Source organism: Enterobacter sp. EC_50 (assembly GCF_019584525.1).
Lineage (GTDB): Bacteria > Pseudomonadota > Gammaproteobacteria > Enterobacterales > Enterobacteriaceae > Enterobacter > Enterobacter roggenkampii.
In genome coordinates, this window is sequence record NZ_VDAF01000012.1 from 57,672 (window position 1) to 115,342 (window position 57,671).

At 55.1% G+C, this 57,671-nt stretch carries 52 protein-coding genes and 4 pseudogenes (2 of these 56 cut by a window edge); 25 read left to right on the forward strand and 31 right to left on the reverse strand.

What is annotated here, in order from left to right; genetic code table 11:
- The 3 genes from glyS to FHC48_RS11720 all read right to left on the reverse strand — a co-directional run.
- On the reverse strand, positions 1-486 hold the 5' end (the start) of the coding sequence (gene glyS, locus FHC48_RS11710) for a glycine--tRNA ligase subunit beta (protein WP_008502753.1). Its footprint begins 1,584 nt before the window's first position; 486 of the gene's 2,070 nt are visible here — the first part of the coding sequence; the start codon lies at positions 484-486; its stop codon lies off the left edge, out of view.
- Positions 487-495: 9 nt separating this feature from the next.
- Positions 496-1,407, reverse strand: a complete 912-nt coding sequence (gene glyQ / locus FHC48_RS11715; protein ID WP_003860141.1) for a glycine--tRNA ligase subunit alpha — start codon at positions 1,405-1,407, stop codon at positions 496-498.
- A gap of 160 nt (positions 1,408-1,567) precedes the next feature.
- On the reverse strand, positions 1,568-1,873 hold the full coding sequence (locus tag FHC48_RS11720; protein ID WP_023294837.1) for a YsaB family lipoprotein: 306 nt from the start codon (positions 1,871-1,873) through the stop codon (positions 1,568-1,570).
- A gap of 182 nt (positions 1,874-2,055) precedes the next feature.
- Between FHC48_RS11720 and FHC48_RS11725 the strand changes: the two genes are divergently transcribed.
- A complete protein-coding gene (locus FHC48_RS11725; protein WP_059364275.1) occupies positions 2,056-3,051 on the forward strand; it encodes an acyltransferase in 996 nt (331 codons plus the stop codon).
- On the opposite strand, the gene FHC48_RS11730 is transcribed toward FHC48_RS11725, so the two are convergent.
- From FHC48_RS11730 to xylA, 4 genes are all read right to left on the reverse strand, one after another.
- A complete protein-coding gene (locus FHC48_RS11730; RefSeq protein ID WP_059364273.1) occupies positions 3,044-3,964 on the reverse strand; it encodes a GlxA family transcriptional regulator in 921 nt (306 codons plus the stop codon). The genes FHC48_RS11725 and FHC48_RS11730 overlap by 8 nt on opposite strands.
- Entirely contained in the window at positions 3,964-4,503 is a 540-nt protein-coding gene (locus tag FHC48_RS11735; RefSeq protein ID WP_023326455.1) for an isochorismatase family protein, read from the reverse strand. Before FHC48_RS11735 ends, FHC48_RS11730 begins: the two co-directional genes overlap by 1 nt.
- 103 nt (positions 4,504-4,606) lie before the next feature.
- The gene (gene xylB / locus FHC48_RS11740; RefSeq protein ID WP_025910511.1) at positions 4,607-6,061 is read right to left on the reverse strand and encodes a xylulokinase; all 1,455 of its coding nucleotides are present in this window, start codon (positions 6,059-6,061) and stop codon (positions 4,607-4,609) included.
- 67 nt (positions 6,062-6,128) lie between these two features.
- Positions 6,129-7,451, reverse strand: a complete 1,323-nt coding sequence (xylA, locus tag FHC48_RS11745) for a xylose isomerase (RefSeq protein ID WP_119312291.1) — start codon at positions 7,449-7,451, stop codon at positions 6,129-6,131.
- 371 nt (positions 7,452-7,822) lie between these two features.
- Between xylA and xylF the strand changes: the two genes are divergently transcribed.
- The 4 genes from xylF to xylR all read left to right on the forward strand — a co-directional run bounded on the left by xylF (position 7,823) and on the right by xylR (position 12,800).
- Complete coding sequence (gene xylF / locus FHC48_RS11750) at positions 7,823-8,815, forward strand: D-xylose ABC transporter substrate-binding protein (RefSeq protein ID WP_008502746.1); 993 nt, start codon at positions 7,823-7,825, stop codon at positions 8,813-8,815.
- Positions 8,816-8,887: 72 nt separating this feature from the next.
- Positions 8,888-10,429 (forward strand): xylose ABC transporter ATP-binding protein, encoded by a 1,542-nt coding sequence (locus tag FHC48_RS11755; RefSeq protein WP_008502745.1) that lies wholly within the window; start codon positions 8,888-8,890, stop codon positions 10,427-10,429.
- Positions 10,407-11,588, forward strand: a complete 1,182-nt coding sequence (xylH, locus tag FHC48_RS11760) for a xylose ABC transporter permease XylH (protein ID WP_059364384.1) — start codon at positions 10,407-10,409, stop codon at positions 11,586-11,588. The genes FHC48_RS11755 and xylH overlap by 23 nt, the downstream gene beginning before the upstream one ends.
- A gap of 33 nt (positions 11,589-11,621) precedes the next feature.
- A complete protein-coding gene (gene xylR, locus FHC48_RS11765) occupies positions 11,622-12,800 on the forward strand; it encodes a D-xylose utilization transcriptional activator XylR (RefSeq protein ID WP_059364386.1) in 1,179 nt (392 codons plus the stop codon).
- A 39-nt stretch (positions 12,801-12,839) separates the two neighbouring features.
- Here the strand turns inward: xylR and FHC48_RS11770 are convergent, their stop codons facing one another.
- Positions 12,840-13,664, reverse strand: coding sequence for a protein bax (locus tag FHC48_RS11770; protein WP_021242459.1), 825 nt, complete (start codon positions 13,662-13,664; stop codon positions 12,840-12,842).
- Positions 13,665-13,978: 314 nt separating this feature from the next.
- On the opposite strand from FHC48_RS11770, the gene FHC48_RS11775 reads away from it, so the two are divergent.
- The 5 genes from FHC48_RS11775 to FHC48_RS11795 all read left to right on the forward strand — a co-directional run bounded on the left by FHC48_RS11775 (position 13,979) and on the right by FHC48_RS11795 (position 20,756).
- Positions 13,979-16,009 (forward strand): alpha-amylase, encoded by a 2,031-nt coding sequence (locus tag FHC48_RS11775; RefSeq protein WP_059364387.1) that lies wholly within the window; start codon positions 13,979-13,981, stop codon positions 16,007-16,009.
- Positions 16,010-16,192: 183 nt separating this feature from the next.
- Entirely contained in the window at positions 16,193-17,449 is a 1,257-nt protein-coding gene (gene avtA / locus FHC48_RS11780; protein ID WP_059364388.1) for a valine--pyruvate transaminase, read from the forward strand.
- 317 nt (positions 17,450-17,766) lie between these two features.
- On the forward strand, positions 17,767-18,081 hold the full coding sequence (locus FHC48_RS11785) for a hypothetical protein (protein ID WP_199557199.1): 315 nt from the start codon (positions 17,767-17,769) through the stop codon (positions 18,079-18,081).
- 29 nt (positions 18,082-18,110) lie between these two features.
- Complete coding sequence (locus tag FHC48_RS11790) at positions 18,111-18,947, forward strand: collagen-like triple helix repeat-containing protein (protein WP_227028240.1); 837 nt, start codon at positions 18,111-18,113, stop codon at positions 18,945-18,947.
- Positions 18,948-19,037: 90 nt separating this feature from the next.
- Positions 19,038-20,756 (forward strand): ShlB/FhaC/HecB family hemolysin secretion/activation protein, encoded by a 1,719-nt coding sequence (locus tag FHC48_RS11795; RefSeq protein WP_023294829.1) that lies wholly within the window; start codon positions 19,038-19,040, stop codon positions 20,754-20,756.
- Here the strand turns inward: FHC48_RS11795 and FHC48_RS11800 are convergent.
- Both FHC48_RS11800 and FHC48_RS23800 read right to left on the reverse strand, forming a co-directional pair.
- On the reverse strand, positions 20,740-21,195 hold the full coding sequence (locus tag FHC48_RS11800) for a 4Fe-4S dicluster domain-containing protein (RefSeq protein WP_059364389.1): 456 nt from the start codon (positions 21,193-21,195) through the stop codon (positions 20,740-20,742). The two genes, FHC48_RS11795 and FHC48_RS11800, sit on opposite strands and share 17 nt — an antisense overlap.
- 3 nt (positions 21,196-21,198) lie before the next feature.
- A pseudogene (locus FHC48_RS23800) lies at positions 21,199-21,390 on the reverse strand (IclR family transcriptional regulator C-terminal domain-containing protein); the annotation flags it as partial.
- Positions 21,391-21,400: 10 nt separating this feature from the next.
- Between FHC48_RS23800 and araD the strand changes: the two are divergent.
- Positions 21,401-21,481 (forward strand): annotated as a pseudogene (araD, locus tag FHC48_RS11810) (L-ribulose-5-phosphate 4-epimerase); the annotation flags it as partial.
- 87 nt (positions 21,482-21,568) lie between these two features.
- Here araD and FHC48_RS11815 read toward each other — a convergent pair.
- Positions 21,569-22,309, reverse strand: coding sequence for a MipA/OmpV family protein (locus tag FHC48_RS11815; protein ID WP_059364391.1), 741 nt, complete (start codon positions 22,307-22,309; stop codon positions 21,569-21,571).
- A 120-nt stretch (positions 22,310-22,429) separates the two neighbouring features.
- Here FHC48_RS11815 and FHC48_RS11820 point away from each other — a divergent pair, with 120 nt between their 5' ends.
- Entirely contained in the window at positions 22,430-23,392 is a 963-nt protein-coding gene (locus tag FHC48_RS11820) for a LysR family transcriptional regulator (protein WP_059364392.1), read from the forward strand.
- Here the strand turns inward: FHC48_RS11820 and aldB are convergent.
- The 6 genes from aldB to FHC48_RS11850 form a co-directional block, all read right to left on the reverse strand.
- Positions 23,389-24,927 carry an aldehyde dehydrogenase AldB gene (gene aldB, locus FHC48_RS11825; RefSeq protein ID WP_023294820.1) on the reverse strand — a complete coding sequence of 513 codons (1,539 nt, stop codon included), beginning with the start codon at positions 24,925-24,927 and terminating at the stop codon, positions 23,389-23,391. The genes FHC48_RS11820 and aldB overlap by 4 nt on opposite strands.
- Before the next feature lie 86 nt (positions 24,928-25,013).
- Positions 25,014-26,861 (reverse strand): selenocysteine-specific translation elongation factor, encoded by a 1,848-nt coding sequence (gene selB / locus FHC48_RS11830; RefSeq protein ID WP_119312273.1) that lies wholly within the window; start codon positions 26,859-26,861, stop codon positions 25,014-25,016.
- The gene (gene selA / locus FHC48_RS11835) at positions 26,858-28,243 is read right to left on the reverse strand and encodes an L-seryl-tRNA(Sec) selenium transferase (RefSeq protein WP_059364396.1); all 1,386 of its coding nucleotides are present in this window, start codon (positions 28,241-28,243) and stop codon (positions 26,858-26,860) included. Before selA ends, selB begins: the two co-directional genes overlap by 4 nt.
- Before the next feature lie 103 nt (positions 28,244-28,346).
- Positions 28,347-28,955, reverse strand: coding sequence for a glutathione S-transferase (locus FHC48_RS11840; protein ID WP_008502731.1), 609 nt, complete (start codon positions 28,953-28,955; stop codon positions 28,347-28,349).
- 90 nt (positions 28,956-29,045) lie between these two features.
- A complete protein-coding gene (locus tag FHC48_RS11845) occupies positions 29,046-30,182 on the reverse strand; it encodes an HlyD family secretion protein (protein ID WP_021242439.1) in 1,137 nt (378 codons plus the stop codon).
- Positions 30,183-30,184: 2 nt separating this feature from the next.
- Positions 30,185-30,541, reverse strand: coding sequence for a DUF3302 domain-containing protein (locus FHC48_RS11850; RefSeq protein ID WP_008502729.1), 357 nt, complete (start codon positions 30,539-30,541; stop codon positions 30,185-30,187).
- A gap of 658 nt (positions 30,542-31,199) precedes the next feature.
- Between FHC48_RS11850 and FHC48_RS11855 the strand changes: the two genes are divergently transcribed.
- The 8 genes from FHC48_RS11855 to FHC48_RS11890 all read left to right on the forward strand — a co-directional run bounded on the left by FHC48_RS11855 (position 31,200) and on the right by FHC48_RS11890 (position 40,776).
- A complete protein-coding gene (locus tag FHC48_RS11855) occupies positions 31,200-33,107 on the forward strand; it encodes a PTS mannitol transporter subunit IICBA (protein ID WP_021242437.1) in 1,908 nt (635 codons plus the stop codon).
- A 100-nt stretch (positions 33,108-33,207) separates the two neighbouring features.
- Complete coding sequence (mtlD, locus tag FHC48_RS11860) at positions 33,208-34,356, forward strand: mannitol-1-phosphate 5-dehydrogenase (protein WP_059364398.1); 1,149 nt, start codon at positions 33,208-33,210, stop codon at positions 34,354-34,356.
- Positions 34,353-34,943, forward strand: a complete 591-nt coding sequence (gene mtlR / locus FHC48_RS11865; protein ID WP_039267046.1) for a mannitol operon repressor MtlR — start codon at positions 34,353-34,355, stop codon at positions 34,941-34,943. Before mtlD ends, mtlR begins: the two co-directional genes overlap by 4 nt.
- A gap of 58 nt (positions 34,944-35,001) precedes the next feature.
- The gene (locus FHC48_RS11870) at positions 35,002-35,364 is read left to right on the forward strand and encodes a YibL family ribosome-associated protein (protein ID WP_008502724.1); all 363 of its coding nucleotides are present in this window, start codon (positions 35,002-35,004) and stop codon (positions 35,362-35,364) included.
- Positions 35,365-35,635: 271 nt separating this feature from the next.
- Positions 35,636-37,291, forward strand: coding sequence for an L-lactate permease (gene lldP, locus FHC48_RS11875; protein ID WP_039267048.1), 1,656 nt, complete (start codon positions 35,636-35,638; stop codon positions 37,289-37,291).
- Positions 37,288-38,061: a transcriptional regulator LldR gene (gene lldR / locus FHC48_RS11880; protein WP_032654503.1), complete on the forward strand. Its 774-nt coding sequence runs from the start codon at positions 37,288-37,290 to the stop codon at positions 38,059-38,061. The genes lldP and lldR overlap by 4 nt, the downstream gene beginning before the upstream one ends.
- The gene (lldD, locus tag FHC48_RS11885) at positions 38,058-39,245 is read left to right on the forward strand and encodes a quinone-dependent L-lactate dehydrogenase (RefSeq protein WP_008502721.1); all 1,188 of its coding nucleotides are present in this window, start codon (positions 38,058-38,060) and stop codon (positions 39,243-39,245) included. The genes lldR and lldD overlap by 4 nt, the downstream gene beginning before the upstream one ends.
- Positions 39,246-39,426: 181 nt before the next feature.
- A complete protein-coding gene (locus FHC48_RS11890) occupies positions 39,427-40,776 on the forward strand; it encodes an aromatic acid/H+ symport family MFS transporter (protein ID WP_220418801.1) in 1,350 nt (449 codons plus the stop codon).
- A 401-nt stretch (positions 40,777-41,177) separates the two neighbouring features.
- Here the strand turns inward: FHC48_RS11890 and FHC48_RS11895 are convergent, their stop codons facing one another.
- The 4 genes and pseudogenes from FHC48_RS11895 to FHC48_RS11910 all read right to left on the reverse strand — a co-directional run bounded on the left by FHC48_RS11895 (position 41,178) and on the right by FHC48_RS11910 (position 43,972).
- Positions 41,178-41,585, reverse strand: a complete 408-nt coding sequence (locus FHC48_RS11895; RefSeq protein ID WP_045337482.1) for a DUF943 family protein — start codon at positions 41,583-41,585, stop codon at positions 41,178-41,180.
- On the reverse strand, positions 41,578-42,813 hold the full coding sequence (locus FHC48_RS11900; RefSeq protein ID WP_045337480.1) for a PAAR domain-containing protein: 1,236 nt from the start codon (positions 42,811-42,813) through the stop codon (positions 41,578-41,580). The genes FHC48_RS11895 and FHC48_RS11900 overlap by 8 nt, the downstream gene beginning before the upstream one ends.
- Positions 42,813-43,289: a PAAR domain-containing protein gene (locus tag FHC48_RS11905; protein ID WP_039267054.1), complete on the reverse strand. Its 477-nt coding sequence runs from the start codon at positions 43,287-43,289 to the stop codon at positions 42,813-42,815. The genes FHC48_RS11900 and FHC48_RS11905 overlap by 1 nt, the downstream gene beginning before the upstream one ends.
- A gap of 179 nt (positions 43,290-43,468) precedes the next feature.
- Positions 43,469-43,972: pseudogene (locus FHC48_RS11910) on the reverse strand (recombinase family protein).
- On the opposite strand from FHC48_RS11910, the pseudogene FHC48_RS11915 reads away from it, so the two are divergent.
- A pseudogene (locus FHC48_RS11915) lies at positions 43,956-44,606 on the forward strand (Tn3 family transposase); the annotation flags it as partial. The pseudogenes FHC48_RS11910 and FHC48_RS11915 sit on opposite strands and share 17 nt — an antisense overlap.
- A 111-nt stretch (positions 44,607-44,717) precedes the next feature.
- Positions 44,718-45,191 carry a tRNA (uridine(34)/cytosine(34)/5-carboxymethylaminomethyluridine(34)-2'-O)-methyltransferase TrmL gene (trmL, locus tag FHC48_RS11920; RefSeq protein ID WP_021242431.1) on the forward strand — a complete coding sequence of 158 codons (474 nt, stop codon included), beginning with the start codon at positions 44,718-44,720 and terminating at the stop codon, positions 45,189-45,191.
- On the opposite strand, the gene cysE is transcribed toward trmL, so the two are convergent.
- From cysE to FHC48_RS11945, 5 genes are all read right to left on the reverse strand, one after another.
- The gene (gene cysE / locus FHC48_RS11925; RefSeq protein WP_008502718.1) at positions 45,188-46,009 is read right to left on the reverse strand and encodes a serine O-acetyltransferase; all 822 of its coding nucleotides are present in this window, start codon (positions 46,007-46,009) and stop codon (positions 45,188-45,190) included. The genes trmL and cysE overlap by 4 nt on opposite strands.
- A gap of 74 nt (positions 46,010-46,083) precedes the next feature.
- Entirely contained in the window at positions 46,084-47,103 is a 1,020-nt protein-coding gene (gene gpsA, locus FHC48_RS11930; RefSeq protein WP_008502717.1) for an NAD(P)H-dependent glycerol-3-phosphate dehydrogenase, read from the reverse strand.
- Positions 47,103-47,570 (reverse strand): protein-export chaperone SecB, encoded by a 468-nt coding sequence (gene secB, locus FHC48_RS11935; protein ID WP_008502716.1) that lies wholly within the window; start codon positions 47,568-47,570, stop codon positions 47,103-47,105. The genes gpsA and secB overlap by 1 nt, the downstream gene beginning before the upstream one ends.
- Before the next feature lie 32 nt (positions 47,571-47,602).
- Positions 47,603-47,854: a glutaredoxin 3 gene (gene grxC, locus FHC48_RS11940; protein WP_008502715.1), complete on the reverse strand. Its 252-nt coding sequence runs from the start codon at positions 47,852-47,854 to the stop codon at positions 47,603-47,605.
- Between the two features lie 11 nt (positions 47,855-47,865).
- Positions 47,866-48,297 carry a rhodanese-like domain-containing protein gene (locus tag FHC48_RS11945; RefSeq protein WP_008502714.1) on the reverse strand — a complete coding sequence of 144 codons (432 nt, stop codon included), beginning with the start codon at positions 48,295-48,297 and terminating at the stop codon, positions 47,866-47,868.
- Positions 48,298-48,544: 247 nt separating this feature from the next.
- On the opposite strand from FHC48_RS11945, the gene gpmM reads away from it, so the two are divergent.
- The 3 genes from gpmM to FHC48_RS11960 are packed head-to-tail and all read left to right on the forward strand — an operon-like array spanning position 48,545 to position 52,318.
- Positions 48,545-50,089: a 2,3-bisphosphoglycerate-independent phosphoglycerate mutase gene (gpmM, locus tag FHC48_RS11950; RefSeq protein WP_023294812.1), complete on the forward strand. Its 1,545-nt coding sequence runs from the start codon at positions 48,545-48,547 to the stop codon at positions 50,087-50,089.
- Between the two features lie 33 nt (positions 50,090-50,122).
- Positions 50,123-51,382, forward strand: a complete 1,260-nt coding sequence (gene envC, locus FHC48_RS11955) for a murein hydrolase activator EnvC (RefSeq protein WP_025910576.1) — start codon at positions 50,123-50,125, stop codon at positions 51,380-51,382.
- Positions 51,383-51,385: 3 nt separating this feature from the next.
- The gene (locus tag FHC48_RS11960; RefSeq protein WP_059364345.1) at positions 51,386-52,318 is read left to right on the forward strand and encodes a divergent polysaccharide deacetylase family protein; all 933 of its coding nucleotides are present in this window, start codon (positions 51,386-51,388) and stop codon (positions 52,316-52,318) included.
- A gap of 33 nt (positions 52,319-52,351) precedes the next feature.
- On the opposite strand, the gene FHC48_RS11965 is transcribed toward FHC48_RS11960, so the two are convergent.
- The 5 genes from FHC48_RS11965 to tdh form a co-directional block, all read right to left on the reverse strand.
- Positions 52,352-53,272, reverse strand: coding sequence for a capsular polysaccharide synthesis protein (locus FHC48_RS11965; RefSeq protein ID WP_227028238.1), 921 nt, complete (start codon positions 53,270-53,272; stop codon positions 52,352-52,354).
- Between the two features lie 15 nt (positions 53,273-53,287).
- Positions 53,288-54,136 carry a glycosyltransferase gene (locus FHC48_RS11970; RefSeq protein ID WP_045337136.1) on the reverse strand — a complete coding sequence of 283 codons (849 nt, stop codon included), beginning with the start codon at positions 54,134-54,136 and terminating at the stop codon, positions 53,288-53,290.
- 71 nt (positions 54,137-54,207) lie between these two features.
- Positions 54,208-55,467, reverse strand: a complete 1,260-nt coding sequence (locus FHC48_RS11975) for an O-antigen ligase family protein (protein WP_310572868.1) — start codon at positions 55,465-55,467, stop codon at positions 54,208-54,210.
- Positions 55,468-55,532: 65 nt separating this feature from the next.
- Positions 55,533-57,113 (reverse strand): phosphoethanolamine transferase, encoded by a 1,581-nt coding sequence (locus tag FHC48_RS11980; protein ID WP_045337140.1) that lies wholly within the window; start codon positions 57,111-57,113, stop codon positions 55,533-55,535.
- Between the two features lie 177 nt (positions 57,114-57,290).
- Positions 57,291-57,671: the 3' end of an L-threonine 3-dehydrogenase gene (gene tdh, locus FHC48_RS11985; protein ID WP_021242426.1), read on the reverse strand. Its footprint extends 645 nt past the window's final position; the window shows 381 of its 1,026 coding nt (coding positions 646-1,026); its start codon lies beyond the right edge, outside the window — the gene reads right to left on this strand; its stop codon occupies positions 57,291-57,293.

A 57,671-nucleotide genomic window follows, 5' to 3' on the forward strand; every position in this document is an offset into this window, starting at 1 on the left:
GTGAACCGGACGCACGAAGTGCACATCGGACGCGCCCCAGCGCATCAGCTTAGGAATGGGCAGCTTCGCCAGAGACGTGGCAATCATGTCCGGCAGCAGCGCTTCCGCGCTTTCGCCTTTCACATGGGCACGATACAGCAGCCACTCACCTTTATCGGTGGTCAGACGCTCGGCCTGATCGACGGTGATGCCGCAGCCGCGCGCCCAGCCTTCCGCCGCTTTGCTCGGCTTGCCTTCCGCGTCAAACGCCTGGGCAATCGCCGGGCCACGTTTTTCGACTTCGCGATCCGGCTGAGACGCCGCCAGGTTTGCCACTTTCAGCGCCAGACGACGCGGAGCAGCAAACCACTCAATTTTACCGTGCGCCAGGCCAGCGTTATCCAGCTCGGCAGTCACGTTCGCAGCAAAAGATTCAGCCAGGCTGCGCAGGGCTTTTGGTGGCAGCTCTTCGGTGCCAATTTCCACCAGGAAAGTTTTCTCAGACATGGCCGCCTCTTATTTGTTTCGGTTGCACATCGGGAAGCCAAGGGCTTCACGGGACGCATAGTAAGCTTCTGCAACGGCTTTGGTCAGGGTGCGAATACGCAGAATGTAGCGCTGACGTTCAGTCACGGAGATCGCTTTGCGGGCGTCCAGCAGGTTGAAGCTGTGGGCGGCCTTCAGAATACGCTCGTAGGCAGGCAGCGGCAGCGGAGTCTCCAGCGCCAGCAGCTGCTGCGCTTCTTTCTCATACTGCTCGAAGCAGGTGAACAGGAAGTCCACGTCCGCGTATTCGAAGTTATAGGTGGATTGTTCCACTTCGTTCTGATGGAACACGTCGCCGTAGGTGGTTTTACCCAGCGGGCCGTCGCTCCAGACCAGGTCGTAAACGCTGTCTACGCCCTGAATGTACATCGCCAGACGTTCCAGACCGTAGGTGATCTCACCGGTGATCGGCTTACATTCCAGACCGCCAACCTGCTGGAAGTAAGTGAACTGGGTCACTTCCATGCCGTTCAGCCACACTTCCCAACCCAGACCCCAGGCACCCAGCGTTGGGTTTTCCCAGTTATCTTCCACGAAACGGATGTCGTGAATGGTAGGATCCATACCCAGCTCTTTCAGCGACCCGAGGTACAGTTCCTGAATGTTGTCGGGTGATGGCTTAATCACCACCTGGAACTGATAGTAATGCTGCAGACGGTTCGGGTTCTCACCGTAACGACCATCGGTCGGACGACGGGAAGGCTGCACATACGCGGTCGCCATTGGCTCTGGCCCCAACGCGCGCAGGCTGGTCATCGGGTGTGAAGTGCCGGCGCCGACTTCCATGTCCAAAGGTTGAACAATGGTACAGCCCTGACGAGCCCAGTAATCCTGTAAGGTCAGGATCAGGCCCTGGAAGGTCTTGGTATCAAACTTTTGCATAGTATTTCGTGCTGGATACGTGTGGTTTTAAATGGAAGGGACCAGTATACCCGCTGGCTGCAAGATATACAGTACGAAACGGGGTTGTTTAGGGAAAATTGGGAAATAAGCATTCACGCCAGGGCGCTGACGGCGTCTGGCTGTTGATTATGCGAGCAGGCTAGCGCATGGAGAGGTGTAAAAACTGGCCGTCCGCATCAAACGAGCAGACAAAGCCTTCTTTACGCGCCGTATAGCCCTTGAGCTCATAGCTGCCCTGAAAGCGCTCAAACCCGGTGACGTTGATTTTCTGCACGTCCGAGTTATAGCGGCGTGCGGCCTGGTCCTTGCAGAGTGACTCCATATTCAGTGAACGTTCCGGGCTCATTTTGCCCTGCTGGGCTTTTTGCACTGGTGCTTCTTGTGGCGCACTGCATCCTGCCAGCATGAAAAGCAGAAAGAGTGATGCCACACGCTTCATCATCATTTTTATTACCGTCCTGGTCAGTGGCTGTTATTTTTAGTATCAACACGTTTATAGATTATGGTCAGCCATTCTGCGAATCTCGTGGTCTCCCGGCAAGCCTGCGAATAAAACTCAGAATTTTCCAAACGAAGACTTTTGGACAATGGGAGTCACACTCACTTTACAGGGAATACGAGGAACTGATGCCGTCAAAAATTAACTGGATTGATAACCTGCGAGGAATAGCGTGTCTGATGGTGGTCATGATCCACACGACGACCTGGTACGTCACGAACGCCCACAGCATCAGCCCCGTTAACTGGGATATCGCCAATATTCTCAACTCTGCGTCGCGCGTCAGCGTGCCGCTGTTCTTCATGATTTCCGGCTTTCTCTTTTTTGGCGAACGCAGCGCGCAGCCGCGGCACTTCATCCGCATCGCGGCCTGCCTGGGGTTCTACAGCGCCGTTGCCCTGCTCTATATCACCCTGTTCACCTCCATTAACGCCGGGTTATCCCTCAAATATTTGCTGCAAAAACCGGTGTTCTACCACCTGTGGTTCTTCTTCGCCATTATCGTGATCTATCTGGTCTCTCCGCTCATTCAGGTGAAAAACGTCAGCGGGAAAATGCTTCTGGCCCTGATGGTGGTGATTGGCATTGTCGCCAACCCGAATACGGTCTCGCAGAAAATCGACGGATTTGACTGGCTGCCGGTGAACCTGTATATCAACGGCGATACCTTCTATTACGTGCTTTACGGCATGCTGGGGCGCGCCATCGGGATGATGGACACGCAAAAACGCGGTCTGAACTGGCTCTGCGGGGCACTGTTTATCGCCAGCGTGGCGGTGATTTCACGCGGGACGCTGCATGAGCTTCAATGGCGCGGTAATTTTGCCGATACCTGGTATCTCTACTGCGGGCCGATGGTCTTTATCTGTGCCGTATCGCTGCTCACGCTCGTTAAAAACACCCTGAATGCGCGTCCCCTTCCCGTACTGAGCGTCATTTCACGACACTCTCTCGGGATTTACGGTTTTCACGCGCTGGTGATCCACGCGCTTCGGACAAGAGGGGTTGAACTAAAAACCTGGCCGGTGCTGGATATCATCTGGATTTTTGCCGCGACCCTGGCGATCAGCCTGCTGCTGTCGATGCTGCTGCAAAAAATAGACGTTCGCCGCTTCGTCAGCTAACGCTTCGCTGCCGCGCGCGATGGTACTGGCGCGGGGAGGAAAACCCTGCCGCCAGGGAAGCCTGCTCCACGCCGCGCCCCTGCAATAGCCACTGTTCCGCCACCGCCAGACGCAGCTGCTCCAGATAATCGCGGACACTAATGCCTAAATGAGTCTGGAAAAGCCGGGTAAGATGGCGCGGGCTGACGTGCGCCAGCGCGGCGATATCAGGCAAGCTCCACGCTTTTTGCGGCTCGGCGGTGAGCGCATCCTGCGCCCGATGAATCGCCGGATGAAGATGATTGCGGTAGCGTAGCCACGGGGAGAGCTGGGGATCGTCACCAGAACGGCGGAACCAGACCACCATCTCGCGCGCCACATTCAGCGCCTTTTCGGGGCCGCACAGGCGGTTAATCATATGCAGCGCCAGGTCGATGCCCGACGTGATCCCCGCGCTGGTCCAGATGTTCTCGTCCTGCACAAAGATGCGGTTTTCTTTAATCGTCGCCGTAGGGGCCGCGGTGCGTAAACGGCTGATAACGTCATGGTGAGTTGTGCACTGTTTGTTATTCAGCAGGCCCGATTTCGCCGCCAGCAGCGCGCCAGAACAGACGCACATCACCGTGATATCCCGGCGCTGAATAATCGGCTGCAGGCGCATCAGCCAGTGCTGTATCCGTAACGCCTGCGGCGTCGAAAACTGAGAGCGGGAGTCACTCACGCCGGGCAATACCAGCAGGCTCCCCTCGGGAAGACGTTCCGGCAGCGGCTGAATGCCGCTCATCGTCAGGCCTATCGACGTCGGCACGTCAGGTTGCGGGCCAATGTAATGCAGACGAAACGCGTCGCCAGCCAGCACAAAGGTTTCTGCCGGGCCCGTCATATCTAATGACAGCACCCCGGGCAACATCACGAACCAGACGTCGATGGGCATTACAGTGACTCCAGCGTCTCCGCTACCGTTTTAATGTCGGCAAAACGCCCGGACAGTACCGTTTCGGTACGGTGGCGAATGTCCGCTGCGCTAAGGGTAATGCCCCTGTACGTCATGGGGAACGTCAGCGTTGCCTCGCTCACAAAGGTCACAGCATAACCCAGATCGGATGCCACCCGGGCGGTGGTTTCACAGCATTGCTCCGTGCGAATGCCGCAGATAATCACACTATTGATATCACGCTCGCGCAGCCAGCGATCGAGCCCGGTATCCGTGAAGGCATTATGGACGTGTTTCTGGAAAACCACATCCGGCTGATGACGCAAAAAGGCCATCGGTTTGACATAGCCGCTTTCCAGCGTAAATGGGCCGTCTTCATCCACATGAAAAATATCAACGACCGGAATACCGCGCGCCTGGCAGCCTTCAATCAGACCCAGCATCGCCTGCTGAAAAGCGGGAATGTCATCCTCCTGCCAGTAATTGCGGTGATGGAAGGACTGCTGAGTATCAATGTTGATGAGTGCAATGCGTGACATGATGGTTCTCCTCGCCAGTGGGTGTGACACCATACTGGCAAGGAAAGGAAGGCACGCACAGACCAAAAAAGGACATCCTCGTGCCTCTCCCGGACAAGCGAATTTACGTCATCAGCGGCAGCAGCTGCTGGTAGATTTTGCGGAACACGTCGCGCCTTTCCGCGTACCGCGCATGGCGCGCCGCGTCAGGCAAATGTGCCTGTTCAAGCGTAAGCTGCGGCAGCAGTTGTGAAAGCTGTTTTTCCGGGTTCATAGCAATCTGCGCCAGACGCGCGGCGCCGAGCGCGGGGCCAACATCGCCACCGGTGCGGAAATCCAGCTGCAACCCGCTGATGTCCGACAGCATTTGTCGCCAGTAAGGGCTTCGCGCACCGCCGCCAATCAGGGTGACGCTTGCGGGTTTCAGGCCGCAGTCGTGAACCACGTCCATTCCGTCAGCCAGCGCATATCCGACGCCTTCGAGAACCGCACGCGCCAGTTCTGCCGGACCATGCTGATGGGTTAAGCCAAAGAACACCCCTTTCGCTTCCGGATTGTTGTGTGGCGTACGCTCGCCTGACAGATACGGTAAAAACCAGACGGTACCGGCATTTTCATCCGCCTGCTGTGCTGCGGCAATCAACGCAGGAACATCGGCCATCCCGGTCAGCTTCGCCGCCCAGTCCAGGCACGACGCTGCACTCAGCATCACCGACATCAAATGCCATTTTCCTGGCAGCGCATGACAGAAACTGTGCACCGCGCTTTCGGGATTGCTGCGATAGCCGTCACTGACGGCAAAATAGACGCCAGAGGTTCCCAGCGACAGCATCGCCTGACCTGCCTCAACCATGCCGACGCCCACGGCCCCTGCGGCATTGTCACCGCCCCCGGCAACCACCGGCACGGCAGACATATTCCAGCGTTCCGCAACGTCCGGCAGCAATGTGCCTGTTACCTCGCTACCTTCGAATAGCGCGGGCATGTGTTCACGGGTCAGGTGGCAGGCATCCAGCATCGCCTCGCTCCAGTCACGTTTCGCCACGTCGAGCCACATCGTGCCGGCGGCATCGGACATGTCGGAAGCAAAATCGCCCGTCATACGAAAGCGCAGATAGTCTTTCGGCAGCAGGACTTTCGCCACCTGCCGGAAAATCTCCGGCTCGTGTCTCTGCACCCACAGCAGCTTGGGCGCGGTAAAGCCGGGCATCATCAGGTTGCCGGTAATCTCACGAGACGTAGGTACGCGCGCCTCAAGAAGCGCACACTCTTCCGCACAACGGCCGTCATTCCAGAGGATCGCAGGACGCAACACGCGATGCTCGCTGTCCAGCAAGGTTGCACCGTGCATTTGCCCGGCAATCCCCAGCGCTTTCACGTCACGCAGAGAATGCTGTTCACCTAACGCCTTGATTGCACGTTCCGTTGCCTGCCACCACTGCTCCGGGTCCTGTTCCGACCACAGCGGATGCGGACGTGAAACCTGCAGCTTTTCAGTCTGCGTTGCTAACACGTCGCCCTGCTCGCTTAACAGGATGGCTTTCACACCCGATGTGCCCAGATCGATCCCGATATACATATAGTGGATTCCTTAAGTGAAAATGCCCGGTGGCGCTGCGCTTACCGGGCCTACAAGCTGGATGCCGTTATTTATCGAACAGGTAGTGGTTGACCAGATTTTCCAGCAGCTCCTGGTGCCCGCTCTGGTGCTGCGGCGCCAGCTGATGGTGTTCAGCGTACTTCGCGATCTCCGCAAGCGATAACTGACCTTTCAAAATTTGCTGGCCCAGCTCACTGTTCCAGCCGCTGTAGCGCTTCGCCACGCGTTTATCGAGCTCGCCGTCTTCAATCATACGTGCCGCTACCTTCAGCGCCAGCGCCATGGTGTCCATCGCGCCAATGTGGCCGTAGAACAGATCGTATTTGTCGGTGCTCTGGCGACGCACCTTGGCGTCAAAGTTCAGGCCGCCGGTAGTGAAGCCGCCCGCTTTGACGATCTCATACATCACCAGCGCATTCTCTTCAACGCTGTTCGGGAACTGATCGGTGTCCCAGCCCAGCTGTGCATCGCCACGGTTCGCATCGACAGAGCCGAAGATGCCCAGCGCAATCGCCGACGCGATCTCGTGGTGGAAAGAGTGGCCCGCCAGCGTGGCGTGGTTGGCTTCAATGTTCACTTTGATCTCTTTTTCCAGACCGAACTGCTTCAGGAAGCCATACACCGTCGCCACGTCGTAGTCATACTGGTGCTTCGTCGGTTCCTGCGGTTTTGGCTCAATCAACAGCGTGCCGCGGAAGCCGATTTTGTGCTTGTGGTCGACAACCATCTGCATAAAGCGGCCAATCTGCTCGCGCTCCTGACGCAGGTCGGTGTTGAGCAGGGTTTCATAGCCTTCACGGCCTCCCCACAGGACATAGTTTTCGCCGCCCAGCTGATGCGTGGCATTCATTGCCGTCACCACCTGCGTGGCCGCCCAGCTAAACACTTCCGGATCCGGGTTGGTTGCCGCACCTGCGCCGTAGCGTGGGTTAGTGAAGCAGTTTGCCGTGCCCCACAGCAGCTTCACGCCGCTTTCCTGCTGTTTTGCCGCCAGTACATCCACCATCTGCGCAAAGTTGTTCAGGTACTCTTTCAGCGACGCCCCTTCCGGCGACACGTCAACGTCATGGAAGCAGTAGTACGGCACGTTCAGCTTGTGGAAGAACTCAAACGCCACATCGGCTTTGCGCTTTGCCAGTTCGATGGCCTCACCCGGCTGCTGCCACGGGCGGTCAAAGGAGCCCACGCCGAACATATCGGCGCCGTTCCAGCAGAAGGTATGCCAGTAACAGGCGGCAAAGCGCAGATGATCTTCCATGCGCTTACCCAGCACCAGCTCATCCGGGTTGTAGTGACGAAATGCTAAAGGATTGGTCGTTTTTGGGCCTTCGTAACGAACACGATCGAGTTGGTCGAAATAAGCTTGCATATTGAGCTCCATAATCAGGGTATGCGGCGAGTCGTTGATACAGGAGTAATAGTGAATAGACATTTTGGGTTGCTCAATTACGTTATTTCACACTGCTATTGAGAGAATGCACAACTGTGCGCTGGCTCGCAAAATAATGCGCAGGCAAACTATTTTTCGGCGCGGATTCCAGAATCAAATGTAATTAAGACGTTACGTATTTTAAAATCCGATCGCGGTCATAAATTCAGAAATAAACCAAATATCATAATGAGAAGATAAAAATCTGTAATTGCCAGCCTGCCTTTCCGCGTTAAAAATTTGCTGCGTCCCAGCAGTGAATGTTTCTTTTATCTCAGCAACACATACCCCTACAAAAAGGCCTAATAATTATGAAGATAAAGAACCTGACCCTAACGCTCTGCACTACGCTCCTCCTTGCAAGCTTTGCAGGGCATGCCAAGGAGGTCAAAATTGGCATGGCGATTGACGACCTGCGTCTGGAGCGCTGGCAAAAAGATCGCGATATTTTTGTGAAGAAAGCGGAATCACTCGGTGCGAATGTGTTTGTTCAGTCAGCTAACGGCAACGAAGAAACGCAAATGTCGCAGATCGAGAATATGATTAACCGCGGCGTCGATGTGCTGGTCATTATCCCCTATAACGGCCAGGTATTAAGTAACGTGGTGAAAGAAGCCAAACAAGAAGGCATAAAAGTGCTGGCCTATGACCGCATGATTAATAATGCGGACATTGATTATTATATTTCGTTCGACAATGAAAAAGTCGGCGAATTACAGGCACAAAGCCTGATCGACAAAGTGCCTCAGGGCAATTATTTCCTGATGGGCGGCTCGCCGGTAGATAACAACGCCAAGCTGTTCCGCGAAGGGCAAATGAAGGTCCTTAAACCGTACATCGATAACGGGAAAATAAAAGTGGTTGGCGATCAGTGGGCCGACGGATGGTTACCCGAAAACGCCCTGAAGATTATGGAAAACGCGCTGACGGCCAACAACAACAAAATTGACGCGGTTGTGGCCTCCAACGATGCCACCGCAGGCGGTGCGATTCAGGCCCTGAGCGCCCAGGGGCTGGCGGGTAAAGTCGCCATTTCAGGGCAAGATGCCGATCTGGCTGGCGTAAAACGTATTATCGCCGGCACCCAAACCATGACGGTCTACAAACCGATTACCGAGTTGGCCAATACGGCGGCGGAAATCGCCGTGGAACTGGGCAACGGTAAGCAACCAAAAGCAGACGCCACGCTGAATAACGGGCTGAAAGACGTTCCGGCTCGCCTGCTCACCCCTATTGAAGTCAATAAAGAGAACATTGACGCCACCGTCATTAAGGACGGTTTCCACAAGAAGAGCGAACTGTAATCCGGCGCGGCCCCTGCTCTGCGGGGGCGCATCACGTTGCACTGTTCTTTCCTCGGGTTATGTGGAGCAGTTATGCCTTATTTACTTGAAATGAAAAGCATCACCAAGCGCTTCGGCACGGTGAAAGCCGTCGACAACGTCAGTCTCCGGCTAAATCCCGGCGAAGTGGTTTCGCTGTGTGGCGAGAACGGTTCAGGCAAGTCAACGCTGATGAAAGTGCTGTGTGGGATCTACCCGCACGGCAGCTACGAAGGCGAAATCGTCTTTGCCGGCGAAGTGATCCAGGCAACTCACATTCGCGATACCGAACGCAAAGGTATCGCCATCATCCACCAGGAACTGGCGCTGGTGAAACATCTTACCGTGCTGGAGAACATTTTCCTCGGAGCCGAAATCTCCCGCCACGGCGTGCTGGATTACGACACCATGACGCTCCGCTGTGAAAAGCTGCTGGCGCAGGTGAGCCTCCACATTTCACCGGATACCCGCGTGGGCGACTTGGGCCTGGGGCAACAGCAGCTGGTTGAAATCGCTAAAGCGCTCAATAAGCAGGTCAGGCTGCTGATCCTCGATGAGCCAACGGCCTCGCTCACCGAACAGGAAACCGCGGTTCTGCTCAATATCATCCGCGATCTGCAAAACCACGGCATCGCCTGTATCTACATTTCGCACAAGCTTAACGAGGTCAAAGCCATTTCGGACACCATCTGCGTGATCCGCGACGGTCAGCACATCGGCACGCGTGAAGCCGCGGGCATGAGCGAAGATGACATCATCACCATGATGGTGGGGCGCGAGCTGACGGCGCTCTACCCGAATGAGCCTCACACCAAAGGTGATGAAGTGCTGCGCGTGGAAAACCTGACCGCGTGGCACCCCGTTAACCGCCACATTAAGCGCGTCAATAACGTCTCGTTTTCTCTGCACAGCGGCGAAATTCTCGGTATTGCCGGGTTAGTCGGTGCCGGGCGCACGGAGGCCGTACAGTGTCTGTTTGGCGTATGGCCGGGGCGCTGGGAGGGCACGATTTATATCGACGGCCAGCCGGTGAAAATCGACAACTGCCAGCAGGCGATTGCCCACGGCATTGCTATGGTGCCGGAAGACCGCAAAAAGGACGGCATCGTGCCGGTCATGGCAGTGGGGAAAAACATTACGCTTGCGGCTCTCGATCGCTTCTCCGGCGCGCTGAGCAGCCTTGACGATGCCGCGGAGCAGCAGTGCATCCTCCAGTCGCTTGCCCGTCTGAAGGTCAAAACCTCCTCACCGGAACTGGCCATTGGCCGCCTGAGCGGCGGCAACCAGCAGAAGGCGATTCTGGCGCGCTGCCTGCTGCTCAATCCACGCATATTAATCCTCGATGAGCCCACGCGCGGGATTGATATCGGCGCCAAATATGAAATCTACAAACTGATTAATCAGCTTGTACAGCAAGGGATTGCCGTCATTGTCATTTCGTCTGAGTTACCCGAAGTGCTCGGCCTGAGCGACCGTGTGCTGGTCATGCACGAGGGAAAACTGAAAGCCAACCTGATTAACCAGAACCTGACGCAGGAGCAGGTGATGGAAGCCGCTTTAAGGAGCGAACGTCATGTCGAAAAGCAATCCGTCTGATATCAAAGTCGCCGTTCCGACGCCCGGTGCGTTCGCAGGGCTAAAAGCGCTGAACCTGCAGGTGTTCGTGATGATCGCGGCCATTATCGTCATCATGCTCTTCTTTACCTGGATGACGGATGGCTCGTACCTGAGCGCGCGTAACGTCTCCAACCTGCTCCGCCAGACCGCTATCACCGGCATTCTGGCCGTGGGCATGGTGTTCGTGATTATCTCCGCGGAAATCGATCTGTCGGTCGGCTCGATGATGGGGCTCCTCGGCGGCGTGGCGGCCATTTTTGACGTCTGGCTCGGCTGGCCGCTGCCGCTGACCGTGGCGGTCACGCTGGTGCTGGGTCTGGTTCTGGGGGCCTGGAACGGCTGGTGGGTAGCCTACCGTAAAGTGCCGTCGTTCATTGTCACCCTGGCGGGGATGCTGGCCTTCCGCGGGATCTTAATCGGCATTACTAACGGCACCACCGTCTCCCCGACCAGCGCGGCCATGTCGCAGATTGGTCAAAGCTACCTCCCGGATGGCGTGGGCTTTACCATCGGCGTGGCGGGGTTGCTGGCGTTTGTCGCGTGGCAGTGGCGTGGACGCATGCGCCGTCAGGCGCTGGGGCTGGCGTCGCCAGCATCAACCTCGGTGGTGGGACGTCAGGCGCTGACGGCGGTCATTGTGCTGGGCGTCATCTGGCTTCTGAATGACTATCGCGGTGTCCCGACCCCCGTCCTGCTGCTGGCGCTTTTGCTGCTGGGCGGTATGTTTATGGCCACGCGCACCGCGTTTGGCCGCCGTATTTATGCCATCGGCGGCAACCTTGAGGCTGCCCGTTTGTCGGGGATTAACGTCGAACGCACTAAACTCGCGGTCTTCGCCATTAACGGCCTGATGGTCGCCATCGCCGGGCTGATCCTCAGCTCGCGTCTGGGGGCCGGTTCTCCCTCCGCGGGCAACATCGCCGAGCTGGATGCTATCGCCGCCTGCGTCATCGGTGGTACCAGCCTCGCAGGCGGTATCGGCAGCGTCGCGGGCGCGGTGATGGGGGCATTTATCATGGCGTCGTTGGATAACGGGATGAGTATGATGGACGTCCCGACGTTTTGGCAGTATATCGTCAAGGGAGCCATTCTTTTACTGGCAGTCTGGATGGACTCGGCCACCAAGCGACGGGCCTGATAACGGTATTGTGACTTAATTGGGAAGTGAGCCATGTTTGAAAAGCGTCACCGCATTACGTTGTTATTCAATGCCAACAAAGCCTATGACCGTCAGGTGGTAGAAGGCGTGGGTGAATATTTGCAGGCGTCGCAATCGGAGTGGGATATTTTTATTGAAGAAGATTTCCGCACCCGTCTGGAGAACATTAAAGACTGGCTGGGCGATGGCGTCATCGCCGACTATGACGACCCCGTCATTGAACAGCTGCTGACCGACGTCGACGTGCCGATCGTGGGCGTCGGCGGCTCCTTCCACTCGCCCGAACACTATCCGCCGGTTCACTATATTGCCACCGATAACCATGCCCTGGTCGAAGCCGCGTTTCTCCATTTAAAAGAGAAAGGCGTCCACCGCTTCGCGTTTTATGGTTTACCCGCCACCAGCGGCAAGCGCTGGGCCGTTGAGCGTGAACACGCATTTTGCCAGCTGGTCGCGCAGGAGAAGTATCGCGGCGTGGTCTATCAGGGGCTGGAAACCGCTCCGGAAAACTGGCAGCACGCGCAGAACCGTCTCGCTGACTGGCTGCAAACGCTGCCGCCGCAAACCGGGATTATTGCCGTAACGGACGCCCGCGCCCGCCACGTGCTGCAGGTCTGCGAACACTTACACATCCCGGTGCCCGAAAAGCTGTGCGTGATTGGCATTGATAACGAAGAGCTTACCCGCTATCTGTCCCGCGTGGCGCTCTCTTCCGTGGCTCAGGGCACGCGTCAGATGGGCTATCAGGCGGCGAAGCTGCTGCACCGTCTGCTGGATAAAGAATCTCTGCCGCTTCAGCGCCTGCTGGTGCCACCGGTTCGCGTCGTGGAACGTCGCTCGACCGATTATCGCTCCTTAAGCGACCCGGCCGTCATTCAGGCCATGCACTATATTCGCAACCACGCCTGCAAAGGGATTAAGGTCGATCAGGTGCTGGATTCGGTGGGCATTTCGCGTTCGAATCTGGAGAAGCGTTTTAAAGAAGAGGTGGGTGAAACCATTCATGCCGTCATCCATGCTGAAAAGCTGGAGAAAGCACGCAGCCTGCTCGTTTCCACGTCGCTGTCGATCAACGAAATCTCGCAGATGTGCGGTTACCCGTCTCTGCAATATTTCTACTCGGTGTTCCGCAAAGAGTATGACACCACGCCGAAAGAGTATCGGGATCGCCACAGCGAGGTGCTGATCTAGAAAAGAAAACGCCTTCCAGTGGAAGGCGTTTTTTTGCGATTACATATGGGCGGCGATTAAGCGCTGGTTATCCTGGTACATGGCGAAGAGATAGTTGTTATAGCTCTGTCCCTTCGTCGAATACCCTTTCAGCTTGTGGATCATCGTACTGGCCGTCACTTCCTGGTCCGCTTTACGCAGCTGAGCGCGTGATTTACGGAACGATGAGTAGGCCGGGTGCGTGTTCAGATTCACCACGTAAGCGTTCACGGAATCCTTCACGGATTCAAACTGCGAATAGCCTTTCACCTTGCCAGGCGCATTCGTACAACGGCCTTTCACGCATTTCATGCCGAAAAGGTTGTTGTTGTTACGCGCAAGCTTAGACGTTCCCCAGCCGCTTTCGGCTGCAGCCATGGTCGCAACCATGCTGCCCGGGATGATATCCACACGCTCAAGGAGAGCATTCCACGGCACACGACGCGTGTTCCCGTTCCAGCTCAGCTTATAGCGCTTCGTGATATCTTTCAGACGCGCGCGCTCGGATGGCGACCAGCGGCTATCGTACTGTTTGGAAATCAGCCAGTTACGATCCGCAGTAATCGCGGCATTTTGACTCGTGATGTAAGGCATTACCGTCCGGAGAAACGCTTTTTTCCTTGGTGTTCCGGAAGGGTATTTTCGCAAATCAGGAAGTGAACTACTCTTTGCACTATTGCGAGAATACTCTTGTTTACTGCTAACCTTACTACTTGTCGTCTTTATTACGTGGGCTTTCTTACTCGTTGTATCCGTGTGCGTCTTCGCAAGCACCCCACCCGAAAATGCCGTGGTGAGTAACATGAGTATCGCAGCCCCATATCGTCGAATGGGAGTCGATATCATTAGGTCTCCTGGTCGGATGTAATCATCCCAACACCTTATTTTTTTCACAAATTTGAGAGCGGAATCTCAAATCATATCAAAAATAGACTTCAAGAGCACGTGTAGAAATAGTCCAATTCCGAAACTATGTCACCTGAAACTTGCTCATAAAAACATCATTTCTGGAAAAATGTGTGCGTTATCGCAGATAACTGCCTAATTTTGCGCAAGATCACTCATCCTCACGCATCCTCCTGGCAGAAAGCGACAGGGGATGAGTTTTTCCCGCCCGCCTGCTGGCAAACTGGTCAAAAATGCCGCGACAGGAACCTGGAATGAAACGCACCGCAATAGCCTTTCTGATGTTACCCGCACTGGCACATGCCGACTGGTCATCGCCGGGGTTTGGCGCATTTCGCGCCGAGGGCACCGGGATTTTCACCAGCCAGGCAAAGCTTGCGAAGGGTACGCGTCCTCTTACGCTGAGTTTTGACAAGACGTGCTGGCAGCCCACAGGCGCGATAAAACTCAATGAGATGCTGTCGCTCAAGCCCTGTGACGGCGCTCCGCCGCAGTGGCGCCTTTTCCGCGACGGTGAGTACCAGATGCGGATTGATACCCGATCCGGCACGCCCACCCTGCTGCTGGCGGTTCAGAGCGCGACAGATCAGCCGGTGACCAACGTTATCCGCCAGTGTCCGAAGTGGGACGGTAAGCCGCTGACGCTGGACGTCAGCCATACCTTCCCGGAAGGCTCCGTCGTGCGCGACTACTACAGTAAACAGACGGCAACCGTACAAGATGGGAAAATCACCCTGCAGCCAGCAGCCAACAGTAACGGCCTGCTGCTGCTTGAGCGCGCCGAAACCGACAAGCCGGCACCGTTTAGCTGGCAAAACGCCACTGTCTATTTTGTACTGACCGACCGCTTTGTGAATGGCGACCCGAGCAACGACAACAGCTATGGCCGCCATAAAGACGGCATGCAGGAGATTGGCACGTTCCACGGTGGCGATCTGAAGGGGCTGACCAGCAAGCTCGATTACCTGCAGCAGCTGGGAGTGAATGCGCTCTGGATAAGCTCCCCGCTTGAGCAGATCCACGGCTGGGTAGGCGGCGGAACCAAAGGTGATTTCCCGCATTATGCCTACCACGGCTACTACACCCAGGACTGGACAACGCTCGACGCCAACATGGGCACCGGGGATGACCTGCGTCAGCTTGTTGATGAGGCGCATAAGCGCGGCATTCGCATCCTGTTTGATATCGTCATGAACCATACGGGCTACGCGACGCTTGCGGACATGCAGGCGTATCAGTTTGGCGCCCTGTACCTGCAGGGTGATGAGCTGAAAAAGACGCTGGGAGACCACTGGACGGACTGGAAGCCTGGCGCAGGCCAGACCTGGCATAGCTTCAACGACTACATCAACTTCAGCGACAAAGCCGCATGGGAAAAATGGTGGGGCAAGAAATGGATCCGCACCGACATCGGTGATTACGACAACCCCGGCTTCGACGATTTAACGATGTCGCTGGCGTTCCTGCCCGACCTGAAAACGGAATCCACCGCCCCTTCCGGGCTACCCAATTTCTACCAACACAAACCCGATACCCACGCGAAAGCTATTCCGGGCTATACCCCGCGCGATTACCTGACCCACTGGCTCAGCCAGTGGGTACGTGACTACGGCATCGACGGTTTCCGCGTGGATACCGCGAAGCACGTTGAGCTTGCGGCCTGGCAGCAGCTGAAAGACCAGGCAAGCCAGGCGCTGGCCGCCTGGAAAGGCGCTCACCCGGACAAAAAGCTCGACAACGCACCGTTCTGGATGACCGGCGAATCCTGGGGTCACGGAGTGATGCAGAGCGATTATTACCGCCACGGCTTCGACGCGATGATCAACTTTGATTATCAGGAGCAGGCGGCGAAAGCGGTAAATTGCCTGGCCGATATGGATCTCACCTGGCAGCAGATGGCGGAGAAGCTGCAAAGCTTCAATGTGCTGAGCTACCTCTCATCGCACGATACGCGTCTGTTCCGCGAAGGGGGCCAGCGCGCGGCGGAGCTGCTCCTGCTGGCACCGGGCAGCGTGCAAATCTATTACGGGGATGAGTCCGAGCGTCCGTTCGGGCCGACAGGCTCCGACCCGCTGCAGGGCACCCGCTCGGATATGAACTGGCAGGACGTCACGGGCAAGCAGGCCTTAACCGTCGCCCACTGGCAAACGCTGGGTCAGTTCCGCGCCCGCCACCCGGCGATTGGTGAAGGCAAGCAAACTACGCTGTCGCTGAAAGAGGGGTATGGATTCGTACGTGAACATGATGGCGATAAGGTGATGGTCGTCTGGGCGGGGAATCAGTAGATCATACCCCTCACCCTAACCCTCTCCCCATGGGGAGAGGGGAGAAGCTCCAGAACTATTCACTACACAAATCCACTCCCGCCCTATAAAACCACAAATCCGACCACACCACCCGATTTGCACCAACACGGTGCTAGCGTTATGGTTACCCACTTTCAAAATAAGCTCGACAGATCACCTGCTATGACGTTTTCACTTTTCGGCGACAAATTTACCCGCCATTCAGGCATTACTCGCCTGATGGAGGACCTCAACGACGGGCTGCGCACACCGGGCGCAATCATGCTCGGCGGCGGAAACCCGGCTCAAATCCCGGAGATGAATACCTATTTCCAGACCCTGCTCGCTCAGATGCTGGAAAGCGGCAAAGCAACCGATGCGCTTTGCAATTACGACGGCCCGCAGGGGAAAACCGAGCTGCTGGCACTCCTCGCCGAAATGCTGCGTGACGAGCTGGGCTGGGATATCGAACCACAGAATATTGCACTGACAAACGGCAGCCAGAGCGCATTTTTCTACTTGTTTAACCTCTTCGCAGGGCGTCGCGCGGACGGCACCACCAAAAAAGTGCTGTTTCCGCTGGCGCCGGAGTATATCGGCTATGCCGATTCCGGCCTGGAAGAGGATCTGTTCGTCTCTGCGCGCCCGAACATCGAGCTGCTGCCGGAAGGCCAGTTCAAATATCACGTCGATTTTGAACACCTGCATATTGGCGAAGAGACGGGCATGATCTGCGTATCGCGCCCGACTAACCCAACGGGCAACGTGATCACCGATGACGAACTGATGAAGCTGGATGCGCTGGCCAATCAGCACGGTATTCCGCTGGTGATCGATAACGCCTACGGCGTGCCGTTCCCGGGCATTATCTTCAGCGAAGCACGTCCGCTGTGGAACCCGAACATTGTCCTGTGCATGAGCCTCTCTAAGCTGGGTCTGCCGGGCAGCCGCTGCGGCATCATCATTGCCAATGAGAAAATCATCACCGCCATCACCAATATGAACGGCATTATCAGCCTTTCTCCGGGCGGCATTGGCCCGGCGATGATGTGCGAAATGATCAAACGCAAGGACCTGCTGCGTCTGTCGAATGACGTGATCAAGCCTTTCTACTACCAGCGCGTTCAGGAGACGATCGCGACACTTCGTCGCTATTTGCCGGAAGAACGCTGCCTTATCCACAAACCGGAAGGGGCGATTTTCCTGTGGCTGTGGTTTAAGGATTTACCTATCTCCACCGAACTGCTTTATCAGCGACTGAAAAAGCGCGGCGTACTGATGGTGCCGGGCGATTATTTCTTCCCGGGTCTGGATAAGCCATGGCCACATACCCATCAGTGCATGCGCATGAACTACGTCCCCGACCCGGGAAAAATCGAAGCGGGTGTTAAAATTCTCGCCGAAGAGATCGAAAAAGCCTGGCAAGAAGGCAATTGTTAAAAAAAAAGGCTCTTCAAATGAAGAGCCTTATTTTTCCGTGATCTGAATCTTATATTAAGGATATATCCTGTAGCGCTTCATTTATCATTCCCATTGAGTTTTCTTAGGAATATTCCTTTAATTTAGGCTCGCTAACTACCCTCTCAATAATTAAGTAAAAATTAAATACGCTAACTTATTGTTATTTTAAATAACCCTCTTCAACGCAGCAAAATACCTTCCTGAGTCGCTTTCATGCATATTTAAAAATACTGCATATACTCACTAATACGCCGCTCGGCGTTCTTTTGCGTGGAGTATTCATATGCTACCTAATAATGTTAGTCGCATCAGCGCTATTGCTGTTGCGGTACTGCTCGCGTTCTCTCTTTCTGCCTGTAGTGGAAGCGGTGGCGGATCTCACTCAACGGCCAAAAATAACCCTGCGACGGGAAGCAGCAGCGGCTCAGATGATGGAAGTGGCACAACCGCGAGCAATGGCGGTTCGGGCAGCAACGGATCGGGCACCGGAACGGGTTCAGGTACCGGGACAGGCGCTGGCGGCGGAACGGGTTCTGGTTCAGGGTCGGGATCAGGTTCAGGTTCAGGCTCAGGCTCAGGAGGCAGTGGAGGAACCACTACCGCAGGCGTAAATACGATACTGGGTGATGCCGGTAAAACCGTGACCAGCGTCGGATCCACTGTGGATAGCCTCGGAAGCCAGCTTCCGACAAATAATCCCGTCACGTCAACCGTCTCAACCACCGTCAGCGGTGTTGGCAGTGCCGTGTCCACCGTGGGGACAGGCGTCACGACTGGCGTTGGCGATGCAAACAACCCGAACGGTGTGGGTACCACGGTTAAAGGCGTGACCACGTCGGTCACCTCCCTCGGCAATACCGTTTCAACGGTAGGCACGGGCCTGGCGAGTTCCACTTCCGGAACCCCGGTCAGCGGCGTAACCGGCCTGACGGGCAGCGTGGTAAACAGCACCGGGCAACTGGTCAGTAACACCGGCACGGGTCTCACCAACACGGTAAGCAGCCCTGCTGTCACTCAGGTAACAACCGATACCACGACCCTGGCTAACAAGACGCTGGGCGGAGTACAAGGCGTGACGCAAACCGTAGGCACCACAACGGGTCTCGGCACACCGGTCAACGGTCTGCTGACTCAGGTGGGTGGCACCGTCAGCGGCGTGGGGACCAACATTAGCAGCAGCAATAGCGGGCTTAGCGGTGTCGGTCAGGTCGTTCAAAATGTCGGCCAGACGGTCACGGATAGCGGTACGCTAGTGAAACCCACATCAACCACCGGAGGCAGCGGCACAGGATCTCTGACGGCCGATGCCAATGTGACAGCCACAAACAATAGCCTGAGCACAACGGTCAATACCACCCTCAATACGCTCACTGCGGGTGTAACGGCCAATGCAGACACAACCCAAAACACATCTACGACAAACCCGATTAACGGGCTCAACACGTTAACCTCGAGCCTACTGACGCCAAAACAGTAATCCTTTTACTGCCTGTCTGCGCCCCTGGTTCAGGGGCGCTTTATTCAGCGACATTTACCCCAACCGGGGATGACGAACAGGGATAGCGCGATGAAACACCACTTCCTTTTTTCGCTGACGGGGCTGGTTGTGCTGAGCATGGCCCGCGCCGATACTCTGCCCTCTATTATTAACCCCGATAACCCGGCGCAAGTTTCTCGTAACGTTGCCCCCGAACAGACTGAGGCCGCGCCACAGCCGAACGTCAAAATAGAAAAACCGAAGTCAACGCTGACGCCTGAAACGCCTATTACCATTCATCACATTCAGTTTATTGGCGGCACGCGTTATCCCTTGAAGGAATTACTTCAGCCCTTCAGGCCTTACGCTGGAAAAACCGTGCCGCTAAAAACGCTTACGGGGCTGGTAAACGATATTACGGAACGCTATAAGGCCGATGGTTTTCCACTCTCTTATGCCTGGCTGCCCGATAATAATTTCCAGCAGGGCAATATTAAAATTGTTCTGGTTGAAGGCTATGTCGCTCATAGCGACATCACCAGTAATAACCCGCACATCGCCGAACGTCTTAAACGTTTGTCCGAAAAAATCATGGCGGAAAAACCGCTGTCTCAGGATACGTTCGATCGCTACAGCCAGCTGATGACGCGCACCCCGAACGTTCCGGTTACGGCTAACGCGCAGCTGCCAACCAATATCTATGGCGCGGCGGCGATGCAAATCACCGGCAACCAGGAGCGGAGCTGGAATATCGCGTCGACGATTGATACCCGTAAAGGGCAAGATTTAATGATGCTGAACGGCACGCTCAGCAACATGACAAGCTATGGCGATCAGCTTGGCGTGGCCACGCTTGTGCCGTTAGATAGCAACACGCGAAAAAACTATGTCGGGCTCAACTGGCAGCAGTTTTTAAACGATGAAGGGCTGACGATGCAGCTCAAAGGCAGCTATTACCGTGAAGATCCGCGAGATTTTTCTCCCCTGCTCTCTTTGCCGAATAATATCAGTGTCGATTCGAAGCAAAAAACAACGCAATACAACGGCGGCGTGACGTTTGGTTATCCCCTGCTGCTGACGCAAAAATCACAAATTAATCTGACCAGCGGTTTTGATTACACCGACCGCCAGGACGATTATGCCCTGCAGGCCAGACTGCTGGGCAAAACCTATAGCCTGGACTCCGTCAACCAGCACGCGCGTTATCCCGCGCTGGAAGTGGGCATCAACGGTGCACATCAGTTCACAACCGCCAGCCTCAGCGGCCGACTCAACGTGCGTCAGGGTATTGATGCGATGGGAGCCGATATCGTCTCGGCCCCCAGGCCCGATATTAATTTTACGCTCACGAAAAGCTATCTGGACGCAGCCTGGCTGTTTGCCGATAAGTGGCGGCTATCAACGTCCTGGGAGGGGGACTGGTCAAATAACACGTTGCCAGAACCCGAACGCGTTAGCTTCGGTGCCCAGCGCTTTGGCCGTGGATACCAGGACAGTGAAGCAAGCGGTGATTACGGCTATGGCGGGCAGGTAGAACTGCGCTATATCCAGATGCGAAAAGAGAGCACATGGCTTGCCACAATCCAGCCCTACATCCTGGCCGATACCGCGCAAACCTGGTTTAACACCTCCGGCTTGCCTCATCAGCGGCTCGGGTCAGTGGCGGCTGGCGTGATGGTAGGCGATACCCGCCACTATAGCATCACGGTTGAGGCGGCAAGACCCGTCGGGGATGTTCCGACAGACAGTCGCAACAGAGACTGGCGCTACAGCCTGACGTTTACGTGGAATTTCAATAAAATGCAGTAAGCCTTTCAGCCCGAATACTGGCAGGATCAACGCAGCGCAGCGCGTGGGTTGGACAGGTCTCCACGCAGGCCGGTCCGCCTTCGCGCTGCACACATAAATCACATTTCAGCGCTTGTGGCCTGTTTCCCACCAGCCGTACCTGCATCGCCCCAAACGGACAGGCGACCATACAGCTTTTACAGCCAATACAGCGCGTCTGCTCAACAAGCCAGGCGCCTGCCGTAAGGCTGATGGCATGGGTTGGGCAGACATTGGCACAGGGGGCGTCCTCGCACTGATGGCAACCCACCGCCGTAGTGTAGGCATCCCCCTTCACCACCCGCAGGCGAGAGGTAAAAGCCTCTGCGGTGAATTCATCCTGATGCGCGACCGCACAGGCCACTTCACAGGTGCGGCACCCGATGCATTTTTCCGCATCCGCCATGATAAATCGTTTCATCTGTTACGCCTCGCGTACGTTAAAACCCAGCTCTTTTGAGATCGCATACGGAACGCGGCCGTGGATATCAAACACCAGCTCATCATACATGGCGCTCAGTTCAGTGATGGTGTTCCGCGTCAAAGGTTAGATCTGTTCCTGATGGCCACACGCCATAAAGATCTTGCCCATTGCTGAGCAGTAGAGAGGCATATGCTAGCCGATTCAGATCCCGGTTATGCAGCAGGAGCTGCTCGACAAGCATTATCTGCGTAAGCACGGGGCGAATGCCTACTACGGGCAGTGATCGGGCATTGAGATGGGCTTTAAGGAACAGCAGTGCAGGCACGATCGTAGGCCGGGTAAGGCAACGCCGCCACCCGGCTTTACCGCATCAGAAACGCCAGGTCAGGCCGGTCATCAGCACGAAGCTGTCGTCGCGGTCGATCATCGGGCTGTTCTTCACGTCGTCAGGCAACACGGTGTAGACAGCGCTGGCGTTGAGATACAGCTTCTGGGTTAACTGATATTTAGCCGCCAGGCCAACGTATGGCGTCCAGCTGTCGCCGGCGGTGTATTGATCCAGTCCGGAGCGGCGAGACTCGCTACCGGATACGCCGTAGTAGTAGTCGTTATAGCTTTCGTCGCTGTAGAACACACCTACGGAAGGCGTCAGGGTCAGGCGCTCCATTTTGATCGGACGGAAGTACGATACTTCGCCGATCACGCCGCCGCTTTCATCCGTGGCATCACCAGAGACCGCCACTTTCAGCGAACCCCAGCTTTCGTGGCGGTAGTACGCCCCACCGAGGAAGGCGGATGCTTTACGCTCATCAAGCTGCTTCATCTGATGATCGTCGTTATCGTCAGGGTCGAAATGCAGCGGCATCCACGTTGCGGTCAGGCTCAATTCATTTTTTGCATCTTTCCACAGGATCCATCCGCCCGTGGTCTGACGAACGTAGAAACGATCGCCTTCGTAGCTAATCAACGGTACTGCGGTCGTATTTTCGTTATAGCCTTTGTAAGGAGACTCATTAAATACAGCCCCCGCACCAAGTGAAAATTCACCGGCCATGGCAGACGTTGATGCAAATAACGTGGCAGCGATCAGTAAATTGTATTTAATAGTCATTCCATGTAATCCATATATATGCCAAACAAGCGAGGCGCATAATAATGGTTACAAAATTGCCAATGCAACGCTGCGGTTTATATAATATTATATATAAAATCATATAGATGGGTGTGCATAATGAGTACATTACAGCTAAAACCACGCGAATTAAAAATTATCTCCGTCATTGCAGCCACCCACAGCATTGGTGATGCCGCCGCCCTGCTGGGTATGGCGCAGGCCAACGTCAGTAAATATCTGTCTGATTTTGAAACGCGGGTTGGGCTCAAGGTTTTTGAGCGCACCACGCGGCAGCTGGCCCTGACCCAGTTTGGTGAAGCGTTACTCCCCTACGTGAATGCCACGCTGGATAAGAACAGCCAGCTTGTTAATTTCATTGCTGATTATAAGCATGAAAAGCGCGGAAAAGTGACGATCTATGCCCCAACAGGTATCGTGACCTACCTCGCGCGACACGTGATCCATCAGATAGAAGACATCGGCGACATCCGCATCTCCCTGAAAACCTACAATCTGGACCGGAATGAATTTTCAGAAGGCGTTACCTTTCCGGATGACTGCGACATTTTAATTACCTATGCTCAGCCGAAAGACGAAAGCCTGGTTGCCAGCGTGTTGACACAATATTCCGTTACGGCCTTCGCAACCGTAGAATATTTAAATAAACACCCCTTAACCGGACCTGAAGATTTAATTAATCATTCCTGTATTCTCATTGACTCCATGCTGGTCGATGAAGCCAACATCTGGCGTTTCCGCGTGCACGGCAGCGATGACGTGCATGACTACCGGGTGACCGGTAATTATATTTGCGACAATACGCAGACGGCCCTGGAGCTGGCCAGAAATCATCTTGGGATTGTTTTTGCGCCAAAAGAGAGTCTGAAAAAAGAATTAACGAAAGGCATGCTGGTCCCCTGCTTCCCGCATCAGGAGGAGTGGTGGCTCGATCTGACCGCCATCTTCCGAAAACGCGAATACCAGCCCTGGCGCGTGCAATACGTTCTGGATGGCGTACTGAACTGCCTGCGCCAGCAAATTGCTCAGGCCGCCCACGGACGGCCTGAGCTGGGCGACTAGAACAGCCCCAGCGGCTTATCGGAATAGCTGACCAGCAGACATTTGGTCTGTTGGTAATGCTCCAGCATCATCTTGTGGGTTTCACGCCCGATGCCCGACTGCTTATAACCGCCAAATGCCGCGTGTGCCGGATAGGCGTGATAGCAGTTGGTCCAGACGCGCCCGGCCTGAATGCCGCGGCCCATTTTATAGGCCAGATTACCGTTGCGGCTCCAGACGCCTGCCCCCAGGCCATACGGCGTGTCGTTGGCAATCGCCAGCGCCTCCTCCATCGTTTTAAAGGTGGTCACGGCCAGCACCGGTCCGAAGATTTCCTCCTGGAAAACGCGCATGGTGTTCTGCCCGAACAGGATCGTCGGCTCAAGGTAATACCCGTCCTGCAGATCCCCTCCGAGCACCTTACGGCGTCCGCCGGTGAGAATATCCGCCCCCTCCTTCTTGCCGATGTCGATGTAGTTGAGGATCGTTTCCAGCTGTCCATGCGAGACCTGCGCCCCCATCTGGGTGACATTATCGAGCGGGTTACCGCTGCGGATAGACTCGACGCGGCGAATGGCCCGCTCCATAAAGCGCTCGTAGATGGATTCCTGCACCAGCGCGCGGCTTGGGCAGGTGCAGACTTCGCCCTGGTTAAACGCAAACAGCGCAAACCCTTCCAGGGCTTTATCGAAGAAGGCATCCTCTTCCTCCATCACGTCCTCGAAGAAGATGTTCGGGGATTTCCCGCCCAGCTCGAGGGTCACCGGAATGATGTTTTGCGTGGCGTACTGCATGATCTGCTGGCCCACCTCCGTCGACCCGGTAAACGCCACTTTGGCAATCCGTTTTGAGGTGGCCAGATATTCCCCTATCTCCCCGCCCGCGCCGTTGACCACGTTAATCACGCCCGGCGGCAGCAGATCGCCAACGATTTCCATCAGCAGCAGGACCGAGAGCGGGGTCAGACGCGCCGGTTTGAGCACAATACAGTTTCCGGCCGCCAGCGCGGGCGCCATTTTCCAGCTCGCCATCAGCAGCGGGAAGTTCCACGGAATAATTTGGCCTACTACCCCCAGCGGTTCGTGGAAGTGATACGCCACGGTGTCGTTGTCAACTTCGCTGATCCCGCCCTCCTGCGCGCGAATACAGGAGGCAAAATAGCGGAAGTGGTCGATAGCCAGCGGCACGTCAGCCGCCATCGTTTCCCGGATCGGCTTGCCGTTATCCCAGGTTTCCGCCGTCGCCAGCAGCTCCAGATTTTGCTCCATCCGGTCGGCGATTTTGAACAGGATCGCCGCCCGGTCCTGCACGGAGGTGTGAGCCCATTTCTCTTTCGCTTTGTGCGCCGCATCCAGCGCCAGGTCTATATCACGCTTACCGGAGCTGGCAATCTCGCACAGCGGCTGGCCGGTAACCGGGGTCAGGTTGGAATAGTATTCGCCGTCGACGGGCGCGACCCAGTCGCCGCCAATAAAGTTGTCATAACGGGGCTTCAGCTTGAGGGGGAAACCATACTCGCCGGGCTGGATACGCGATGAGGGAGGATTGTTTGTCATGTCCGTCTCCTTGCTGTTGGTGTACAACAAGGGTAGTTCCGGCTGGCGATTTTCTCGCCAACCGGTAACGGTGTTTACGACGGAGGTCACGGAGTTTCAGGAAATAATAACGAATCGCGCAACAGATGATCGTTACCGCGGCGGCGGGTAAAGCCGATGCGGTTGAAATACTCCAGGATCTGAATCGCCAGCTTGCGGCCCACGTTCAGCCGATCGCGGAAATCCGCTGCGCAGGTCGAGCCGCGCGCCTGATCCAGCTCGCGGATCAGGTTGGCAAACGCCACAATGCGATCGTTACGGTAGTAACGATCTTTCACGATCGCGACGATTAGCCCCTGCTGCGCCGCATGGCGCAACACCTGCCGCATCAGCTGCTCTTCGGTATTCGTTTCGCGGGCCAGATCCCGAACCCACCACGGCTCATCGCCAAACAGCGGGGCTACTTTTTGCCATATCGCCTCCTGATCTGCGGTGAACCCGGCCTTGTGATCCGGCAGGTGCAGCCAGCCGTGGTGGCTTTTAATCACTCCGCTTTCGCGCATGTTTTCGATCAGCAGCAGCACCAGCGCATCGTCTTCCATCGGCAGCGCCATGCGTCGCAGACGCTCACGGCCCGGGCCTGGCTCGTCCTGATGCTGTTCGTGGTAAGTCGCAAGCGTGTTCAGTATCTTACGCTGCCATTGCGCAGCAACCGGGGCATTGAGCAGGCTGTCTCCGGCCTGTATAAAGCCCGGCTCCTGGGTCAGCTGGCGTAAGCCTTCCCCGCTCAGCTGGCGTGCCCATGCAAAATCACGCAGACTCACCGCCCCGCGATCGAGGTGCACCCGCAGCGCGGCGTTATCCTCTTTGGCCTGCGCCAGCGCGGCCAGCCACTGCAGATATTCCGGCTTACGCTTGCCGCGTCGAGGTGGGTTAAGCGCCACCACGCGCGCCCCCGCCAGCGTTTCCCTTGCAGAAATATCACGCAGTACCAGACGATCGTTGTCTGCCAGCCAGAGCGGCGAATCGAATACCAGCTCGGCAAGGTCGTTTTCCAGCAGCGACACGCGCCCGGTGATATGGCTGGCCGCGTGATGAATATGCAGCGGCTGCCATTGGGTCAACGGTATGTGTGTCTGCAGGGAGACAATCACGCGTTCAGACGGTTCCGGCGGAGCATCGGCCAGCAGCCAGTCTCCGCGGTTCAGCTGCTCTTTTTCCGCATCCCCGGCAATGTTCAGCGCGATACGTTGTCCGGCGTGGGCACGGTCAGCGGGCTGGTTTTGTGCGTGCAGTCCGCGCACGCGCATCGGTTTATTCACGCCCGTCAGCCAGAGGGTATCTCCCACGCTGACTTCACCGCTCAGCGCGGTGCCGGTTACGACCAGCCCCGCACCTTTTACGGTAAAGGCCCGGTCGATCGCCAGACGAAAGCGGTGATGGCTGGCGTGAGCGCGTGATGAAAGGTTCTGCAAATGGTGGCGAAGTTCATCGATACCACGCCCTTCTGTCGCCACGGTGACAAAAAGCGATGCGTCGGCAAAGCCATACTCCCGCAGGGTCGCCTGGACCGTTTCGCGCACCTCGCTGACGCGCGCGTCATCCACGCGATCGGCTTTGGTCAGCGCCACGGTCAGCTGCGGGTTGCCGGTCAACTGCAGGATCGCCAGGTGCTCGCGGGTTTGCGCCATCACGCCGTCATCGCAGGCCACCACCAGCAGGGCATGATCGATGCCGCCCACGCCCGCCAGCATGTTAGACAGAAACTTTTCATGCCCCGGCACATCAATAAAGCCCAGCACGCGGCCATCAGGCTGGGGCCAGTAGGCATAGCCCAGATCGATGGTCATGCCGCGCTTTTTCTCTTCCGGCAGGCGGTCGGCGTTTACGCCGGTAATCGCCTGCAGTAACGTGGTTTTTCCGTGGTCAACGTGACCGGCGGTGGCAATAATCATTTCAACAACATCTCCAGAAATCGCTCTTCATCTTCAAGGCAGCGCAGATCCAGCCACATTCGGCCGTCGTAAATCCGCCCGATAACCGGCGTCGGCAGGCCACGCCAGCGTGACGACAGGGCGTCAAGATGGCTACCGCGCCCGTCACGCGGCGTGAACGTCAGCGCCTCACTCGGCAGCCTGTCCACCGGCAGCGACCCGCTGCCAATCTGCGACTGGCAGGGCTCAATGCGAACGTTAAAATCGGGGTAGTGCGGGGCGACGCGCGGCAGCAGTAACTCGGCCTGGGCGCGAATCGAGGCGGCATCCCGGCTTAACAGGCGCAGCGTGGGCAGGCGGTCGGCCAGTTTTTCGGGGTAAAGATAGAGCCGCAGCGTCGCCTCCAGCGCGGCAAGCGTCATTTTATCGGCGCGCAGGGCGCGCTTGAGCGGATGCTGCTGCAGCTGCGCAATCAGCTCGCGCTTGCCGACGATAATCCCGGCCTGCGGCCCGCCCAGCAGTTTGTCGCCGGAAAAGCTGACCAGGCTCACGCCCGCCGCAATCATCTCTTGCGGCATCGGCTCTTTTGGCAGCCCGTACAGGCTCAGATCCACCAGCGAGCCGCTGCCGAGATCGGCAATCACCGGTATATTCAATTCGCGCCCAATCGCCGCCAGCTCCGCCTCTTCAACCGTTTTGGTGAAGCCTTCAATATGGTAATTGCTGGTGTGGACCTTCATCAGCAGGGCGGTATTTTCATTCACCGCCGCGCGATAGTCTTTCGCATGGGTACGGTTAGTGGTACCCACCTCATGCAGCGCACAGCCCGCCTGGCGCATCACGTCAGGAATACGAAATGCCCCGCCAATCTCCACCAGCTCGCCGCGGGACACCACCACCTCTTTGCCGCTGGCGGTGGCCGCCAGCATCAGCAGCACCGCTGCGGCGTTATTATTCACAATGCAGGCATCTTCCGCGCCGGTCAGCTGGCACAGCAGCTCCGCCAGCGCGCGGTCGCGGTGCCCGCGTCCGGCGCCGTCCAGATCGTACTCCAGCGTTACGGGCGCTTGCATGGCCTGCACGACTGCGGCAACGGCCTCTTCCGCCTGCTGCGCGCGCCCCAGATTGGTATGCAGCACGGTTCCGGTCAGGTTTATCACCGGGCGTAATGCGCTTTGCGCCTTCTCATCCAGCCGCTGTTCAACTTCCTGCTCCCACGCGCTACACCAGGCGGGCAAGGCGTTTTCTGCCTCAATCGCGCATCGGGCTTCGTCCTGAAGCAGGCGTAACATTTCCACCGTCGCGGTATGGCCGAAACGCTCAGCAACGGCATGAATGCGGGGTTCGCGAAGAAGACGGTCGGTAGCGGGGATCTGGCTGTACAGCGAATGATGAGTAGTCATGAAGGCGCCTGGCGAGTAAATATCTTCCCCCCTCCCGACGGGAGAGGGAGTTAACATGTGGGGGGATTGTACCGCCTCCGACGGCGAAGTGTTATAACCCGCGTCAAGCCTTTGGTGGTTCGGTACGGGCAAAGCTCTCGCGGCTAAACAGCGTGTCTGCAAGCTTCACCAGCAGCGGACGGTCGACGCACCAGCCCGGGGAGACGTGGCGGAAGTTGAGATAACCAATCGCGCAGGCGATGGCGATGGTCCCCAGGTTCAGGCTGTCGGTGTCGATCTTTCCCTCCCGGATAAGCTGTTCACACCTGTCCAGGCTGCGGCTGATTTTTTCCCGCTGGCGTAACAGTTCCGTTTCCGACTGCTGGGCAGCGGGCCTTGCCTGTTCCCGTACGGAGGTTAATGCCGCATCCATAATACCGTCGGCCAGGGCTTCGACCTGCTTCACCGCCAGCGCCGCTTTTGGGTCAGCAGGCAGCATAGCCGGGGCAACGCCCAGCAGCTCAATGTACTCGGCAATAATTGGGGAATCGAACCAGTACTCGCCCTCGTCCGTGACCAGCGCCGGGACTTTTCCCAGCGGGTTGTACTGCGCAACGCCGTTTTCCGCGTTGTAAGGCTGTTCATTCACGAATTCAAATTCAATCCCCTTCTCCAGCAGGAGAATCGAGATTTTTCGCACGAAGGGACTGGTGTAGCTGCCGATGAGTTTCATTGCCTGATCCTTAATGCCGGAAAAAAGTCAGTATGGATCAAGCGATGAAAAAAGGGCAGGTCTGCATGTCGCATTCCTGCCCTGGAAGGATTAGTGATCGAGGTAGAGGTAGTGCATCCAGCTGGTCATACGCAGCAGTACTTTACGCATGACCGAAACGTGGGCGAAGTGGTCCGAATAGACAGCCACCTGGGCATAGATACCGTCCGGCAGGGCATCGACTTCAGCGTCAGGGCTCAGCTCGATGATGGCCTGCACGCCATCCGTGCCCGGCGTGACCGTCAGAGACTGGAGCGCACCCTGCGCCTGATAGGTCCCCCCCGGCACCACCGGCAGAATTGCGGTGAGCTTCCCGGAGAATACCTGGCCCGGCAGGGCGTTAAACACCACTTCCGCTTCATCGCCCGGTTTCAGACGCAGCAGCGAGTTCTGGCGGAACTGGGCCACAATCTGACGCTTCTGTTCAGGAATGAAGACCATCACCGGACGCAGAGGCAGCGCGGCGGCATAGGTCCCCGGACGGATCAGCACCTGGGTGATGTAACCATCGCTCGGCGCACGCACCACGGTCTGGTCCAGGTTATATTTGGCTTCGGCAAGCTGGGCACGTAACGAAGCAATCTGTGACTGCTCGCCGTTCACCATGCTGTCTAACTGGCTTTGAATCTGCACCTGCTCAGCCACGGAGCCTTTCACCATGGCATCCTGTGCCAGATAGTTTTGCCGCGCGTTATCAATATCGCTTTCAGAGAAAGGATTCACCTTCGCCTGGCTGCCTTTCAGGTAGCGCTGATAATCTTTATAGAGGCGATCGCGCTCAGCGGAGACGCGTGTGGTATTGGCAACCGCTTCCGACAGCTGCGCTTTCAGGTTATCGATATTGTGCGTCGCGGTTACCAGGTCAGCCTGGAGTCTGTCGACGCGCGCCTGGTAGCGGCCAGGATCCAGTTTAAATAACACTTCGCCTTTTTTAATAAGCTGGTTATTTTTATCCGTGACTTCACTGACCACACCGGTCACCTGCGGCGTGATTGGAATAGAAATAACCGCTTTTTGCGCCGTAAAGGTATACGGATGGTTATAGTTCATTAACAGAATAAGACCGGCAACAATAAATACGCCGCCTAATGTTGCGGTGGCAAGCGTCCACTGGTTGACCGGAATTCGGAATATTTTAAAAATGGCCCAGGCAAATGCCACGTAGGTCAAAATAATCAACAGATCCATGATTAGCGCTCCAGCGTGTTCTTATCAGCAGTGGGCTGTACTGCAGCCAGCTTTTGTTCGAGTTCCGCCACGCGTTTGGCCAGCGCATCCATGCCCGGAACTTCATCAGGCTTTGTGATGTGGTTTTGCATGCCCCAGCCGCGATCTTCGCGGTACAGCGTGGCCCAAATCCACAGGAATGGCCAGATGGCATGGAGTGTAAACAGGCTAATCCAGCCTGCCGTATGAATGGCATCGGCATGCGGATGGTTACGCTTTTTGGCCATATTATAAGGAATATCATGGATGGCGATGATTCCGTAAAAGAGAACCAGAAATACAAAAATCAATACGCCCAGCGCAAAATAGTTGAGAAACATATTCTCCTCACTTAAACAACGTCAACTCATTAAATTAATAAAACGGTACGCAACCTAATTAATTTTTTTATAAACACGAGGATGTGCTTACTATTTCCGAGCCGGGGAGTATGAGTTTTTATAATATCTCCATGCAAGTTTATAAGCGTGTCAAAATATATCCTGAATAATAATAGACTTAACCTTACAATATGAGCGTAATCCACGTTTTAACTTTTCGCCATACCACACATCAAAAGTGGTTTTTTAGCTTATCGTGTCGTGCCATATCATCCTGGCGCTGAAACGTGAAGCAGAGTTTGCCGCCGATCACAGCCGGAGAAATCTGCATAAAAATATTTTGTGAAATCAGTCACAATCCAGAAACAAACACGCCATGACAAAATGTGACGACAATCACACAAATGGGTGGATTTTGCTTTTTTTCTCGCCATCGTATTTTTTTTGCCCACTTATTTTGTGATTGAGATCACTTCATTGATATCCCTACCCCCTGCCTTTACGTGACACGCATCACATAAATTTTCCCTGTCTGGACAGTTGAACGATTCAGTGCCAGATTTCACAGCATCAGAACAGGGCCCGGCTACCTCTGCCGCCTCATTAACAATAAACCTCGGGCCATAAGCCTAAGCGTAAACAGAAGAAGGGGTGTTTTATGTCATCCGATTTCAAGATCAAAGTTCAAAGCTTTGGTCGTTTCCTCAGCAACATGGTGATGCCAAATATCGGCGCGTTTATCGCGTGGGGTATCATCACTGCATTGTTCATTCCGACAGGGTGGTTGCCTAACGAAACGCTGGCGAAACTTGTTGGCCCAATGATTACCTATCTCCTGCCGCTGCTCATCGGTTTCACCGGGGGTCGTCTGGTGGGCGGTGACCGTGGTGGCGTCGTGGGTGCCATCACAACCATGGGTGTTATCGTCGGTGCGGATATGCCGATGTTCCTCGGTGCGATGATTGCCGGTCCTCTGGGCGGCTGGGCGATTAAGAAATTCGACGTCTGGGTTGATGGTAAGATCAAATCCGGCTTCGAAATGCTGGTGAACAACTTCTCTGCGGGCATTATCGGGATGATCCTCGCCATTCTGGCGTTCCTCGGCATTGGCCCTGCGGTTGAAGTGCTGTCTAAAGTTCTGGCGGCAGGCGTAAACTTCATGGTGGCGCATGAGATGCTGCCGCTGGCGTCGATCTTCGTTGAACCGGCGAAAATCCTGTTCCTTAACAACGCCATCAACCACGGTATCTTCTCGCCGCTGGGCATTCAGCAGTCACACGATCTCGGCAAGTCCATCTTCTTCCTGATTGAAGCCAACCCGGGCCCGGGTATGGGCGTACTGCTGGCGTACATCTTCTTTGGCCGTGGCAGCGCAAAACAGTCTGCTGGCGGTGCGGCGATCATCCACTTCCTGGGCGGTATCCACGAAATTTACTTCCCATACGTGCTGATGAACCCACGTCTGATCCTGGCCGTTATCCTCGGCGGTATGACCGGCGTGTTCACGCTGAGCGTCCTGGGCGGCGGTCTGGTTTCTCCGGCCTCTCCGGGTTCTATCCTGGCGGTACTGGCGATGACGCCAAAAGGCGCTTATTTCGCGAACCTCGCAGCTATCTTTGCGGCAATGGCCGTCTCCTTCGTGGTCTCTTCTATCCTGCTGAAAACCAGCAAGGTGAAAGAAGATGATGACATCGAAGCCGCAACCCGTCGTATGCACGACATGAAAGCCGAATCCAAAGGCGCAACGCCACTGGCAGCAGGTGATGTTTCTAACGACCTGAGCCACGTGCGTAAAATCATCGTTGCCTGTGATGCCGGTATGGGCTCCAGCGCAATGGGTGCAGGCGTGCTGCGTAAGAAAGTGCAGGATGCGGGCCTGACCAACATCTCCGTGACCAACAGCGCCATTAACAGCCTGCCGCCGGATGTTGACCTGGTGATCACGCACCGCGATCTGACCGAACGCGCCATGCGCCAGGTGCCGCAGGCACAGCACATTTCGCTGACCAACTTCCTCGATAGCGGCCTGTACACCAGCCTGACCGAACGTCTGGTTGCCGCGCAGCGTCACGAAGACAACGAAGTGAAAGTGCGCTCCAGCCTGCAGGACAGCTTTGACGAGAGCAATGCCCACCTGTTTAAGCTGGGTGCGGAAAACATCTTCCTCGGTCGTACCGCGGCCACCAAAGAAGACGCGATTCGCTTTGCCGGTGAGCAGCTGGTGAAAGGCGGCTACGTTCAGCCTGAATATGTCGACGCGATGCTGGAACGCGAAAAACTGACGCCAACCTATCTGGGCGAATCCATCGCGGTGCCGCACGGTACGGTTGAAGCGAAAGATCGCGTCCTGAAAACCGGCGTCGTATTCTGTCAGTACCCGCAGGGCGTGCGCTTCGGTGAAGAAGAAGATGACATCGCCCGTCTGGTCATTGGTATCGCCGCTCGCAACAACGAGCACATTCAGGTGATTACCAGCCTGACCAACGCGCTGGATGATGAAACGGTTATTGAGCGTCTGGCGAACACCACCAGCGTTGAAGAAGTTCTGGCTCTGCTTAACAAATAACGGTACTCCTCCCTCTCCCCCCGGGGAGAGGGCTAGGGTGAGGGGAAAACGTTCCTCACCCCAGCCCTCTCGGGTAAAAACATTGATGAAGGTTAACACTATGAAAGCATTACATTTTGGCGCAGGTAATATCGGTCGTGGTTTTATCGGTAAACTGCTGGCAGACGCGGGCATTACCCTGACATTCGCCGATGTGAATCAGGTTGTCCTGGATGCCCTGAATGCACGTCATAGCTATCAGGTCCATGTGGTGGGCGAAAACGAGCAGGTTGAGACAGTATCTGGCGTCAACGCGGTCAGCAGCATCGGCGACGACGTTATTGATCTTATCGCCAGCGTCGATCTGTTCACCACCGCCGTGGGCCCGGTTGTGCTTGAGCGCATCGCCCCTGCGGTCGCGAAAGGCCTGGCAAAACGTAAAGCGCAGGGTATCGACACCCCGCTGAACATCATCGCCTGTGAAAACATGGTGCGCGGCACCACGCAGCTGAAAGGCCACGTTCTCAACGCTGTGGCAGATGAAGACAAAGCCTGGGTGGAAGCGCACGTCGGTTTTGTGGATTCCGCCGTGGATCGCATCGTTCCGCCTTCCGAATCCGCGACCAACGATCCGCTGGAAGTGACCGTTGAAACCTTCAGCGAGTGGATCGTCGATAAAACCCAGTTTAAAGGCGCGCTGCCGACCATTCCGGGAATGGAATTAACCGATAACCTGATGGCATTTGTCGAACGCAAACTCTTCACGCTGAACACCGGGCATGCTATAACCGCGTACCTCGGAAAATTGGCCGGTCATCAGACCATTCGTGACGCGATCCTCGATGAGAAGATCCGCGCGGTGGTAAAAGGGGCAATGGAAGAGAGCGGCGCGGTGCTGATCAAACGCTACGGTTTTGATGCTGAGAAACACGCAGCATACATCCAGAAAATCCTCGGTCGCTTTGAAAACCCGTATCTGAAAGATGACGTTGAGCGCGTGGGCCGTCAGCCGCTGCGTAAGCTGAGCGCGGGCGACCGCCTGATTAAGCCGCTGCTGGGCACGCTGGAATACGGTCTGCCGCACGCCAACCTGGTGAAAGGAATTGCCGCCGCGATGCACTACCGCAGCGAGCAGGACCCACAGGCGCAGGAACTGGCTCAGCTGATTGATACCCAGGGCGCGCAGGCTGCGCTGGCGCAGATTTCCGGTCTGGACGCCAACAGCGACGTGGTTGTGGAGGCGGTTAACGCATACAACGCAACCAAATGATGCAGAATGCGGCGCAGGTAATCCTGCGCCCTGATTACAGATTGTCAGATATGCAGGCAATAATGGAACAAACCCAGGCCTTTGAAAATCGTGTGCTTGAGCGTCTGAATGCTGGCAAAACCGTACGAAGTTTCCTGATTGCCGCCGTCGAGCTGTTAACCGAGGCGGTGAATATCCTGGTGCTTCAGGTGTTTCGCAAAGACGACTACGCGGTAAAATATGCTGTAGAACCGTTACTGGACGGAGACGGACCGCTGGGCGATCTATCCGTGCGTCTGAAGCTGATTTATGGTCTTGGCGTGCTGAACCGACAAGAGTATGAAGATGCGGAGCTGCTAATGGCGCTGCGCGAAGAGCTCAACCATGACGGTAACGAATACACCTTTACCGACGATGAGATCCTGGGGCCGTTCGGCGAGCTGCACTGCGTCACCGCGCTCCCTCCGGTACCGCAGTTTGATAACAGCGACCCGGAGCTCTACGCGATGCAAAAGCTGCGTTATCAACAGGTTGTCCGTTCTACGATGGTCCTTTCCCTGACTGAGCTGATTTCCCGAATCAGCTTAAAAAAAGCGTTTCAGAAGTAAGCCTGCTCACATTGGTGTATCCTTCCCTGTAAATTCCCCGTTTTCAGAGTTATTTGTCATGAAAGAAGTCGAAAAGAACGAAATTAAACGCCTGAGCGACCGCCTGGATCTCATCCGCCATCAGATGGCGGGCCTGTCGCTGGTCGATTCCGCCGAGAAATATGCCGAGCTTGAAAAAGAGACCGCAAAGCTGGAAGCGGAGATCGAGCGCCTGCGCGAGGTCAAAGGCCAGAAGCTGAGCAAAGAAGCGCAGAAGCTGATGAACATGCCGCACCGCCGTGCGATCACCAAAAAAGAGCAGGCCGACATGGGCAAGCTGAAGAAAAGCGTCCGTGGTCTGGTGGTGGTTCACCCGATGACCGAGCTTGGCCGCGAAATGGGCCTGAAAGAGATGACGGGTTTTTGTAAGACGGCGTTCTGATTTCATGCCGGGTGGCGCTGCGCTTACCCGGCCTACTCTTTTCCCCTTCGCGTGAATTGGTCCAACCAATAGCGCAATCAATCCTCCCCCGGTTCACAATTCCATTATTTCCGCTCACAAAACCATTGCTAGCTCATAACATCTGGTTAACCATTCATTGTCATTAACCCTACAACACAACATTGGCAGGACCACTTTTACACAGACTGTGACGCAGAGATGAGCGGAGACTCACCCGCAGCGCAGGCTGTCCGGTCCCCAGGAGACCTGCATGAGCCTCTGGCAACAAAACTACGACCCGGCCGGAAATATCTGGCTGTCGAGCCTGATCGCATCGCTGCCGATCCTGTTCTTCTTCTTTGCGCTGATTAAGCTCAAGCTGAAGGGCTACCTTGCCGCGACGTACACCGTCGCCATCGCCCTGCTGGTGGCGCTGTTCTTCTACAAGATGCCGGTCGATCGCGCGTTGGCCTCCGTCGTTTACGGTTTCTTCTACGGCCTGTGGCCGATTGCGTGGATCATCATCGCGGCGGTCTTCGTCTATAAAATCTCGGTGAAAACCGGGCAGTTCGACATCATCCGCTCGTCGATTCTCTCCATCACGCCGGACCAGCGCCTGCAGATGCTGATTGTCGGCTTCTCCTTCGGGGCGTTTCTGGAAGGCGCGGCAGGCTTTGGCGCACCGGTGGCGATCACCGCCGCGCTGCTGGTGGGGCTGGGCTTTAACCCGCTCTATGCCGCGGGCCTGTGCCTGATTGTGAACACCGCGCCGGTGGCGTTTGGCGCGATGGGTATTCCGATTCTGGTCGCGGGCCAGGTGACCGGTCTGGACAGCTTTGAGATTGGCCAGATGGTTGGCCGCCAGCTGCCGTTCCTGACCATTATCGTCCTCTTCTGGATCATGGCGATTATGGACGGCTGGCGCGGCGTGAAGGAGACCTGGCCTGCGGTGATGGTGGCGGGCGGTTCGTTCGCGATTGCCCAGTACCTCAGCTCGAACTTCCTTGGCCCGGAGTTGCCGGACATCATCTCTTCGCTGGTGTCGCTGGTCTGCCTGACGCTGTTCCTGAAACGCTGGCAGCCGGTTCGTATTTTCCGCTTCGCCGACATGGGCGCTTCGCAGGTCGATCAAACGCTGGCCCGCACCGGCTACACCGCAGGCCAGGTGATCCGCGCCTGGTCGCCGTTCCTGTTCCTGACCGCCACGGTTACGCTGTGGAGCATCCCGCCGTTTAAAGCCCTGTTCGCCCCGGGCGGCGCGCTGTACGACATGGTCATTAACGTTTCTGTCCCGTTCCTCGACAAGATGGTCGCCCGTATGCCGCCGGTGGTGCACGCCGCCACGCCGTATGCCGCGGTCTATAAATTCGACTGGTTCTCCGCCACCGGGACCGCCATCCTGTTTGCCGCTATTCTTTCCGTGGTGTGGCTGCGCATGAAACCTGCGGCTGCGGTACAGACCTTTGCGGCGACCGTTAAAGAGCTGATGCTGCCGATTTACTCCATCGGCATGGTGCTGGCGTTCGCGTTTATCTCGAACTACTCCGGTCTGTCATCAACGCTGGCACTGGCGCTGGCCCATACCAGCCACGCCTTCACCTTCTTCTCGCCGTTCCTCGGCTGGCTGGGGGTGTTCCTGACCGGTTCCGATACCTCGTCTAACGCCCTGTTTGCCGCGCTGCAGGCCACGGCGGCCCAGCAGATTGGCGTGTCGGACGTCCTGCTGGTGGCCGCGAACACGACGGGCGGCGTGACCGGGAAAATGATCTCCCCGCAGTCCATTGCCATTGCCTGTGCGGCGGTGGGACTGGTCGGTAAAGAGTCGGATCTGTTCCGCTTTACCGTGAAACATAGCCTGATATTCACCTGTATGGTCGGAGTCATCACCACCCTGCAGGCCTATGTCTTAACCTGGATGATCCCATGATAGTGATGCCCAGACGCCTGTCCGACGAGATTGCCTCTCGCGTGCGGGCGCTGATTGAAGAACAACAGCTGGAAGCGGGCATGAAGTTGCCCGCCGAACGCCAGCTCGCCGCCCAGCTTGGCGTGTCGCGCAATTCACTGCGCGAGGCGCTGGCAACACTGGTCAGCGAAGGGGTGCTGGTAAGCCGTCGCGGCGGCGGCACCTTTGTACGCTGGCAGCATGACGACTGGTCCGAGCAAAACATCGTTCAGCCGCTGAAAACGCTGATGGAGAACGACCCGGACTACAGCTTCGACATCCTTGAAGCGCGTCACGCCATCGAAACCAGTACCGCCTGGCACGCGGCCATGCGGGCAACCGAGGCCGACAAAGAGAAACTCATCGCCTGCTTTGAGGCCACGCAAAGCAGCGACCCGGATATCGCCTCCCAGGCGGACGTGCGCTTTCACCTGGCGATTGCCGAGGCGTCGCACAACGTGGTGCTGCTCCAGACCATGCGCGGGTTCTTTGACCTGCTGCAATCCTCCGTGAAGCAGAGCCGCCAGCGGATGTATCTGGTTCCGCCGGTGTTTGCCCAGCTGACCGAACAACACGAGGCGGTGCTCAACGCCATTCTGGCCGGCGATGCCGAGGCCGCACGCAAAGCGATGATGGCGCATCTCGGTTTCGTGCACACCACGATTAAACGATTCGATGAAGACCAGGCCCGACAGGCGCGTATTACCCGTCTGCCTGGCGACAGTGATATTTCCAGGGAGAACAAAGCATGATTATTTCAGCAGCCAGTGACTATCGCGCCGCGGCGCAGCGCATTTTGCCCCCGTTCCTGTTCCACTATATTGACGGCGGGGCATATGCCGAATACACCCTGCGCCGCAACGTGGAAGACCTGTCGGAGGTGGCTCTGCGCCAGCGCGTGCTGAAGAATATGTCTGACCTGAGCCTTGAGACGAAACTGTTCAACGAAACGCTCTCCATGCCGGTAGCGCTCGCACCTGTCGGCTTATGCGGCATGTACGCCCGCCGTGGTGAAGTGCAGGCCGCCGCCGCGGCAGATGCCAAAGGCATTCCGTTTACCCTCTCTACCGTCTCGGTCTGCCCGATTGAAGAGGTCGCCCCGACCATCAAGCGGCCAATGTGGTTCCAGCTGTACGTCCTGCGCGATCGCGGCTTTATGCGTAACGCGCTGGAGCGCGCCAAAGCGGCGGGCTGCTCCACGCTGGTCTTTACCGTTGATATGCCGACCCCCGGCGCGCGCTATCGTGACGCCCACTCCGGCATGAGCGGCCCGAACGCTGCGCTCCGTCGTTACTGGCAGGCCGTGACCCACCCGCAGTGGGCGTGGGATGTCGGCCTGAACGGTCGTCCGCACGATCTCGGGAATATCTCGGCGTATCTGGGTAAACCCACCGGGCTGGAGGATTACATCGGCTGGCTGGCGAACAACTTCGATCCGTCCATCTCCTGGAAAGACCTGGAGTGGATCCGCGAATTCTGGGACGGCCCGATGGTGATCAAGGGGATCCTCGACCCGGAAGATGCCCGCGATGCGGTCCGCTTTGGCGCAGACGGGATTGTGGTTTCTAACCACGGCGGCCGCCAGCTCGACGGGGTGCTCTCCTCCGCCCGCGCCCTGCCGGCCATTGCCGATGCGGTGAAAGGCGATATCGCCATCCTGGCCGACAGCGGGATCCGCAACGGGCTGGACGTGGTGCGCATGATTGCACTGGGTGCCGACAGCGTGCTGCTGGGCCGCGCGTATCTGTACGCCCTGGCGACGGCGGGCCAGGCAGGCGTGGCGAATCTGCTTAACCTGATCGAAAAAGAGATGAAGGTGGCGATGACGCTGACCGGTGCAAAAACGATTAGCGAAATCAGCAGGGATTCTCTGGTTCAGGAGTTAAGCAAATTACCGGCCGCGCTGGCTCCGCTTGCTCAGGGAAACGCTGCCTGAATTACCCCACGTTAACACCTCTTCTCATGCGTCCGATCTCCCCCTCGGGCGCTTTTTTATGCCAAAAATAACATCCAGGTAACATATTGGATAAGAAAATTTGACATCTACCTGTCGCCCGCAATTGTATAGACAAGCAAAGACAAGAACACAAAAACAACATCACATCAGAGGGGAGCGTATGACCTATTCAGGTAAGGTGGATATTCAGCAGGTGATCGACGACAGCCGCTTTTCAGGGTTTCACTGGCTGCTCATTGTGCTGGGCTTTCTGGTTCTGGCGATCGATGGCTTTGATACGGCGGCAATGGGCTACATCGCGCCCACGCTGTCGGCAGAATGGGGGATCCATAAGCAGGATCTGGGGCCGGTGCTGAGCGCGGCGCTGCTGGGGCTGTCGCTGGGCGCGCTGATTGCCGGTCCGGTATCGGACCGGATGGGCCGCAAGCGCGTGCTGGTCTTTTCGTGCCTGTTCTTCGGCCTTGCGAGCCTGGGGACGGCCTGGGCGCAAAGTCTGAATACCCTGACGCTGTGGCGCTTCCTGACCGGCCTGGGGCTCGGTGCCGCCATGCCGAACGCCATTACGCTGATCTCCGAGTTTGCCCCCCAGCGCTGTCGCGCGATGGCGATTAATACCATGTACTGCGGCTTCCCGCTGGGTGCGGCGGGCGGCGGCGCGATCTCGTCCTGGCTGATTCCCCACCACGGCTGGCGAAGCGTGCTGCTGACCGGGGCAATTGCGCCGCTGATTTTAACGCTGCTGCTGGCGCTGCTGTTGCCGGAGTCGGTGAAGTTTCTGGTGCAGCGCGGGAAAGACGTCGCCCAGGTTCGCCGCATCGCCAGCCGGTTCGCCCGCAGCACGCTGGATAGCGTCACGGGCTTTTTCCTGGCGGAGGAGAAGGTCGCGTCGAAAAAAGGCAGCGTGTCGCAGCTGTTTTCCATGCCCTGGCTGCCCGGCACCCTGATGCTGTGGGTCACCTACTTTATGGGACTGGTGATTTACTACGTCCTGCTGAGCTGGATGCCGACGCTGATGCAGGGGATGGGCTATGCCCTGGCGGAATCCGCCTGGCTCACTTCGCTGTTCACCTTCGGCGGTACCGCAGGCATTCTGCTCGCGGGCTGGATGATGGACCGCTGGGAAGCGCACAGGGTGGTTGCGTGTGGTTTCGTCCTGACGATGGGCCTTATTCTGTTACTGGGCATTGAGCATAACCATATCGCCCTGTTTGGCGGGCTGATCTTCCTGATGGGGATCGCGATGAACGGCGCGCAGTCGGGCATGCAGACTCTGGCCGCCACCTTTTACCCTACCGAGTGCCGCGCGACGGGCATCGCCTGGATGCAGGGCATCGGCCGCTTTGGTGGCGTGGCGGGAACCATGACCAGCGCCCAGCTTCTTTCCATGCAGTGGCAGGCGGACAGTATTTTAATGATCCTCAGCGTGCCCGCCCTGCTAGCCGCGGCGGCAACTGTCTACAAAATGCGGCATAAGGGGTCCGCTTGGAAAACGGAAAATATCCTACCCTAAGGTTGTTTTGACGGAATGAAGTACGTATATGCTCGAACTCCCCATTTAGTCCGACTAACGCACTTGTTCAGGTAACTGTTTTCTTTAGTCCAGCCCTAAAAGACACGACGAATCGCCAGTCGCGTTAACCATTGGTAACAGGTTTGCAGAGTAATGATGATGTAGGCGGTGCTACAGAGCTCTTGAAGTGGTGCCCTGACTGCGGCTACCCTGGAAGGACAGTTTAGGTATCTGCGCTCCGTGAAAGCCAGTTACCATCGGAACAAAGAGTTGGTAGTTCTGAATTCCGGAAAAAAACCACCGTTGGTAGCAGTTTTTTGTATACAGGGCAAGAGATTACGCGCGAAAAAAAGGATCTCAAAGATCCTTTTTGATTTAACGTTCAGTCATTAAAATTTACGTTAATACGACTCATATTTAAGCCCATAATTCTGGCTATATCGTACATCCAAAAGTGGCTTTCTATCAATACACCGCTTCTCTGTCTGTATGTCATTGAAGCAAGAAACCTCATCAATAAACCCAAGCAAGCTTTCATTCGGCTCGGTACGATATCCATTCCCAAAATCCATAATAGATATGTAGTAATAATAATCTTCGCCTTTATTCGGTATACCGTATTTTTCCTGAATCATATCCTTGTTGGCTTCCCACCAGGCTATCTGGCGGCTTTTCAGGTACGGAAAATGCCTGACCAGTATCGTATCGCCATCATGTACTGCCACAATATCAACCGGCGTCAGGTACTGCCAGAGCAGAAAGCCACCGGCAGCCGCCGCAATAACGCCCGCTATCAGCCACTTATTCATCCCGCCTCCCGCTGATTTCCACGGTCGTATTCATCTCGGTGATAAACGGCCTGTAGCCGTATTTCACATAACGCTGCAGCACAAACCAGGTCCGGAAAATTCGTCCCTGATGAAAAACAGGGTTCAGAATGTCTGCATCATCAAGTCCGAAGTGATCTTGAATCCGGTAATGCACCTTCGCCCGGTAGCTGTTGCCCGTCACCTCCAGCGACTGCAGCGTGATATGCGTCGACCAGGTATCATGGACGGTTATCACCAGCCCGTTAGTACGGTCGATAAGATGGTCAAACTTTGGCAGAACAGCCCCACTTAACTCCTTAAAGTTTCCCTTTTCGTCAAACAACTTGTCCTTCTTATCGAGAGGAATAAATCCATACTCGTAGTTAATTGCTGCTTTTAGAACATTTTGGATTCTCAGCAACGAACTTTTCCCAGAACGGTCATTCAGGATCTGCTCTTTCAGCGCCTTATCCAGTAGCGGGCTGCTGTACGGTGTGCCGCTGTTCTTCTGCATGTGGTTGATCATCTCAGTGATGATGTTCTTATACGGACCGTGAAAGGAGAACACCTTCGCCAGTTCACGAAACTCATCAAACATCAGTCGCGCGCTTTCCTCCCGGCTGACTACAACCGGCGCACTCTCCGTCAGGCTGCCCGAATAAAATCCATCATACGGACTGGCTACAACCCGCGGCGAAAGGGTCAGCGTATACGGGTTCACTTTCGCCGAGACGTCCGTCAGGCCAAAGCGCCCTTTCAGCGCTTCCTCGCTCAGATCGCCGTGGTGCATGTCTTTAGCGCCATAATCATCCATCATGCGCTGTGTGGTATAAATCCGCGCGGGAAGGGGCATTGGCTCAGGTTTTTTTTCTTTCTCTTCAGCCAGTTTTTTCTTCCGGGCAGTTTCATCACGCTCGGCTGCCAGCCCGGCATTGCAGTTATATTCGTAGGTGTTGTCCAGATCCTGCGGAATGAATTTCGCCCGACACGGACAGGAACTGTAACTTTCGATGGAGCCGGCTAGCTGGCGGTTTACTCCGCCCACTTCGTACATGTCGCCCATGCCACCACAGATACGGTAGATCCCGGGATGTTTTCCGCAGGTCACTTTATCGGACTCCCGCGCCTGTGGTCGCCCGAAAAATTGGGTGTCTTCAGCACCGGTGATAATTTTGCCGCCACAGACGGTACGATCTCCCTGGAAAAGAAAATAACCTTCCAGCGCCATCAGTGTTTACCTCCCGGCACCGTTAAAAAGCCATCAGGCAGTGTATCGCCCTCACGGAAAACACACATCTGACTACCCTGAGGCGTGGAAATAATTTCATCGCCGTTATCCAGCATGCTGCCCACGAGCGCCATCGATTCCCCCTGCGTCATTTGGCCTTTACCGGCTCCACAAATAATGGTCGCCTCGCGCCCGTCCGAATACACCACTTTATCCCCGACCCGCGCGGCATAATGCCCGCCAAGGGTACTTTTGCCGGATACCTCACGGATCACGCCACCATGACGGGTCAGGCTGCCAGCCGTTGCCCCCCGGAAAATATGGAGAACAGCGCGCTGTAACACTGATTCCATTTCTGCGACGAGCGACTGACGCGTCTGCGGATCAACTCCTGCCAGAAACTCATCGGTCAGCCACGGCTGACGCAGCCGTTCCAGCACATCAGGGGTCAGTTCATTGGTGTATTGCTGTGACATGTAAAACCCTCACGGTTTATATGGTTAACATCTGACCCATCATACACCGACGGACATTTTATCGCCGTTTCCGTAAAGGAATACAAAAGTAAAATTTTGTAAGATGCAGCGCTCTAACTCCCTGAACAGGCTTATTTTACCCTGAGAATAGTTTGTCGTGTGGTGCTGAATTCACGAGCCTAAGCACTCACAGTTATCCCGATGCTAAGGCGTTCCAGGACTAATTACTTTTGTTCCTCATTCAATGCAGAGGGGCGTCCAAAGCGTTTCCCTGATGCTTTTGCCTGTGCAATACCAGAGTGTGTGCGCTCAATGAGCAGTTCACGCTCAAATTCTGCCACCGCCGAGATTACCTGCATCATCATTTTTCCGGCAGGGCTGGCGAGGTCCACACCGCCCAATGCGAGACAGTGAACCCGAATTTCAGAATCAGCCAGCATTTCAACTGTCTTTCTGATGTCGATTGCATTGCGTCCGAGACGATCAAGTTTGCTGACAATCAACACATTGCCATTTTCCATGCGATCAAACAGCTTGGTAAAAACAGGGCGTTCACTGGCGGCAACCGAACCGCTGATATGCTCTTCACTCATTCGTTGGGGTTTGATGGTAAAACCAGCCGCTTCAGTTTCACAACGCTGGTTTTCTGTTGTCTGTTCAAGAGTGGATACCGCAGGCTTCACTGAGCATGTTTTCGCGCTAATGCATCTGCTCGGATTCGCTTTTGCGTCAAGTATCCGGGATCTTCATGACAAACGGTTGTTTATTCATGGGAAAGCTGAGTTGTATCCGGGGCTTCAGTCAATCATATCCTTAACCAGTCTGAATCTTAAGGAAATTGAAGCACTCTGGCATGAGGTACTGCGTCTGGCAAAGGCATTAAGGGAGATTGGCCGCATCGAAAGGTCATTGTTTATGCTGGACTGGTTCCGGGATCCTTCATTGCGTCGCCGGGTGCAGGCAGGGTTGAATAAAGGTGAGGCCCGCGATGCCCTGGCGCGAGCTGTCTTTATGCATCGACTGTGGGAAATCAGAGATCGGGGGCTGGAAAATAAGAGCTACCGGGCCAGTAATCTGACATTGCTGACTGCGGCGATCTCGCTGTGGAATACGGTATATATAGAAAGAGCCATAGATTCTCTGAAGCGGAAAGGACTCCCGCTAAATGAACAGCATATTGCGCATCTTTCCCCGCCAGGATGTGAGCACATAAATCTCAGCGGGGACTACGTCTGGCGAACAAACCTCTAGCTGGGACAGGGTAAATACCGCACGTTACACTCAGTAGTTAGCAGCCTGTACAAAAAACAGGCTTAGCGTAGGATATTTTCCGTTTTCCAAACGGCCCTCTATAGTCGCTCGCAGGAACCCGGCGTCGCGTAGTTCCTCTCTTTTCTGCTATTCTGCCCCCGCTATTAAGGGGGCAGCATGCTTAACATCGTTTTATTCGAACCAGAAATTCCGCCGAATACCGGCAATATTATCCGCCTGTGTGCCAACACCGGTTTTCGTCTGCACATTATTGAGCCGATGGGCTTTACGTGGGACGACAAACGCCTGCGTCGCGCAGGGCTGGATTATCATGAATTTACCGCCGTTATTCGCCACCACGATTACGCCGCGTTTCTGGAAGCAGAGCAGCCGCAGCGCATGTTCGCCCTGACCACTAAAGGCACGCCAGCGCACAGCGCCGTAAGCTATCAGGCAGGTGACTATCTGATGTTTGGCCCGGAAACCCGCGGCCTGCCGGCCACGATTCTGGATGCCCTGCCCGCTGAGCAGAAAATCCGTATTCCGATGATGCCGGACAGCCGCAGCATGAACCTGTCGAACGCGGTGTCGGTGGTGGTGTATGAAGCATGGCGCCAGCTGGGATATCCGGGCGCCATTCTCAGAAGTTAAATGCCGTCACCATACTCGAAGGTATGGTGAATGCCGTTGAAGTGCTGATCCATATCCATGGACGGCTTATCGCTGTCTGGCTTACCGACGATGCGCGCCGGTACGCCAGCGGCGGTGGTGTGCGGCGGCACCGGCTGGAGCACCACGGAGCCTGCGCCGATCTTCGCGCCGCGCCCGACTTCGATATTGCCGAGGATTTTGGCACCCGCGCCAATCATCACCCCTTCACGAATTTTCGGATGGCGATCGCCGCTGGTTTTCCCGGTACCGCCCAGGGTAACCGACTGCAGGATCGAGACGTCGTCTTCAATCACCGCCGTTTCCCCGACAACGATCCCGGTGGCGTGGTCGAGCATGATCCCGCGGCCAATCTTCGCCGCCGGATGAATATCAACCTGAAACGTCACGGAAACCTGGTTTTGCAGGAAGATCGCCAGCGCGCGGCGGCCTTCATTCCATAGCCAGTGGCCGATGCGGTAAGCCTGCAGGGCGTGGAAGCCTTTCAGGTACAGCAGCGGCGTAGAATATTTATCGACCGCCGGGTCACGCGTGCGCACCGCCTGGATATCACAGGCGGCAGAGGCGATCATTTCCGGGTCAGCGGCGTAAGCCTCTTCCACCACCTCACGAATCGCAATCGCGGGCATGATCGAGGACGCCAGCTTGTTGGCGAGCATATAGCTCAGCGCGCTGCCGAGGTTTTCGTGCTTGAGTAGCGTTGCGTGGTAGAAACTGGCCAGCATAGGCTCACAGTCGGCCAGCGCCCGGGCTTCGGCTTTAATGTTATTCCAGACGATATCCAGTTCTTCACACGGCATTGCTTACTCCAGACGATAGTTAATGACCAGCCAGTTCTGCGCTGGCTGGGTCATTCAGGTGACAACGGTTCCGACTAGTTACTGCTGCGCTCGTCCTTGCGCGCACGACCTAATAAGGTCAATGCTGCCTCGCGCGCATTTTTTCCGCAATACAATACCTGATAAATTTCCTCGGTTATTGGCATTTCGACACCGAAACGGTGCGCCAACTCGCGGACTTCTTTGGTATTGCGGTAGCCTTCCACCACCTGGCCAATCTTCTCCTGCGCGTCTTTCACATCGCTGCCCTGTCCGAGCATCATGCCAAAGCGGCGGTTACGAGACTGGTTGTCGGTACAGGTCAGCACCAGATCGCCCAGGCCAGCCATCCCCATAAAGGTGGCCGGATCGGCACCCAGCGCTTCGCCCAGGCGGGACATCTCGGTCAGACCGCGGGTGATCAGCGCCGTACGGGCGTTGGCACCAAAACCAATGCCGTCGGACATCCCGGCGCCAATCGCAATCACGTTCTTCACCGCGCCGCCCAACTGCACGCCGATAAAATCGGGGTTGCTGTAAACGCGGAAGCTCTTGCCGCAGTGCAGCAACTGCTGGAGATCGTCGGAGAAGGCCCGATCGGTGGAGGCCAGTGAAATCGCCGTCGGCAGGCCAGCGGCCAGCTCTTTGGCAAAGGTCGGGCCGGAGATGACCGCCAGCGGGATCGCATCACCCAGCGCTTCGCGGGCAACGTCCTGCAGCAGGCGTCCGGTTTCGGCTTCCAGTCCTTTCGTCGCCCAGACAACGCGCGCATCCGGGCGCATCAGCGGCTTAATCTGACGCAGCACGTCGCCAAAGACATGGCTCGGAACCACAATCAGAATGTTGCGGCTGGCCGCCAGCGCGGTCGCAAGGTCGCTTTCAAGGTGCAGGGTGTCAGGGAACGGAACGTCCGGGAGAAACGCCACGTTACAGCGGTCGCGCTGTAGCGTCGCGATATGTTTTGGGTCGTGGCCCCACAGGACCACATCGTGACCATTTCTTGCCAGCGTGATGGCAAGAGCGGTGCCGTATGAGCCGGCACCGATCACAGTCATTGACGCATTAACAGTGCTCATCAGGCATCCTGATGTTGTTCAGCACCTTCGCCAGCTTGCTGCTGCAGATAGTTCATGAACAGCGCATCAAAGTTAACTGGCGCAAGGTTCAGTTGCGGGAATGTACCGCGAGAAACCAGGCTGGTGATGCATTCACGTGCATACGGGAACAGAATGTTCGGGCAGTACGCACCCAGGCAATGCGCCATCTGGTTGCCTTCGATACCGCCGATGGAGAAGATACCGCCCTGCTGTACTTCACACAGGAAAGCAGTCTCTTCGCCCAGAGAAGCGGTCACGGTCACACGCAGTACGACTTCATACACGTCATCAGCCAGTTGGGTTGATGCGGTATCCAGATCAAGTTTAACCTCTGGCTGCCAGTCTTTCTGGAAAACGTGCGGCGCATTTGGCGCTTCAAAAGAGACATCTTTGGTGTAGATGCGCTGGATCTGGAAAATCATTTCATTATTGCTTTGTTCTGACATGGAAATACCCTTTTTAATTGTCCTAAAGTCTCTTAGCTCAGCAGCGGATCGAGTCCACCACGGGCGTCGAGCGCATACAAGTCATCACAGCCGCCAATGTGCTGCGCATCAATAAAAATCTGTGGAACCGTCGTACGACCACTACGTTGGATCATCTCTTCGCGTTTAATCGCGTCACCGTCAATCGGCAGTTCCTGGAACGTGACGCCTTTGCTATTCAGCAACGCTTTCGCACGGTGGCAGAACGGGCACGTCGCTTTGGTGTAGATCTCAATATGGGCCATGACTGAACTCCTTATTTACCGCGTACCAAAGGAAGATTTTCCCCGCTCCAGCCGGAAATGCCTTCTTTCAGCACAGATACGTTTTCGAAGCCTGCTTTATGTAGCAGGCTGGCGGATTCCTGCGCCTGCATGCCGGTACCGTCAACAACGATAATCGGCTGGGCTTTATGCTTCTCAAGCTCGCCCACGTTGTTCGCTTTGATTTCAGCAGGCAGCAGGTTAATCGCACCTGCAATGTGCCCTTTGCGGAAATCGTCACGCTGACGCAGATCGACCACGACAGCATCTTCTTTGTTAATCAGACGCGTCGCTTCACCACGGGTGATAACCTTAATCTTAGACGTCAGGCTCTTAAATGTGGTGAACAGCACAGCAGCCAGCAGGCCAATCCACGCGATGCTCAGAACCGGATGGCGGCTAACGAATTGCATAATTTCTTGCATGGAGGGTAACTACTCCCGACTTAGTGATTAAAAAAACCAGGACAGGAGTATACCTGTGCGTTCTGGCAAATACAGCCAGCGACCCTAACCTAATCCATTTTCTGCGGCATGCCACCTAAAAAAATGCCTCAAAATGGTCTGGCGAGTACCTTGCCCCTGCGCTTTCTTTGATCTTCTGCGGCTATTTGATCGATTCAGCTGTAGTAAAATTACGCAAATTTTGACTCTTGAGCATGAGGTTGTCGCAATGTCGGTTTCTAAAAAACCTATGGTACTGGTGATTCTGGATGGCTATGGCTACCGTGAAGACAGCCAGGATAACGCTATTTTCAACGCCAAAACCCCGGTCATGGATGCCCTGTGGGCAAAACGTCCGCATACGCTGATTGACGCGTCTGGCCTGGAAGTGGGCCTGCCGGACCGCCAGATGGGCAACTCCGAAGTCGGTCACGTTAACCTGGGCGCCGGGCGTATCGTGTATCAGGACCTGACGCGTCTGGACGTTGAAATCAAAGAACGCACCTTCTTCTCCAACCCAACGTTGTGTGGCGCGGTTGATAAAGCCGTTGCTGCTGGCAAGGCCGTTCACATCATGGGTCTGCTCTCTGCTGGCGGCGTTCACAGCCACGAAGATCACATCATGGCGATGGTTGAACTGGCCGCTGAGCGCGGTGCGGAAAAAATCTATCTGCACGCCTTCCTGGACGGTCGCGACACGCCACCACGCAGTGCGGAAGGCTCCCTGAAAGCCTTCGAAGACAAATTCGCCGCGCTGGGTAAAGGCCGCGTGGCCTCCATCATTGGTCGTTACTACGCCATGGACCGCGACAACCGCTGGGATCGCGTTGAACAGGCCTATGACCTGCTGACCCTGGCAAAAGGGGAATTCCAGTTCGCGACCGCCGTTGAAGCGCTGGAAGCGGCTTATGCACGCGATGAAAACGACGAATTCGTAAAAGCGTCCGTGATTCGCGCTGAAGGCCAGGCCGATGCCGCCATGGAAGACGGCGACGCGCTGATCTTCATGAACTTCCGCGCTGACCGCGCGCGCGAAATTACCCGCGCGTTCGTCAACAGCGACTTCGACGGTTTTGCCCGTAAGAAAGTGGTAAACATCGACTTCATCCAACTGACCGAATACGCCGCAGACATCAAAGCGCCGTGTGCGTACCCACCCGCCTCGCTGGCAAACACCTTCGGTGAGTGGATGGCGAAGAACGACAAAACGCAGCTGCGTATTTCCGAAACGGAAAAATACGCGCACGTGACCTTCTTCTTTAACGGTGGCGTTGAAGAGCCGTTCAAAGGCGAAGAACGTATTCTGATCAACTCCCCGAAAGTCGCCACCTACGATCTGCAGCCAGAAATGAGCTCTGCAGAATTGACTGAAAAATTGGTTGCGGCCATCGAGAGCGGCAAATACGACACCATCATCTGTAACTACCCGAACGGCGACATGGTCGGTCATACCGGGGTGATGGAAGCGGCAGTGAAAGCGGTTGAAGCGCTGGACCACTGCGTTGAGCAGGTGGCGAAAGCGGTTGAATCCGTTGGCGGCCAGCTGCTGATCACCGCGGATCACGGTAACGCTGAACAGATGCGCGACCCAGCGACCGGACAGGCGCACACCGCCCACACCAACCTGCCGGTTCCGCTGATTTATGTGGGTGATAAATCAGTGAAAGCCGTAGAAGGCGGCAAGCTTTCTGACATCGCGCCAACCATGTTGTCGCTGATGGGTATGCCGATCCCTGAAGAGATGACTGGTAAGCCGCTGTTCATCGTGGAATAATCGCTCCCCATGAGGGGAAAGGCGATTTTTTCAATCACATGGGTCGTGAAGCCGCTTAGGTTATCAGTCAGACCTCTGTTTTACGCCAGCGCACTCAGCGCTGGCGTATTGCTGTGCGCCGCATCCGCCCACGCGGATGACCGCGACCAGTTGAAATCCATTCAGGCCGATATCGCCGCCAAAGAGCGTGCGGTACGCCAACAGCAGCAACAGCGCGCCGCCCTGCTCGCCCAGCTTAAGCAGCAGGAAGAGGCCATCTCCGCTGCCACGCGTAAACTCCGTGAAACGCAAAACACCCTTGCCCAGCTGAATAAGCAGATCGACGAGATGAACGCGTCGATTGCCAAACTGGAGCGCCAGCGCGATGCGCAGGAGCGCAACCTTGCCGCACAGCTTGATGCCGCATTCCGCCAGGGTGAACATACCGGGCTCCAGCTCATCCTCAGCGGCGAAGAGAGCCAGCGCGGCCAGCGCCTGCAGGCCTACTTTGGCTATCTGAACCAGGCGCGTCAGGAGACGATCGCGCAGCTGAAGCAGACGCGCGAAGAGGTTTCCACGCAAAAAGCCGAGCTGGAAGAGAAGCAGAGCCAGCAGCAGACGCTGCTCTACGATCAGCAGGCCCAGCAGGCAAAGCTTGAGCAGGCACGCAACGAGCGTAAGAAAACCCTGGCCGGTCTCGAGTCCTCGATTCAGGAAGGGCAGAGCCAGCTGAGCGAAATGCGCGCCAACGAATCGAAACTGCGCAACAGCATCGCCCGTGCGGAAGCCGCGGCGAAAGCGCGCGCCGAAAAAGAGGCTCGCGAGGCGCAGGCCGTTCGCGACAAGCAGCAGGAAGCCTCCCGCAAAGGGACCACCTACAAGCCAAGCGAAAGCGAACGTTCCCTGATGTCGCGTACCGGCGGCCTCGGCTCTCCTCGCGGTCAGGCTTTCTGGCCCGTTCGCGGTTCAATTCTGCATCGCTATGGCGAACAGCTGCAGGGTGAGCTACGTTGGAAAGGGATCGTTATCGGTGCGTCTGAAGGTAGCGAAGTGAAAGCCATCGCCGATGGCCGCGTGATTCTGGCCGACTGGCTGCAGGGTTACGGGCTTGTGGTAGTGGTCGAGCACGGTAAAGGCGACATGAGTCTTTACGGCTACAACCAGAGCGCGCTGGTCAGCGTCGGCACGCAGGTGCGCGCTGGCCAACCCATCGCCCTTGTGGGCAGCAGTGGCGGTCAGGGCCGCCCGTCACTCTATTTCGAAATTCGTCGTCAGGGTCAGGCGGTCAATCCACAGCCGTGGTTGGGAAGATAAGTTTTGCTTCAATTTCGTCGAATCGTTTTCTCCGTCGTCGGCGCGCTGGCGCTGGCTGCACCGGTATACGCCGGTAAGCTCGCTATCGTGATTGATGACTTCGGTTATCGCCCACATTATGAAAACCAGGTGCTGGCGATGCCGTCGGCCATCTCCGTTGCCGTCCTGCCGAATGCCCCCCACGCGCGTGAGATGGCGACCAAAGCCCACAGCAGCGGGCATCAGGTTCTCATCCACCTGCCTATGGCCCCGCTCAGCAAGCAGCCGCTGGAAAAAGATACCCTGCGCCCGGATATGAGCAGCGAGGAGATCGAGCGCATCATCCGCGACGCCTACAACAAGGTGCCGTATGCCGTAGGGCTGAACAACCATATGGGCAGCGCGATGACGTCGAGCCTGTACGGGATGCTCAAAGTGATGCAGGCGCTGGAGCGCTATAACCTCTACTTCCTCGACAGCATGACCATCGGCAACAGCCAGGCGATGCGCGCCGCTCAGGGAACGGGCGTAAAGGTGATTAAGCGCAAGGTGTTCCTGGATGATACCCAGAACGAAGCCGATATTCGCGTGCAGTTTAATCGCGCGGTACAGCTGGCCCGCCGCAATGGTTCGGCCATTGCCATCGGTCACCCCCACCCGTCTACCGTCCGCGTCCTGCAGCAAATGCTGCCGACCTTACCTTCCGATATCACGCTGGTGCGCCCGAGCGACCTGCTGAACGAGCCGCAGGCGGATACCTCTACGCCGAATTCTGCGCAGCCCACCCCGACGGCGCCGCGTAATCCGTTCCGCGGCGTGAAGCGCTGCGTACCGAAGCAGCCGCTAGAACCGGTCTACGCGACCCGCTTCTTCTCCGTCATCGGAGACAGCATCAGTAACAGTACGCTGGTGAAATACGTCCAGCAGCAGTGGCAGGGATGGGGTAAGAAAGCCTGACGATAATAAGCCACCGTCATGGTGGCTTTTTTCTCACTTTAGTTCGAAAGTGCCATCAAGGATCAGGCTATATATTGTCGGCTGGCCGTTGTTTGAAGTACGGTAAGACCCTTTATAAGACAATTTATATATGCCTATAGGGTCTTCCATAAATTGTTTTTGTATTTCCAGTGAGAAATGCTCATTCATACTATTTTTTAGTAAAAAACGATTTTCACCGAGCACAGGTTGAGATAAAATAATTTCTCTTGAGTGGCTATCGTTTTCAAAATAATAAGAAAAGATATAATCCATTAAAAAATAGTCTATGATTTTATCATGCTTTTGCCAGTATTCTAAAAGCACATTCATTACATTACCGATTAAATAGCCATTTTTCTCGGAAACCAAAAAATAAGTTGTCCAGAAACCGTTGCTAATACTCCCAGAGCAATCTGCTGGAGTGAAACGCAAAGAACAAAATGAGTAATTGGCAAGGTAGGAAGGTAAATCCTGAGCCATAAATATGGTAGAGTCAAGCCATACACCGCCATATTCATACAATAAACAGCAACGTAATAAATCAGAGAAGTGAGCTTTACCGATCAATTCAGAATTATATTTCTCAATAATCACACCAGGTAGTGTAATATAATCCGAAAAATTATCTTCAGTAATAATTATAATCTCATATCCATTTGAGTGTTTATAAACAGAGTCGACACAGCGTTTAACTAACTCAGGCGCGTTATCCAGCCCCTGGAACCAGCAGATCCAGATAATGTTTGATTGCATCGGTTCCGATGTGTGCGAATCGTCAGGTTGAACCTTGAGATCATCAATAATGCTAAAAATCGCTTCTTTTTTCTTCCGCTCAAAATGGCAAGCAGCACGCTGAAAAAGAGAAAAACCCGTTTTTTTGTGCCAGCGCCGGGTTTTCTTGATGAGCTTATTCGTTGCATTCAGATTCATCATTTCACCTAATTAAATTCAGAATAGCTCTTTTAGCGTACGGCGAAACAGTTTCATTTTTAATTTAGCGTCTTTTTTACGCCCGCGTAATAAGCAATTCATGCGCGATGATGTAAAGCCACGAAACGACATAAGTTGGAATAAATTATTGCTGCGGGTCACTTCAGACATGTGCCGACGGTATTTAAAATAGAGTTTCCGATACGCATTGTATTTTTTAACCTGCGACGTAATACGATCGCTCCCGTGTTCAGCATCCACCATCGCAGTACTGAAACTGTATTTGATTCCTGGACCATACTTCAGAATTAATTTAATCCACACATCGCGATCTTGCTGCTGTTTAATTTCAGGGGAAAATCCGCCTACGCCTAACAGTTTTTCTTTTGTGGTCAATACCTGATTGCCAACCACGTTTTCACACAGAATATCCTGCAGCTCAATGATTCGTTTGTCATCAGTTTCCGGATAGGTACGGTGGGTTTTGTCCAACCTGGCGGGCGTGTCCGTCACGAAAGCATACTTATCATCATACCGCTCAGCGAGCTTCGTCAAACGCTCTGGCAGGAAATAATCGTCGTCATCAAGCCCCGTTACAAACACGCCGTGCGAAAGCGCATAGCCCCGGTTACGGCTGAAGTTAGAACCGCTGTTCTTTTCGTTACGCTCGTAGATGAAATGTACAAAGCGCGCCTCACACTCAGCGCGCATACGCTCGATAAGTTGAGGGGTTTTCTCATTGGAGCAGTCATCAACAATAACCAATTCTACTGCGGGATATGTCTGAGCAATAACTGAACGAATTGCGCGTTCCAGCAACGCCTCTCTGTTGTAGGTGGTGATGATGACTGAAATCAGTTCGTTCATGGGGTACTCGTCTGGTAAAAGGTATTTCTCCCTCGGAAGAATACCTTTTTCCCGAGGGAGAATCAAAACGGTTACTTAATGACAGTACGATGTTTGTTTTGTTCCAGGAAAACAATCGACATTATCAGCGTCAACATCCACGCAACAGGAGTTGTTTTAGAATAGAACATCACACCACCTACGCCGAACATAACAATCGAAACCAGGAACGCGAAAAGTATAATACTTTTACGTTTACGTAATGCATACCAGCCAAGCGATATCACAAACAGAATATAAAGAAGAACGCCTGAAGGTCCTTTCACTGAAAGCGTTTCGACGATTTCATTATGAAGATGACCGCGGATGTGATCCAGCGCGCCTGACAAGCTTGGGTCTTTATTAACCTCGGAAATTATCTTTGCGTTTCGCTCATCTGTCGACTGCCATAAATAATTATTTTTAGACGCAGCTAATCCCGTTTTCCACATAGCAAAACGAGCCCCAACAGAAGTGGCACTGTTCGCTTTATCATAGGAAACAATGTCATTGTTAAAGTCGTTATAACGCTTTATCAGGCTGTCTTTCATCATAAATGCACCAGCCAGCAACGCGATCAGGAAAACCGCAACTCCCTTCCATGGGATATGCTTTTCCTTGTAGAACTTCACCACCAGCAATGCGAAGAAAATAATCGGATAGGTCAGAATGGCTGCTCGAGTTTCTGTCGCCACCAGTACCAGGAAAGTGATAAAAAAATGCCCGAGTACAAACAACTCTTTCCATCTACTTAAACTGTGCTGAAGAACCAGAATCGTGTAGAAGGAAATAAATGCAATGGTATAAGCGGCCCCTGTCGCATCCGCCCCACCGGCAAGGGAAAGCGTAACTCTTTGGTTTCCAAGAAAAATATTTTGATATCCTGCATAGACAATAATCATCACCTGCAGCGTGATGACCAGCAACATATGGATTTTATTACTGCCGATTTTGAATTGCTCTCTGCTCACAAGCATGAAGATGGAGAATGCCCCGAAAAGGCAGATTTTCCCGACTTCAAGATAGGCGCGATAAGAGTTGATCGCCTCACTATCAACCTTATACATTCGGTACCAGGCCAAATCGCAAATTCCAATAGCCAGCAGGACCAGACAAAGCCAGAATGCATCGTTCTTTCTGGAATTTTTAATATCCAATAAGAAAATAACGAATGCTGTTACACCCGCCAGGCCCAAAATTTTGGCGGATAAATTAGGTGAAACAACGACGCAACCAAAAGCTAAAGCACACATTCCGAAGAGTAGCTGCAGCAATACAAACTGGACCTTATCTCGTTCTACATTAATCATCATTATTCCATTTACTATAAAGGAAAAACAGGCTAGCACACTGAAAAAACAAGTTTATCACACCTGTGTTAACGAATATTACGCCAGTCAAAGGACTTCCCGGTCGTATCCAGCACGGTTACGTTTTTATTATAACCGGCAAGCCATGATTGTACAGACAGGGCAGGTTCTCCCTGACGATGGATCCCAAGCCATAGCTCAGCCAGCGTATTAATATCATCAGCAGACCAGACAGTTTTATAATCTCCGGTATACTGCTTATCGGAATCCACCTGATGTCCGTACCAGATAAACACAGGGATATGCAGAGCCTCTCGTGGAGGATTAACATTTCCGTGCGAATACGCAACCGCACGCTTCGGATCTCGGACCAGGCCATGATCGGAAAAATACATAACTGATGAGCGCGAGTCTTCGAGCAAGCTAAAGACCTTACCCATCAACATATCCGTGTATCGCACCGAATTGTCATAACAATCATCAGCTTCATTATCACCCTGCAGCACCGCCTGGCTGGCAGGGAAGCGTCGACAGGACGGTTCGTGACTTCCATACAAATGCAGAACAATCAGTTTCTTGCCCGGCGTTTTTAACGCATTCCGCAACAGCGGCAGAAGGTCTTCGTCGTAGCCCCCGTCAATCCACTCATGCTGTTTCGTGTTCAGGGCAATTCCGGTAATGACGTTATTATGCGCCCCTCCTTTACCCTGACGACTAAACCAGTACGTATCATATCCCGCTTTGTTAGCGATATTGATGACGTTATCGCCATACTTACGAGGATCTCGTGCATTCACAGTATCGGCGGTCAACGCCAGCGGAACCGCCATAATCGTGACCGGAGCAGGCGTTACAGCATTACGGAACAATAATAGCTGCGATTTTTGCTTCTCCAGCTCCGGTGTCGTATCTCGAGGATAACCATAGATACCCATATTTGCCGTGCGCTCAGACTCACCAATAATCAATACATAGTTTTCGATGCCAGTATCGGATAGCGTGATTTTATAATCAGGAATGTTATTACCGATATTGGCCACCACGGCATTATCTTCGATGGCCTGCATAAAGACTTTAGACGTGCTGACAGGTGTTGCCTGAACCACGCGCTGCGCCAGGCTTTCTACGCTGCTTTTCCTGAGTTGATGCTGCAAGGCCTGACCATAAAAACTCAGCAGCGTGACGGCAAGCGCAATGGCGGGCCAGCGACGAAAACGCGGCGCGACAGGCCATATCCCGGTATTGGCGGTAAAAATGAAAAACGCCGAGAGGGCGATAAAAATCAGGCAATCGCGCCAATACAAACCGAGCATCGAACTTGCTTCACCCGGTGTCGTATTAAGTACGCTTAGCGCAAACCCATAGCTAAACGCAGAATTGAAATTACTCCAGGCATATAACTGTAAAGTGATGTCTGCCGCGACTGGAATTAATAAAATAATCGCAAGTACATTTCTGAATATTTTATTGTTTATACATTTTAACGACAGCAATATCAGTGCGAAAACCAGCATACGGTTAATTACCGCATTATATTTAGCATGTATAATATTAACGCCAATGACTATTAGCAGGGAAATAAAGAAAGTTAAGAAAGCGGTAAATCGCGAAGGTGTCTCAACCAACTTCTGTGGAAATAGTGTGGACATAATGACCTAATTAGCCTGGCAGAATCTTTCCTGACGCAATCATTTTAACTACTTGAATGAACGTGTGGAGAAGACGGAATGGAGAAAATTTCGCCAAAAGTTAACAAGTAACCTCTGGAAAGTCAAACCGCTAAGAAAGAGCGCTGGCACCCGAAAAAGTGGTGCCAGCAGGCAGATTTAATCCCAGCTCAGAATCACTTTCCCTGACTGGCCGGAACGCATCGCGTCGAAGCCCTGCTGGAACTCATCGATGGAGAAACGGTGAGTGATAATCGGGGACAGATCCAGGCCGGACTGAATCAACGCCGCCATCTTGTACCAGGTCTCAAACATCTCACGACCATAGATACCCTTGATGAACAGCCCCTTGAAGATCACTTTGTTCCAGTCGATGGACATATCCGACGGCGGGATACCCAGCATCGCGATACGGCCACCGTGGTTCATGGTGTCGAGCATGGTGCGGAACGCCGGTGGGGCGCCGGACATCTCCAGACCCACGTCAAAGCCCTCGGTCATGCCCAGCTCTTCCATCACGTCGGTCAGGCTCTCTTTCGA

Coding starts and splice junctions, on each gene's coding strand:
- glyQ (WP_003860141.1), bottom strand. CDS start 1,407: ATGCAAAAGTTTGATACCAAGACCTTCCAGGGCCTGATCCTGACCTTA.
- FHC48_RS11720 (WP_023294837.1), bottom strand. CDS start 1,873: ATGATGATGAAGCGTGTGGCATCACTCTTTCTGCTTTTCATGCTGGCA.
- FHC48_RS11725 (WP_059364275.1), top strand. CDS start 2,056: ATGCCGTCAAAAATTAACTGGATTGATAACCTGCGAGGAATAGCGTGT.
- FHC48_RS11730 (WP_059364273.1), bottom strand. CDS start 3,964: ATGCCCATCGACGTCTGGTTCGTGATGTTGCCCGGGGTGCTGTCATTA.
- FHC48_RS11735 (WP_023326455.1), bottom strand. CDS start 4,503: ATGTCACGCATTGCACTCATCAACATTGATACTCAGCAGTCCTTCCAT.
- xylB (WP_025910511.1), bottom strand. CDS start 6,061: ATGTATATCGGGATCGATCTGGGCACATCGGGTGTGAAAGCCATCCTG.
- xylA (WP_119312291.1), bottom strand. CDS start 7,451: ATGCAAGCTTATTTCGACCAACTCGATCGTGTTCGTTACGAAGGCCCA.
- xylF (WP_008502746.1), top strand. CDS start 7,823: ATGAAGATAAAGAACCTGACCCTAACGCTCTGCACTACGCTCCTCCTT.
- FHC48_RS11755 (WP_008502745.1), top strand. CDS start 8,888: ATGCCTTATTTACTTGAAATGAAAAGCATCACCAAGCGCTTCGGCACG.
- xylH (WP_059364384.1), top strand. CDS start 10,407: ATGTCGAAAAGCAATCCGTCTGATATCAAAGTCGCCGTTCCGACGCCC.
- xylR (WP_059364386.1), top strand. CDS start 11,622: ATGTTTGAAAAGCGTCACCGCATTACGTTGTTATTCAATGCCAACAAA.
- FHC48_RS11770 (WP_021242459.1), bottom strand. CDS start 13,664: ATGATATCGACTCCCATTCGACGATATGGGGCTGCGATACTCATGTTA.
- FHC48_RS11775 (WP_059364387.1), top strand. CDS start 13,979: ATGAAACGCACCGCAATAGCCTTTCTGATGTTACCCGCACTGGCACAT.
- avtA (WP_059364388.1), top strand. CDS start 16,193: ATGACGTTTTCACTTTTCGGCGACAAATTTACCCGCCATTCAGGCATT.
- FHC48_RS11785 (WP_199557199.1), top strand. CDS start 17,767: ATGTTAGTCGCATCAGCGCTATTGCTGTTGCGGTACTGCTCGCGTTCT.
- FHC48_RS11795 (WP_023294829.1), top strand. CDS start 19,038: ATGAAACACCACTTCCTTTTTTCGCTGACGGGGCTGGTTGTGCTGAGC.
- FHC48_RS11800 (WP_059364389.1), bottom strand. CDS start 21,195: ATGAAACGATTTATCATGGCGGATGCGGAAAAATGCATCGGGTGCCGC.
- FHC48_RS11815 (WP_059364391.1), bottom strand. CDS start 22,309: ATGACTATTAAATACAATTTACTGATCGCTGCCACGTTATTTGCATCA.
- FHC48_RS11820 (WP_059364392.1), top strand. CDS start 22,430: ATGAGTACATTACAGCTAAAACCACGCGAATTAAAAATTATCTCCGTC.
- aldB (WP_023294820.1), bottom strand. CDS start 24,927: ATGACAAACAATCCTCCCTCATCGCGTATCCAGCCCGGCGAGTATGGT.
- selB (WP_119312273.1), bottom strand. CDS start 26,861: ATGATTATTGCCACCGCCGGTCACGTTGACCACGGAAAAACCACGTTA.
- selA (WP_059364396.1), bottom strand. CDS start 28,243: ATGACTACTCATCATTCGCTGTACAGCCAGATCCCCGCTACCGACCGT.
- FHC48_RS11840 (WP_008502731.1), bottom strand. CDS start 28,955: ATGAAACTCATCGGCAGCTACACCAGTCCCTTCGTGCGAAAAATCTCG.
- FHC48_RS11845 (WP_021242439.1), bottom strand. CDS start 30,182: ATGGATCTGTTGATTATTTTGACCTACGTGGCATTTGCCTGGGCCATT.
- FHC48_RS11850 (WP_008502729.1), bottom strand. CDS start 30,541: ATGTTTCTCAACTATTTTGCGCTGGGCGTATTGATTTTTGTATTTCTG.
- FHC48_RS11855 (WP_021242437.1), top strand. CDS start 31,200: ATGTCATCCGATTTCAAGATCAAAGTTCAAAGCTTTGGTCGTTTCCTC.
- mtlD (WP_059364398.1), top strand. CDS start 33,208: ATGAAAGCATTACATTTTGGCGCAGGTAATATCGGTCGTGGTTTTATC.
- mtlR (WP_039267046.1), top strand. CDS start 34,353: ATGATGCAGAATGCGGCGCAGGTAATCCTGCGCCCTGATTACAGATTG.
- FHC48_RS11870 (WP_008502724.1), top strand. CDS start 35,002: ATGAAAGAAGTCGAAAAGAACGAAATTAAACGCCTGAGCGACCGCCTG.
- lldP (WP_039267048.1), top strand. CDS start 35,636: ATGAGCCTCTGGCAACAAAACTACGACCCGGCCGGAAATATCTGGCTG.
- lldR (WP_032654503.1), top strand. CDS start 37,288: ATGATAGTGATGCCCAGACGCCTGTCCGACGAGATTGCCTCTCGCGTG.
- lldD (WP_008502721.1), top strand. CDS start 38,058: ATGATTATTTCAGCAGCCAGTGACTATCGCGCCGCGGCGCAGCGCATT.
- FHC48_RS11890 (WP_220418801.1), top strand. CDS start 39,427: ATGACCTATTCAGGTAAGGTGGATATTCAGCAGGTGATCGACGACAGC.
- FHC48_RS11895 (WP_045337482.1), bottom strand. CDS start 41,585: ATGAATAAGTGGCTGATAGCGGGCGTTATTGCGGCGGCTGCCGGTGGC.
- FHC48_RS11900 (WP_045337480.1), bottom strand. CDS start 42,813: ATGGCGCTGGAAGGTTATTTTCTTTTCCAGGGAGATCGTACCGTCTGT.
- FHC48_RS11905 (WP_039267054.1), bottom strand. CDS start 43,289: ATGTCACAGCAATACACCAATGAACTGACCCCTGATGTGCTGGAACGG.
- trmL (WP_021242431.1), top strand. CDS start 44,718: ATGCTTAACATCGTTTTATTCGAACCAGAAATTCCGCCGAATACCGGC.
- cysE (WP_008502718.1), bottom strand. CDS start 46,009: ATGCCGTGTGAAGAACTGGATATCGTCTGGAATAACATTAAAGCCGAA.
- gpsA (WP_008502717.1), bottom strand. CDS start 47,103: ATGAGCACTGTTAATGCGTCAATGACTGTGATCGGTGCCGGCTCATAC.
- secB (WP_008502716.1), bottom strand. CDS start 47,570: ATGTCAGAACAAAGCAATAATGAAATGATTTTCCAGATCCAGCGCATC.
- grxC (WP_008502715.1), bottom strand. CDS start 47,854: ATGGCCCATATTGAGATCTACACCAAAGCGACGTGCCCGTTCTGCCAC.
- FHC48_RS11945 (WP_008502714.1), bottom strand. CDS start 48,297: ATGCAAGAAATTATGCAATTCGTTAGCCGCCATCCGGTTCTGAGCATC.
- gpmM (WP_023294812.1), top strand. CDS start 48,545: ATGTCGGTTTCTAAAAAACCTATGGTACTGGTGATTCTGGATGGCTAT.
- FHC48_RS11965 (WP_227028238.1), bottom strand. CDS start 53,272: ATGATGAATCTGAATGCAACGAATAAGCTCATCAAGAAAACCCGGCGC.
- FHC48_RS11970 (WP_045337136.1), bottom strand. CDS start 54,136: ATGAACGAACTGATTTCAGTCATCATCACCACCTACAACAGAGAGGCG.
- FHC48_RS11975 (WP_310572868.1), bottom strand. CDS start 55,467: ATGATGATTAATGTAGAACGAGATAAGGTCCAGTTTGTATTGCTGCAG.
- FHC48_RS11980 (WP_045337140.1), bottom strand. CDS start 57,113: ATGTCCACACTATTTCCACAGAAGTTGGTTGAGACACCTTCGCGATTT.